This window comes from Bacillus fungorum (genome assembly GCF_002746455.1).
Classification (GTDB): domain Bacteria; phylum Bacillota; class Bacilli; order Bacillales; family Bacillaceae_G; genus Bacillus_A; species Bacillus_A fungorum.
On the sequence record NZ_NWUW01000026.1, the window covers coordinates 1 to 54,722 of the forward strand.

The following is a 54,722-nucleotide window of genomic DNA, read 5'->3' on the forward strand; positions in this document are numbered from 1 at the left end:
CATTTCATACTTTTAAAAAAATCTCCACTCTTAGCCACGATTTTCTTATGAAATGGAAAAGCATATTTCATAAGAAAACCGAGTCTATATTGAGTTTTAAATTTTTGACAGGCTTTTTGTCTTACGCCAAGCCGACACCAAAAAGGAAGCTGTTAAGGCAGCCGACTTGCGTTACTAAGTGTAGCCTGTCAAACCGCCTAAAACCGAGGGGGATAATCCCCCACACCCCCTAGCCAACCTCCCCCAAAAAGTGAAGGACAATCCCAAACCCGAAAGAAAAAAGCAAGAAAAACCGAAAAAAATCAAAAGTTTTTACACAAGTTCTTACAAAAGTATTTACTTTTGTAAGAACTAATGATATAATTATAAATGTAAGGTAGTTAAACAAATTTAAATTTTAAGGAGTGCTTGAAAGTGCAAACAGTTTATGAGGTATTGAGAATTAAGCAAGAAAGAGTAGAAGTAAAAGGAATTAAGATTCCAAGAATCACAAGCTCCGAGATTGGAGCAAACATGGCTCGTCAATTTATTGGTGACGAAGATCGAGAAGTATTTTTTATTGCTTGCTTAAATACTCAATTAGAAGTTATGGCAGTACACAGGGTACATGTTGGAACATTACATTATAGTGTGGTTGCAATGAGGGATGTCTTCAAGACAGCTATCTTAAATAATAGTTATAGCATCATGGCTTTTCACAACCACCCAAGCAATAGCCCGTTCCCTTCTGATGCTGATTATGAATTAACAAAACAATTACTTGAATCAGGTTCAATATTAGGGATACCGCTACTTGACCACGTTATCGTAACTGAAAAAGGGCATTACTCATTCAAGGTAAATAGTGACCTATTTTAATTAAAAATAAGGATATACTTTTTATAAAGTATATCCTTATAAAATGTTTTATTTTTATATAAATAATAGAATGGGAGAAGGGATTTATAATGGAAATAAAAGATAATGATACATTAAAAAAAGAATTGTTAGATATGCCAATAGAAACCCAAATACAAGCACGTAATTTTATAAGAATTTTAAAAACGAAACACATGGATATGCTGAAGTTTAAGGAAATAAAGGAAAAAGAACGTGAAGCCTTTCGATTTTACCGCACAGGGTGTCGGATTAATCTGTCTCATATCTCATGTATTAAATGTGAAAATACGCCAAAACAAGCCGTTGGGAATTGTTATGAAGTGATCTATAAAAAGAAAAAAATTGGTTATGTAGCACAAGTTAAAGATGGCTGGTTATGTGTAGAAGATTTTTCTGACTTTACAAATTCTAATAAGGGAATTTTAGCAGACATGAGGAAAGTTGCTATTGATAAATTTATACAAAGACTTTTAAATGATTAGGATTAACAACTTATAATATGAAGTTTTGAAAATTGCTTTTTAGTAGTAATTTATTTATACTAAGGAAAGAAAGGTGCTTGAAATGTTTAATACATTGCATGTTATAGTTTTTTCCGCCTTTTTATTATTAGGTTGTGCGGTTTTATTAATAGTATCAGAATTAGAATGTGGGAAAAAACATGGTATTGTAATTCAAAATTGTGCGATACTACTTTTTATTTCTGGAATTGCTACGGCTTTTAGTTATTTAGCATCTAATATAGTGTTTGAATTTCTTACAAATGTAAATAATTAACGTAGAAGGGAGTGTTTATATTAATGAAAATGTATGTTGAATATGAAATGCCGGAGGAAACAATTATTATTCCAAAAGATGAAAAAGAAGAAAAAATTTTTATTGTGTAAAGTCCATTGTATATGGGCTTTTTTTATTTGTGTTTTTAGTTCTTACATTTGTATTTACTTTTGTAAGAACTAATGATATAATTTTAGATATAAGGTAGTTAAACAAATTTAAATTTTAAGGAGTGTTGAAAATGCACACTGTAGCTAAAAAACAAGTTAAGGTAAATTGTAAAAAGGTATCTATTTCAAAAATTGTAGATTTACAAAAAGTTAAGTATAAAGTCAAAGATCGTTATGAAAAATTAAATCGTTGGTTTGGTATTGAAGAATGTAAAAGTGACCAAATCATTTATTATGGAACATTTGCTTTAGGAATTATAATACCATTAAGTTCTTATATAATTGGTGGTATAGCTTACGGTTTTTAAGGAATATAAAATAAATTCAATATTATATGTAAAGCCCATTATCTCAAAAATAATGGGCTTTTTTTATTTGTAAACACATTAGTTCTTACATTTGTATTTACTTTTGTAAGAACTAATGTTATAATTATATATATCAGATAGTTAATAAATTTAAATTTTAGGGAGTGTTGAAAATGAAGTATTTTAAAAATGTTTCTACACTAGAGGAATTAAAAAAGGCATATAAGCGTTTGGCTAAAATTCATCATCCTGATTGTGGTGGCGAACATACTGAATTTATTGAAATGAAAAATGAATATGATTCATTACTTAAACAATTAAATAATGGACAAGAACAAGCTGACACATTTAGAAACATAATTGATGAAATTATCAAATATAACATCGAAATTGAAATTATAGGTACTTGGATATGGGTCACAGGAAACACTTACCCAATTCGAAAAGAACTAAATAAAGTAGGTTTTAAATATTCACGTAAGAAAAAAGCTTGGCATTTTCATGAGGGAGAATATAAAAAGAATCACAAGAAGCAATTTACTTTAGATGAAATTAGAGAAATGCACGAAGTTAAAAAAGTTAAAGTGAAAAAAGATATTCTAGCGATTAAAGGATAAAGGGCTTTAAGCCCTTTATTTTTTGATGTTAGGAAAGAAAACTTAATAAATATTATCAATAATGATTCAAAAAGGATTGTTAAAATAAAAAAAATAAGTTATAATGAAGTTACCTTAAAATTTTAAATTTAGTAGTTTAACTATCTACGGAATAAGCGGCTTATCAATTTGATAAGCCGCTTATTTTTTTTGTGTTTAAAAATCATTGTTTTTTGATAAGATTAAAAGGGTTGCTCTAACCATTTCTTTCTGAATATTCAATTTTGTAAACAATTTCTGTTTACTGTATAAATTTAGGTTGTATTATGGTAAAATCTACATATAGGAGGTGATACAAATTTCGCCTTTTATGTCAAAAAAAGAGATTAGCAGACTGGAGGGAGAACGTAGGCGTAGAAAGTTACAACTAAAGAAAGTTGCACATGATTTAGGTATGGTAAAACAGCAATTAAATGCAATTGAAAAAAATCGACGTACAGTCGATTCTAAATTAGCATTTAAAATTGCAGACTACTATTCAAAACCTGTTGAAGAATTATTTCAAGCAACTCGTTTTGAAGCACGATCTTGATCTTTGAAAAATGAATAGGAGTGAAGAAATGGTTGGAGCAGTTCGTAACAAAAAAGTTTTTTCTATTGTATTCACTATTGTAAGTGTTTTTACACTTATGTTCTCTATGATTTTTCCACAACATAAGGCAAGTGCAGAAGTATTAAATCATGAAAAGTATGACAATAAAGGTTGGGTATATTCAAAACATCTAAAATTCTTCCTTCAAACTGATTTAATTAAGTTGGCAGATGGAAGGATTGCTTATTGTTTAGATGAACGTTTAAGTTCTCCAAATGGTCATGACCTTGAACCAATTGGACGTTTAAGTGATGAAGCGTATCGAGTGATGGCATATGGATATCCTGAAAAACAACCTAATGAATTAGGCGCATCTAATTGGCAGGAAGCACATTTCGGTACTCAAATAGCATTATGGGTTGTTAATACAGATATTGACTATTCAGAATTACGTTTTGATAATCCACGTGTTAAAAGTGTAGTTGATCACATTTTAAATGATGTGAGAACAAAAGATACAACACAGGATTTCACGTTTGAAGTATCTCCAACTTCTAATGTTGCAAAAGTTGAAGGTGACTTTTACAAAGCAGGAGCGTTTAAAGTAACAACAAATGCAAAGGGAACATTTACACCACAAGCAATTAATGCACCAAATGGTACATATTTTGCAAATGCTAACGGTGAAAAGAAAACCACATTTAATAACGATGAAGAATTTTATGTTTACTTTGATAAAAACGCAGCTTCAGGCAACTTTAACATTAAAGTTACAGGTGATTTAGTTAAAACAGAAACAATGATATATAAATCACATGATGCAGGTGTACAAAATGCACTGTCTTTAGTTACAACAAAGCAAACACCAGTACAAGACAATCTAAGTGTTAACTGGATTTCAAAAGGTTCATTAGAATTAGAAAAAGTTAATGAAAATGGACAGAAATTAGCTGGGGCAAAGTTTGATGTAAAAAATGCAAAAGGTGAAACCGTTGCTACAATTACAACAGATGAAAACGGCTATGGCAAGGTAGATAATCTTGATCTAGGCGCATATACAATTGTTGAAACTGAAGCACCAAACGGTTATGTATTAGATGGTAAACCGCAAACAATAGAAGTTAAGAATGGAGAAATAGCCAAGATTCATGCTGTTAACAAACTATCAAAAGGTAGTATTGAAATTCATAAAGTGGACGATAATAAAAAGCCATTACAAGGCGTAGAGTTCACCGTATATAAAGATGATAAAGAAATTACAAAAGTAGTTACAGATGAAAATGGTATCGCTAGAGTAAATGATTTACCATTTGGTGAGTATTCATTTAAAGAAACTAAATCTTTAGATGGCTATATTGGTAGCAACGAAACTTATAAATTTGAAATCAAGGAAAATGGTACAGTTCAACAATTCACTGTTTCTAATAAATTGATTAAAGGTAGTATTGAAATTCATAAAGTGGACGACAATAAAAAGCCGTTACAAGGCGTAGAGTTCACTGTATATAAAGATGGTAAAGAAATTACAAAAGTAGTTACAGATGAAAATGGTATTGCTAGAGTAAATGATTTACCGTATGGCTCTTACACATTTAAAGAGACAAAAGGTTTAACAGGATATGAAGGTAGCAGTAAAACAGAAGCATTTGAAATTACAAAAGATGGTTCAAATCAAGTATTCAATGTAACTAATAAATTAATTAAAGGAAACATTGAGATTCATAAAGTAGGAGACAATAAGCAGCCGTTACAAGGCGTAGAGTTTACTATTTATGATAAAGACAATAAAGAAGTTGCAAAAGTAGTTACAGACAAAAACGGTATTGCTAAATCAGGTGATTTACCATACGGCTCTTACACATTCAAAGAGACAAAAGGTTTAACAGGATATGTAGTAAATACTGATACATTTGATTTTAAGATTGAACAAAATGGTTCAAATCAAGTATTCAATGTAACTAATAAATTAATTAGAGGGAACATTGAGATTCATAAAGTAGGAGACAGTAAGCAGCCATTAGAAGGTGTAGAGTTTACTATTTATGATAAGGACAATAAAGAAGTTACAAAAGTAGTTACAGACAAAAACGGTATTGCTAAATCAAGTGATTTACCATACGGCTCTTACTACTTTAAAGAAACAAAAGCAAAAACAGGTTATGTTGTTAATGATGCAAAAACAACATTTGATGTAAAAGAAAATGGTAAAACAATGAAATTTGATGTAGTAAATAAACTAATCAAAGGAAACATTGAAATTCATAAAGTAGGAGACAACAAAAAGCCATTAGAAGGTGTAGAGTTCACTATTTATGATCTAAGCGATAAAGAAATTACAAAAGTAGTTACAGACAAAAACGGTATTGCTAAATCAAGTGATTTACCATACGGCTCTTACTACTTTAAAGAAACAAAAGCAAAAACAGGTTATGTTGTTAATAGTACAAAAACAACATTCAGTGTAAAAGAAAACGGTAAAACAATGAAATTTGATGTAGTGAATAAACTAATCAAAGGAAACATTGAAATTCATAAAGTAGGAGACAACAAAAAGCCATTAGAAGGTGTAGAGTTCACTATTTATGATGAAAAAGGAAACGAATTAAAACAAGTAATCACAGACAAAAATGGTATCGCTAAAGTAGATAATTTACCATACGGTTCTTACAAATTTAAAGAGACAAAAGCAAAAACAGGTTATGTAATTAATAAACAGACATTTGATTTTGATATTAAAGAAAATGGTAAAACATTAAAATTCGATGTAACCAACAAATTAATTAAAGGCAGCATTGAAATTCATAAAGTAAATGAAGCTAATCAGCCATTAGAAGGTGTAGAATTTACTGTTTATGACCAAAATAATAAAGAAATCAAAAAAGTAGTTACAGATAAAGAAGGAAAAGCAAAAGTAGATAATCTTCTTTACGGTAAGTATTACTTCAAGGAATCAAAAACTATTGAAGGATATGTAATTAATCCTCAAAAATTTGAGTTTAGTATTGAAGAAGATGGAAAAGTGTTGCCATTTAACATTACTAACAATTTCATTAAAGGTAATATTAAACTTGTAAAAGTTGATTCTGAAAATAAGGATGTTAAATTAAAAGGCGCAGTTTTTGAATTGTTTGATACAACAAATGAAAAAATTGGAGAATATACAACTAATGAAAATGGTGAAATTACCGTTGAGGGTCTTGTATATGGGACATATAAATTTGTTGAAAAAGAAGCGCCAACAGGCTTTGTTTTAGATCAAAAAGAAATTGTTTTTGAAGTTAAAGAAGATGGTCAAGTAATTGAACTAGAAGCAACAAACAAAAAGATTACAGGTATACTTGAAATTGAAAAGGTTGATGTAGTAGACAGCAAACCACTTGCAAATACTAAATTCGAAATTTTCAATGAAAAGGGCGAAAAAGTTGTAGAAAAAGTTACAGATAAGAACGGAAAAGCAACATTTGAGAAATTACCTTTTGGTAAATATACATTTAAAGAAACAATTGCGCCTGAAGGTTATGTGATTGATGAAACAGTAGTACCATTTGAAATTTTAGAAGATGGTCAAATCATCAAACATAAAGTTACTAATGAAAAGATTACGGGTACACTTGAAATTATAAAAGTGGATGTAGTAGACAGTAAACCACTTCCAAACGCTAAATTCGTGATTTTCAATGAAAAAGGCGAAAAAGTTGTAGAAAAAGTTACAGATAAAAACGGAAAAGCAACATTTGAAAAGCTACCTTATGGAAAGTATACGTTTAAAGAAACGTTTGCTCCTGAAGGTTACTTAATTAATGAAACGGTAGTTCCGTTTGAGATTAAAGAAAATGGTGAGATCATTAAGCATACGGTAGCGGATGAAAGAATACCGACTCCTGAAAAACCAGAACAACCAAAACCTGAACAACCGAAAACAGAACAACCGAAAACAGAACAACCAAAACCTTTACCACAAACAGGTGGTCAAGAAGATAATACAGTAAAATATGCTGGTTTAGGTGCAGTAGCAACAGCCTTAATTGGTCTTGCTTATGTTTTAATTAGAAGAAGAAAAGAAAATTAACCCCCTCTTTAAATTTAAGAAGCGATATCACTAACAAGTGGTATCGCTTCTTTATTATCAAAATTGGTTTAATGTAAAGAAATGAATGTTAGCACAAACGATAAAGCGTGTTTGTGGCCAACATTCAAAAAGGAGAAGAAATGAAAAAAATTATCTTTTTAATTGTAGTATTGTTAATTGGTATAGGAATGTATTTGTATCCTGAATATGAAAAATTTGAAGTAGAAAAAGTGCAAAAAGAACATGTTAAAGAGTTATTAGAAGAAAAGCATCCTTTTGAGGAGCATATAAGTACCGTAGAAACCGATGCTAGTAATCTAAGACGAATTACATTTAATGAAGTTAAAAATGCTAAATTTACAAAGAAAAATGCCATAGGTAAGTTGTCTATTCCAAAGTTAAATTTTTCTATACCGATTTACGCCAATGCAACAGAAAAACATCTATTGATCGGAGCAGCCACTTTAAAAAGTAATCAAGTTTTTGGACAAGGAAATTATTTATTGGCAGGACATAATATGTCACGTAGTAGGGTTTTATTTAGTGATATTCCGAAATTAAAAGAAAATGATGTTGTAATAATCGAAGATAATTACAAACAATATATATACAAAATAAGAGAGAATAAAATAGTGTTACCAAATGCCGGTGAAGTTTTAGAGGAAGATGGCACTAATAAGTTAACTCTTATAACTTGTCTTTCAATTAAAGATAATTCAAAAAGGGTTGTAGTAGTTGGTAATTTAGAAGAAATTAAAGAGAAGTAGCATAAATCAATTATGCTACTTTTTTTATTTCACATTATATTGTTCTTACTTTTGTAAAAACGTTTGTATGAATTATTCTTACCTTTATATTTCCTTTAAACGGAGCGGTCAAGAAGTGGCGCATTGGCTGTATTACATAGGGTGGAGGCTCGTTGTAAAGGGCGTAGCGATAGCGAAGTACATTTTACCCTTTACAATGAGAATCCCTATGTTAGCCTATGTTGGCTAGCCAATTATTAAAGCGGAGTTTTTAATAACTTTCTAATTTATAAGAGATTGAAATGAGCAGCCACCTATCGGTAGGCCGCACATTAACAATAAAAGTGTAAATAAAAATAGCCATGTTTGATACATGGCTATTTAAATATTAAACTATTGATTATTTTTTACCAAATGCATTACCAAATGTACCCCTATTTATAGTGCTAGGATTAACTTTTCCAAACCCTGTTTTTTTACTACCAAATGCAGGTTTTTGTGTTTCTTCAGTAGTGTTTTGTGTTTGAGTATTTGCGGATTTTCTTGCAAACACAGATTCTTGCTTATTTTGACCAAATTTGTTTTGTACGCCTTTTGAAAATGGAGTAAAACCACCTTGTGGTATAAAAGAAATATCAATTTCTTCTTCATCTTCAGTTTTATCATCCAATTTTTCATGTAAATATTTTGCTTTAATAGATAATTCTCCAACTATTTCAGGAAGACTCATTCCACCAAAAATTGTATAGTTAACAGCATAATCGCTATTCCAAATTGGGTCACCAGTTTTACCGCTTAATTCTTTAATATTTTTGTAACCACTTAATACTTTGTTTATTTTATTTGTTGTTTCAACATCTTGGAAGAAATCAGCATCACTTGGATGTAATAAAATATTTGCAAATGATTTTGCTGAATTGAATTTATGTTTACAAGTTAAATAACTGTTCTCTAATGACTTTTCAATAGCACTTTCCAATTCTTTAAGATCTTGTTTTTTAATTCTTGCTTTCCCAATTGTTAAAAATCTTCCGTATTTAGTAAATAATTTTTGGAAATCAGATGCATCGTAACTAACTAAGTTAGAACCAAAATTAGCTGGAATTATATTGATTTCATGAATTAAGCTTGCTACATAGTCATTTGATGTTTGTTGCCAATTCATATGAGTATCTTTAAATTCTTTAGAACCCTTTTGTTGTCTAACTATTTTTTCCATTTGAGGGTTGTAACAAAGAATTACATTTGATAAAGGTTTAGTATCAGTAGCTGTATAAGCAGTATTTTGTACTTTAATAAATTCATTAATTTCACTAATTAATAATAAAGCATTGTTTAATTCTTCAGGATTATCGTCAGGTAATGAAATCATCATAGAAACTGGTACTGGGAAAAAATCATCTCTAATTAATTGTAATACTAAAGAACCAAAGCCTGTTCCTACGCCACCACCAGCGCCTAAATCAACTAAGATATGGTCAATAATCAATTGTCCATCATCATCAGTAAATTTACGTGAGATAGCGTTAATAAGCTTATTCATTTGTTCTTCAGCATTTTTATTTTCTTCAGGATTAAAAGTTTCAAGTACAACGCTAGGAGTACGAGCAGCCCCTTGTAATCCATCAAAATGAATACGATCTTCTTTAGCGATATTTTCCAAATAGTACATATCTGTAGCGCTTAAATTTAATGCTAATGTTGGGTAACATGGTGTGCCATCTGAAAATTTGTAACCAGCAAAAATGTCAGCAACTTTGTTTCCTTTTTGTCCAGCACCAATTACTCCAAATCGAATTGCTACATTATTAATTTCATGATTCCCATACATAAATTCTAATTCGTTGCTATTTGTTAACATATTAATACACCCCTATTTTAATTTTTAATTTTTGCTATTTAATAAGAAGAAATTAGTTTAGTTTTCTTGGTGTGATTCCATTACAAGTTCTAATACTCTAAAGCCTAAAGTAGATAAAACATAAAATGAACGTTTGTAATGTGAACTTATTGAATCATCAATTTCTAATAATCCGCAAAAATACATCATGTCTACGTAATATCCACAAATTTGTTTTGGAATATCGTTTTCTGTAGAGATATTCATTTTGTTCATTGAACGTAATGAAAATCCTTCTTGACCTTCAGTTTTATTAATGAAGCTTTTTAAAATATCAATGCAGCGTGGTTCTAGTTGGATTCGTTCAGCAATAATTTCCGCAAAAACATCTTGGCATTGATCTAACATTTCATTATTCATGGTAAGCCCTTCTTTCTTAACTGTATATAAAATTTAATTTTATTTACTGTTTCCTTAATTGGTTGATTTAATAATAACATTTGTAAGAACTAATGTCAATACTTTTGTAAAAATTGTTTTTACTTTTGTAATTACTTTTGTTCTTACAATGAAATTGTAGCATATAAATATTGATAAATCAACGTTTATTTGTTCTTACATTTGTTTTTACTTTTGTAATTATTTTTAGCTTTATAGTTTTGTATTTATATTTTTTAAGAGATTTATTTAAAAATTATCAAATGGAAGGTTAGTATATATATAGGAAACAGTAGGACATTAGGAGATAAAATGGAGTGTTTGGAAAAGAAATCCTTTACGAATCTATAAAAAACATGTACTATGAGTATATAAATCTTAAAAACATAAAAAAAGCGCCACATAATGTGACGCTTTCCGATCAAGCTAGACCCCCATCTAACTTGAAAATGCAGGTTAATGTTGCTACCAACAACATTAACTACTAATTAACTTTTGTCATGAGTTAATAATAACAATTATATAAAATACTTTCAAGTAGTTTAAAGAAATATTTTACTACTTTTTGTGACATTTTTAAAGTATTTTATACAAATTTTTGCATTTTTAAGACCATTTCGGGCGTTTTAGCTTGGAATGGTCTTTTTTGTGCTGTTAGGAGGTAGTTAAATGCAAGCTATTAACTTACCTCAAAGGTACAAGAAAGCCTTTGAGGAAGCGAAAAGGAAGGGTTTTAACTTAATTAGAATGACAGCCCAGGAGCGTAAGGCTTATGAATGGTACAAACGAGAGGTAAGGTTACACAATGAACACCATAAAACAAAGAAAACAGTTAAAAACACAAGAAAACAAGCGGATTTCTCAAGGAAATCAGGAAAAGTAGTCACAAAAACGCTCGATAAAGACGAATTAAAAGAATTATTGGATTCACAGAATAACAAATTAAATAAAAGTAACATGACGAACGCCCGTACTCGTCAATAAAAAAGCGGTCAGGTTGGAGGGTTGCCAATGCATAAAAAACCCCTTGTCGGTCTAGTGATCTCTAACATTAGGCAGGCAATCGAGTATTTTGTGTGTTTTTTCTATTGGAAAAGAAAGTGCGAATAGCGCAGAAAGCCAAAAATAAAAATGCAAGGGTTGGATGTCATGATTGCGAAAGCAAGGGACTACAAGATGAATCGACTGTATTTTATATGGTTGAGGAAGTACAAGGGCGTGATGAGTATTTAAACGCTTGTAGAAGCGACACAGCTTACTCTTTAGAGTCTATGAAGGTCAGAACCTCGGCATGAAGCTAGAGCCTTCTAGAAACAGAGTTTTTCTAGCATTTTGCTAGGGGGAACTCTGTCTAATCCAATCGACCTTCCTAACAAGCCGCTAGATATTGAAAACCTTTTTCGAAAAGTCAAGAGAAAGTTGAAGAATTTAAAAGAAAAAATAAATATATTAATAAAATAAGAGTTATTTGTAAAACCTTTCGAAATACTTTCTTATTAAAAGTAAAGAAAGTAATTATAAAGAACTTCATCTAAAGAAAATGGATTAATAAAATTGATGATAAGTTTGTGAAATTAGGGGATTATTGAAGTGGGATTTGAGGGGGAGATTTCGAGTTTCTTCTATATAAAGGATTTACTTTTTGTTCTAGAATTTTTGTTTTTATTCTAAATAAGGGAATTATAATTAAATGTAGAAGTATGGGAATTATAGAAAGTGATCGGAGACTACATTTAAAGTTGGAGGGGGATTTTTTATTTAGTTTGAATATGTAAACATATTTATATTTAAATTATTTAATAATTCCTAATATGGTTACTATTTCATTTATTTAGAAAAGTTTGCTAAAAAGTATTGACTAAATTTGGATACATGGTAAAATTAGGGTACAGTATAAAACAGGTATAAAACTAGTATAATTTGAGTATAAAAGTAGTATAAAAGTAGTATAGTCGTTATACTTTCCAGCCGCACTCCCACACTTGAATAAACGTTGATGTGACGGGGCTTCATTTATCGTTTTTGGGGTTCTGACGAACGCCCAAACATTCAAACCACCCTCTCTCAACGTACCTTATGAGATAGGGTGGTTTGAATGACACTCTAAATGAAGCCCCTATATAAAAGAATCTAGTGTGGGAGTGCGGCTGGAGGATAGTGTAAGAATGTAGTAAGTGATAGAAGAAAAGAACAAAGATAAGAAAGAAAGGAGAAGATCAAGAGAAAGAAAAGAAAAAGAAGAAAGATAAAAGAATAAAAGAAAGAAAAGATAAAAGAAAAAGAAAAGGGAAAGAGCAAAGAAAAAAGACAGAAGATAAAGAAAAAAGAAAAAGAATAAAAGAAAGAACAAGATAAAGAAAAAAGATGAAAGAAGGGAGAGAGGAAGAAAGAAAGATTGTGAAAAAGTTAGTGTAGTGTTAGAAAGGAGGGAGAGAAAATGAAGCCAGTAAAGAGTAAGAAAGCTGGTGGAATTGAAATGTAAAGATAATATTGGAAATGTAATAAAATGTAAAATAAATTATATAAAAATAATAACAGGAAGGAAAGTGAATGTTAGTTAAAAATGAAAAGTGCAAAAGAAATGTAGTTATTAAATCAGAATTGTTGAAACAAGTTATATATGTGATGGGGAAAATAAATTAAACTAAGGAGAGTGAAAAATGAAAAGGAAGTGAAAAAATGCATGTTTTAAGTCCTAAACAAAATTTGTTGTTGGACACCGTTAGCAAATTTGGAATTATTAGCGGTAAACAGATTTTGCAATATTTAAAAGGTGAACTGATTAAGCCAACTTTATACAAAGTAAAAAATCAGTTAATGGCAATGGGTTTGATCGGAACGGAAAAAGTCGGATTAGACACAGTATTTTATATTACAGAAAAGGGGGCGAGTTATACAGGCGATTATACAATAGGTTATACGTCATTTCCTGTAACAACTTTAAAGCATGATTTATTGGTGAATGAATGTATTTTAACTTACTTGGAGGTAGGTGAAAAAAATCCACATATAACCAATATTGAATTTGTTTCAGATAAAACTCTTCTAAAGCAAGAATTAGAAGAAGCAATTTTTTTGAGTAAGCAAGATGAAGATAAAATGGTGAAGAAAAATTCAGTGCGTTTGCGAAATCGTATTCCGGATTTTGTATTAATCACTACTCTTAATGCAAACGGTCAAGAAATAAGACGATATAATGCTTTTGAAGTTGAACTTCACGCTAAGAGTAAAATCAGATATAAAGATAAATTTCTACATTACAAGCAATTAATCAAGCAAGAAAAGAGATATCACAATGTTACATACATCGTACCTGACAAAATCGTATACAACGCAATTGCTAGGGCTTCAACTGATACATTAACAATGAATGAAGATATCACCTTGAAAATGTTAAAAGAGGTGATAAAAATTGAACAATGACAAACCAATAAATAAAGATAAAGATAATGAAACGTGGGAGCAGCTAAGTATAATACTTGGAATTGCTGTTGGTATCACGTTAGTATTACCACCCATTATAATGGCAATCTTGCTTTTTATAATTCTTAGACCTTTATGTGTAAAAAAGAAAGTTGTTTCTAAAATTGTCAGTTTTATAGGAATATTGCTAACAATTATCTTTTTCTCCACGTTCCCTTATATCGAGTATTTTGGATATTTACATTACATCCCAATAAATGTTGAAAAGTGGAAAAGTTTTTCAATTTCTTACAAAAGTATGTTATTGTATTTCGGGTTGGGTTTAATTTTAATTTATCCAATGGAGCGTTTACTCGAATATTATCGTTCTAAGATTGTTAAATCAAAAGAACATGAAATGAATGAAAAAAGAAGCACAGAAAAGTACAAGAAAACTGAAAAAAATCGTTTAGAGATTAATAACAAGCTACAAACAAAGTGGAGAGAAAAGCCAGTTAAACAAGATGAAGCTGTATTTTTAGGAATTGATGAATTTGGGAATCCGTACTATATGGGTGATTCAGAATTGAACCGTCATGCATTAGCTGTTGCAACAACGGGTGGTGGTAAAACAACATTATTTTACGCTTTAATGGAAAAATCATTAAGAAAAGGTGAACCATTCATTTTCGTAGATGGTAAAGGTGATCCAGCTACAATAAGTGAAGTTCAAGCAATATGTGACAGGTACAATGTAAAATTGCATGTCTTTAGCGATAAACTGGATACTTCTTATAATGCGATTAAATATGGGAATAAGACATCTATAAAAGATAAATTAATGAATATTTTAGATTGGTCAGAACAATTTTATGCAAATAAATCTGAAAATCTTTTGCAAAATGTTGTTTCGTTTATAGATGATTATGAATTACCTAGAGATTTGCCTACTGTCGCAAAATTTTTAAACCCTGACAGAATTAAAGAGATTTTAGATCAAGATGTTGTTACAACATATATAGAAGTTGAAAATGAAGTTGAAGTTGAGGTTGAAAAAGAAGTTGAGGTTGAAGTTTTTGAAGATGAAACAGAAACTTCAGTAGAGGAAAAACCAGTTGAAGTTGATTTAAACAATTTTGATATTAATGATTTAGTTAATTTTTCAGTAGATGAAACACCAAAAGAAGAACCAAAAGTAAAACTCGAAAAAGAAGAACGAAAGCCTAAATTAGTAAAACAAATAAAAAAGGTAATGGAAAAACAAGTAGTAATAGAAAAAGTTCCAAAAGAAGAACCTTCAGAAAGAGCAAAAAAATATCAAGAAATCTTTTTCGAACGAATGCAAGAAGGAGCAGCCTTTGAAGGTATTGAAGGTTTACAACTTCAAATTTACACACTACTTGATAGTGAAATTGGTCATTTGTTTGAAGAAAGGGAAAACGGCATTGATCTTAGTAAGATTACAGAAAATAAAGAAGCTGTTTTATTCTCATTAGATGGAAATATATACAATAAATTCATCAATATTATGGCTAGATTGGTAATTGCAGATGTGAAAACATTAGCTTCTATTCGTGGAAGAAGAAAAGATAAGGTTTTAGCTGTATTTGATGAATTTAGCGCATATGGAACACCTGATGTTGTAGACAACATTAATAAATCACGTTCAGCAGGTTTTGAATGTGTTATCGGAACTCAAACATTAGCAGATATTGAAAAAGTGCAAAAAGGATTAGTTGACCAAATTATAGGTAATACAAACACATATTTCTTTGGTCTTGCGAATGATGATTATACAATCGAGAAAATGTCTAATACATTAGGAACTTATGAAGATAACGATGTAACATATCAAACTGAACAATCAGGTGGCGGTTTTAAACGAATTGATATGAAAAGTGAAAAAGGTACAGTTCGTCAAGTTAATAAGTTTCAAGTTAAACCGCAAACATTACGTGAATTTAGTATCGGTCAATTTGCAGTATGGCGTAAAGCAGCTAAAGAAAATAGACCAGCGGATATTGTTTACATGAGAAACACACTTGAAGGAGTTGAAACAGATGGGTTTGAAAAAAAAGGAGACAGAGGACGAAGTAAAAAAAGAATCTTTTCGAGAAATGCTTAAAAAAAAGCTTGAACCAAAAGAAAAACGGAAAAAACAAGAATTCAGACATGTCCCTCTTTCGAGAGAAAAGTGGAGAAGGGTTACAAGTATCACTTTAACGGGGGCTATCGCAACGAGTTTCTTCTTCAATGTTTATTACTTCAATAAGTATCAAAAAATTAGAAATGATGTAAAAAAGGCAAATGAAACGCTAGAACAATCCATTAAAGATAAACAAAAAGATGACTTGTTAGTTCAAAATGGAGCAGTTGTTTTTAGTCAGAAATTCTTGAAGGACTATATCAATATTGCAAGTGGGAAAGAAAATCGTGAAAAACGAGTAGCAAATTTACATTCATACTTTGTTGAAGATTATAACCTTCAAAAAGTTGAAGATTACAAAGAATTTGCTGGTGAGAGGAAGATCGGTAACGTTGCTTACATTCAAAAAGAAAGAATCAGTGACAAGAAAGCAAATTATCATTTCCTAGTCGATTACACCATTATTACCAACGGCAAAGAAAAAGTGAAAGAGAAAGTAAAAGAAAAAGTTGTAGAAAATGGTCAAGAGGTTGAAAAGGAAGTTGAAAAAGAAGTTGAAAAGGATGTACCAAAAGAAGTACATCGCTTAAATGAAGTGATTGTTCCAATTACTACAAATGGAGAAGGATATGCAGTAATTGATATTCCAACATTTAAAGACAGAAAATTAGAGGATGCAATCAAATACAAGGAAAAAGAGGACTTCCAATTTACTTCAACTCCAACCGCTGATGAAAATAAAAAGATAGATGAATTTTTAAATGATTACTTTAAGGCATTTACTGAAAATATCGACCAAGTAAAATATCTATCTAACGATACAAAGACACTAAAAGATTACAAATTTGGTAAAATAGAAAACAAGAAAGTGGCAAAAAAAGACAATAAATTTATGGCTGAATTAACAGTCCTCTTTACAGAAAAAGAAACAGGCTTACCAATCTCACAAAATCTTAATATTGAATTTGAAAAAGTAAATGGAGATTTCCATATTACGAGTGTTAAATAGTTAATCAGATGCAGCCACCTAACGGTAGGCCGCATCAAACACCGAATTGCAGAAACCCATTGTAAAAAGCAATGGTTTCAATATAAAAACATTTAAGGAGTGAAGTGTAATGAACTTCAATTTGCAATCAATAACGACTAACATTATTTCACAGATTGCTTTCGTTATCTTACTAATCATGGCTGTTCGTGCAATTGTTGCTTATGTCCGTCAGGATTGGGGCGCATTCATGTCTCAGTTAGTTTTAGGTCTTGCTTGCTTAGTTGTAGTTTACTTTGGACCACAACTTTCTAACCTTGCAAAATCAATGGGTCAAGCAATCTTCGGGTGATTGGATATGAATAATTTCAATTACACCAAATTCTTTAAGTATCCGATAAAAATTTATCGGATACACAAACTAGAGTTTGCGAACGGAATTGAATTAAGGAAATTGCTGTTTGGTACAGCAATTTTCTTAATCACCGTCGCACTACTGTTTTATATAGCGCTTGTAGGTGGGAAACCAGCAGTTAGTTTCCTTTTAGATAACTGGATAAAAATTGTAGTATTAGTTCCAGCAACTTCAATTTTCATAGCATTCTCTTTTAAATACGATAATAAACCGATAAATAAATTCTTTATTGACCGTTATCGTTTTTATAGAAATAGAAATAAAGTTATTGAGAATTTTAGAGTTGTAAATGACTCTCAATATAGAAAACCATTAAAATATGAAGCTTACCATAAAAAGGAGAAAGGGGAGTGACATATGGGGGCAACATTGTTAGAGTATCCAATTCAAACAACTGAAGGAAACATCGTTTTTAATAAAAAAAATGGTGTTTGGGGTTATTACAAAATGGATATGTCAAATTTACCGTTAAATGATACACATGCATTTAAACGATATATACGCAAAACGGTTGCTTTTTTTGAACAAAATGAATATGCATTTGACATTAAGATCATTCCAAAAAATTATGATTTTGATTACTTCACAAAAAAAGTAACGAATGACTTAGTAAAAGGTGAATTTAAAGAAGAAGGTATTGCATATTACAATCGTGCCAATATGATTATGAAAGACGAATTGTCACTTTATGATTATGAAATTTATTTCGGAGTACATCTTAACAAATTTGCATATGAAGTACCTAACGATGTAGCTGGATTCTTTAAAGTTTTAAAGAATCGTATTGTAGAAGATATTACAAGATTTTATACAAGAGAAACAAACTATGAAACAGATTTTAAATTTTATAAGCGTAAAGAAGAAGATATGTTTCAGGCTTTATCACATTATAAAAAAATCTCGAAAGCGACAGAAAAAGATATAGAAAAAATTATCTATTATCAATTCCACCGTAACGAGATTTTAGAAGAGATCCCTCAAAAAGTAGTTAACTTGTGTGAAGGAGTTGTGAAAAATCATGCTGGATATCTCACTATCGAGCATGAAGATTCAACAGACTATATCACCATTATGCCGTATGTACTTACCCCTTACAACATCGGAAGTTACAAGTTTATATTAGACTTAATCGAATATGTTGATTTTCCGATTGAGTTTAACATTAAATTTAACTTCAAGTCACAACAAACAAACGTAAAAAAAATCAGGCAATTAAAGAAACGGTTCAGACATTTTAATGATGAAATGCAGCAAGGTGATGTAGACGAAGATAGCGTAATCGAAAATGCTCATGAAAGACTAACACTATTGCTAGATGAAACGAAAAATGGAAAGAAAGAATTAATGTATTGTAATTTAACCCTTGTCTTATTCGATAAGACAAAAGAAGGTTTAGAACGAAAAGTTAAAGAAATACAGCAATTTTATAAAGGTACAGACTTTGAAATTGCTAGACCGAAAGTGGATCAACTTTCATTATTTAACTCTTTAATTCCAGCAAGTTATGCTGATAGTAATTTTTATGAACAAGTAATTGATACATCTTTATTAGCAACATCATCTTTTGATATATCTAATAAAATTGGCAACAATTTTGGAATGTATTTAGGAAAAGTTGTAACTAACTATGAATTACTGGATGTAACACAAGCTAAAAATATTCGAAATAACATAGTAATCTTTAACCCACTGATTACAAAAAGGGCTTTAAAGGGTACGGTTCATACAAATGGTAATGTATTAGTAACGGGACCGCCCGGCTCAGGTAAAAGTATGTTAGTTAAATCATTATTTACATGGTCAACATTCTTTGGGGCAAAGATTTTATACATTGACCCAAAAAATGAATATAAAAAATTCTTCGAAGCAGCCGTTAAGAAATATCCAACTAAAGAATTTAAATCAATGTACGAGAAAATGAACTTTATTGAATTATCAAGTACAGGAGATAACATAGGGGCATTTGACCCATTAATTTTCTTAAAAGGTGATGAAGCAATTGAAACAGCTTCAATCATTTTAGAGACATTAGGAAAAGTGGACAGTCGAAATAAAAGAGAAAGTGTTACGATTTTCGAAAGTATCCAATATGTAATGAAAAATGAAGTTAAACCAACTTTAACTAAAGTTCTAGAAAAAATTAAAGAGAAAGAACCTGAATTGGGTAAATTCATCGAGAAATACAACATTGGATACGGAAAAATGTTGTTTGGTAATGATGATAGTAAAACATTGGATTTCGAAAGACAGGTTAATATTTTAGGGATTCAAGGTTTACAATTACCTCAATTTGAAAAGACATTAGATGAAATGAACCAAGCGGAAGTTATTGGTGTATCCATCATGGTTTCTTTATCAAAATACGTTAACATCTTCTCCACTAAGAAAGATGAAGAAGCAATGATTATCTTTGATGAAGCATGGGTGCTAAAAAAATCTAAGAATGGTGAAGCACTTATTGATAGTATGCTTCGTACAGGGCGTTCGCTTGAAACAGATATTGTTCTTATTACACAAGCATTTGATGATTTTAATGCAAATGCTCTGAAAGAGTTAATTGGTTGTAAATTTGCATTTAGACCGAAAACAGAAAGCTCAATCGCAGATATATTGGAGTTCTTCGATATGGAAGTAAACGATGGAAATATAGACCTCGTTAAAAACTTAGTTAGTGGGGTTTGTTTATTCCAAGATTATAAAGGACGAAATCAGGTTGTTGCTCACGAAGTCTTATTTGATGAATGGTTTGAAGCATTTAAGACAACTAAGAAAGACAGTGAAGCAGTTGGGCTGGAAGAAAGCATGTTAGCTTAAAGGGAGTGAAGACATGAGGAAGCTTTTCACAGTCACTATGTTAGCGGTTAGTACCATTGGATTACTAACCGCTTGTGGAAATGAAGATATGGAACTTTATAACAAAGCAAAAACAGCAATTGAAGATCGCTATGAAAATACTAAATTTCAAAAGTTTGAAATTTGTAAGACTGAAGACAAAGATTATTTAACAGTAAAGGCGACTGATGAAAAAGCGACAGAAAAATATATATACATCATTTCAAAAAATGAAACAAGAATGGCTACAAGCAGTCCCCTTTTTAAAACCGAAAAAAGTTGTAAAGTTCTAAAGAACTAAAAGGGGGAAACCTAAATTGAAGTGGAAAAAAATGATATTGGCTTGTATGGTTTGCGTGATTGCATTATTTACAATCACTACAACGTACAATGTTGCATTTGCCGAAAATGAACAGCCCGAAACAATATCACCAACAATTGTTAAAGAAGGAAATGTAATAAGAGAATCACAAAAATATCCTGATGTACAATACAAACCAATGACTTATATCAATGAAAAATGGTATTGGAACACTAATGAAGTCTTAGAAAATTTAAAAGCAGCATGGAAAGAAATTACTTGGTTTGCTAATTTTCTAATTGCAAAAGTAGGTTGTGAAATTGTGTTTAACCTATTTAGCTTAGACATTGTAGATAAGACTTCTGAAGCAGTTGGCGGGATTATGGGAGAAACAGCAAAAGCTGTTACAGGTGATTTATTACTATTCTTCTTAGCTTTAACAGGTGGATATATTGCAATTCGTGCTTATGTTCAACAAAATTGGAGCGAGTTTTTAAAAATCCTTACAAAAACACTTATTAGTATGTCGTTACTGTATTCATTGTTTGGAAATGCTCAAACATATGTAACTTTCGGTAATGATTTATCGAAATACATTGAAAATGCAGCATTAAAAATTAATCCTTCCCTTACAGCTTCACAACAAAATGAATACAATGAATCCAAAACAGGGGATACATTAAAAAGCAATGAAATTGGAGCGAGAATTGAAAATAAAGTGTTTGCAGGTATGATTTATAAACCGTTTTTACACTTAAATTATGGTACAACCGATGAAGCAGCAATCACAAAAGATGATAAAGATCGTATCACAAATTATTTACAAGCTAATGAATTTAGTGAGAAAGGTCTTGAAAAACGAAAAGACATTGTAAAAGAAGAATATGAGAAAAAAGGTAATTCTTCAATTCTTGCAAATAACATTCCATCACAAATGGGAAGTTTGACAGTAGCAGCACTTACAAATTTAATACAAATTGCAGTTTATTTTATCCTAGCTTTAGTTCGTATCGTATTACAGTTAGCGTTTATTGTATTGTTAATTGGTTTACCATTAGTTCTAGTTTTCAGCTTATTCCCAGCACTTGAAAATATGGTGTATGGATATATTAAAGCAATATTTAGTGTTATCACATTTAAGGCACTAACGGTTTTTGTAGTATTAATTGCAGTTTCTTTCTTATCCATCGGATACGATATCACGAATGCAAGTGATAAAACAGAAAATCGAGTGTTTACTCAATTAGTAATCACAGTAGCAACAATTGCACTTTGGTTTAAACGTGATTTCATTGTGAATGCAATAAATGGTCAACATCACCGCATTTTAGAAAGTGCTTCAAATTCAGTTAATGGTGTAGGAAATAAACTAGCTAATACAGGAAAGTCAGCAATGAGACACGCAAGACATAAAGAAACATTAAATGCTATTCGTGAAAAACAAGAAGGCGCTGGAAATGGTGCTGGAAAAGATGGAAAATCATCAACACCAAGTACAGGTTCAAAACTTTGGGATAAATTTTCTGAAGGTCATGGAAAAGATAGTGATAGTCGAAGCCCTGAAGCAGAAGCAGCCGCAACAAAAGAAGATGCACATGAAGCAAAAACAGAAGCTGATGCAGAAAAAGTATCAGGCGCTCGTACACCAAATTTAGAAAAAGATTCAACAGAACAACCAAAAGATACAAACCATCATACTGATAATGATGCAGAAAAAGTATCAAGTGCTCGTACACCACAAGTTGTAGCTGGGCATCAAACAGCAGGAGAGCCAACAAAAGAAGCACATCAAGACAAACATGCTACGCATGATGGCGGTACAAGTGAAAATAGAAGTCCAAGAGTTGCAAGTGAACAAGTAAGTGCTGAAGGATCAGCAGGAAAAACAGAACAAGGTAAACATATACCAACAGTTGTTCCAATGGCTGGTAGCACAAAACGTAATAGTCATTCAAGAAATCCAAATGTAGCAAAACGTAATGCTAGAACACAGGAACAACAAGGAAATAAACGTGTACAACAAGGAAGACGAGTAAGTGGACAGCGTGTAGCTTCTCAAAATGTAGGTTCAGCACAACCAAATCAAACTGTTCGTCCGTTACCAACAGGTGAAAAGCAACAAGGCGCAGTTTCATATAGAAGAAATGAACATTCTCAAAATACAGCAGGACAAAATACAGTAGGGCAAAACACAACTGTTCCAAACAGAAGCGCTTTAACTACAAGACCAGTAGTTGCGGCTCATATGCCAAACCGTCAAAACAAAGTTGAAGCACCAAGACAAAATGTAAGTTCAGCAGGAAGACGAGTAAGTGGTCAACGAAATGTACCAGCAGGAACAGTACAAACAAGTGGAAGACGAGTAAGTGGTCAACAACGAGTAGTAAATGCACCAACAGGTACACCATCACCAAGAACAGAAGCACCAAGAAGAAATGTAAGCCAATCAACAGGAAGACAAGTAAGCGGTCAACAACGAGTAGTGAATACGCCAGCAGGAACAGTACCATCACCAAGAACAGAAACAAGAAGACAGAATGTAAGTCAATCAGCAGGAAGACGAGTAAGTGGTCAACAACGAGCAGTAAATACGCCAGTAAGAAATAATACAACGGCTCAAAGATCAGTTGTTCCAAAACAAATGACTAGAATGCATTCATCACCTGTTAAAGTACAATCAAGACCGCAAGTTGCACCAACAAATACAGTTCAATCTAAACCTGTATCAGACTTTGCACCAACTCAAAAAGCAAAAAATAACAATATTAGACCACCAAAAATGAGTAGCAGTACAAAGGTATCTGAAGTTATGCCAACTTTACAACAAGAATTAAAACAAGAAAAAATTAAAGAAAGTGTTGTAGAAAAAAGCATTAGAAAAAATAGAGAAAAGCAGGGTGAACATGTATGAGTCAAATGAACACCGTTGTTAAATTAAAAACCATGAAGCTTAAACTTATAGTGATTGGGGGCATAGGGCTAATCCTAGCCCCTATTTTTTTAATAGGAATGCTCATGGGGTCTTTTGCTCCTTCAAAGGATAATGCTACTTCAGGAAGTGGCGCAATTGGTGGAAGTATAGGAATGGCGCAAGTTTCAGCAGATGTTTTAAAATGGCGACCTTTAGTGGAAAAACATGCAGCCGAGTTTGGAATGACCCCTTATGTTGATTTAATTTTAGCTTTAATACAACAGGAATCAGGCGGAACTCTTATAGATGTCATGCAAAGTGCGGAAGGGGCATTTAATACAAAATATCCTCATATACCAAATGGCATTCCAGATTCAGATTATAGTATATGGTGTGGTGTACAAGAATTAAAACATTCATTAGAAATAGCAGGAGTTCAATCTCCTAATGATATAGAAAAAATAAAATTGGCATTACAGGCATATAACATGGGACCGGGCTTTGTAAAATATGTAAATGAAAATGGTGGAGCATATTCAGTTGATTTAGCAAAAAGTTTCGCTTTAAAACATGCTAATGGACGTACTCAATGCGGATTCCGTTCCCCATATTGCTATGGCGACTTTACCTATGTTGAAAAAGTTTTGAAAAATTTGGTAATTGTTCAAAACCCAACGGGTGTTACAGATGGAAAAGGAACAAGTATTGCAAATCAAAAGTTCAACGAAATTATGGCACTAGTTACCCCATATGACGGTTATCCGTATGTTTGGGCTGGACGTGCGCCACCTAATTTTGATTGTTCAGGTTTAATTGAATGGAGTTACAATAAACTAGGCATTCGAATTAGTGGAACAGCAGAAGATATGTATAATCAAACAGTTCCAGTCGATAACCCAGCACCAGGGGATTTAGTTTTCTTTGAAGGGACTTATAAACCTGGGATTTCGCACATTGGTATCTATATAGGAAATAATCAAATGTTTAATGCGGGTGGTACACATTTACATTATGCTAGTTTAGATAAACCATATTGGAAAGAACATTTTGCAGGAATCAGACGTTTACCATTTTAAAAAATGAGGTGTTTAACATGGGAATGAATATTAAATCAACAATTGCTACTGTTGTAGCTTTAGCGGTATTTGTTGGATTAGCTTCATACAGCTTCACGAGTCATCGTGAAGCTGGTGAGTTAAAAAAAGAAATTACACAAGTAAAAAAAATCAATGAAGAAAGTAAACAAAGAATTAAAGATTTAGAGAAGCAAAATAAAGAGATTAATTATAAACTTCACTATGCTAATAGCAATACACAAGATCAAACTAAAAAAGCAGCGATTGAATTTTTACAAGCCTTTTTCACTTATGATACTTCAAAGAGTGAGAGAGGTTGGACAAAAGTAAAAAACTTTACTACTGAAAACGGATTAAACAGTATTAAACCAGCAGGAGAAGAACCAAATTCAATTACACCAACTGAAAAAGATAAAACAATCATTATGAAATATAAAGATGCAGATGTTTATATAAACGGTGTGATTGATAATCCTGATAAAGCGAATGTATTCACAATTGTTAAATATACAACTACTATTAATGACACAACAAGTGATGGAGAAATGACTTTTAAATTAGACTTAGTTAAACAAAATGGAAAATGGTTAGTTGATAAAGTTGTGCCAGCATCATCACAGGAGCGATAAAATGAAAAAATTTCTTTTGTTATTATTTACCGCAGTTTTATTAGTAAGTTGTTCGCAAGCAAAAGCTACAAATAAAGACAATATAGTTACAAAAGAAGATTATCAAAATGCAATTAAAGGATTACAACAAGAGCCAGCTAAAGTTGTACATGTACGTGACGGAGACACAATAGATGTAGTTACAAAGGATAATAAGCAACATGCAATTCGCATGTTGCTTTTAGACACACCAGAAAGCGTTAAGAAAGACGTTCCAGTTATGCCCTATGGTAAAGAGTCTAGTGATTTTACAAAGCGCCTATTGGAAAATAAGGACGTTACAATCGTATATGATAAGGGACAAAAAGAAGACCCTTATAAAAGATTACTAGCTTATGTATTTATAGATGGTGAATGTGTTGAAGGAAAAATTATTAGAAATGGTTATGGTATTGTTAGGTACATTAACAAACCAAATACAACCTTATTACCATTACTTCAAAAGGAGCAAGAACAAGCTAAAAAAGAAAAAATTAATGTTTGGAGTAAAGAAGGTTATGTGACAAATAAAGGATATAATACAAAACAAAGGTGATAAAAAGTATTGGCACAAACGAAGATCATGTTTGTGGCCAATGCTTTTTAATTTAGAAAGGAAGTTAAATAGTGAAAAAGAAAATCCAATATATTATATATCTATTTTCATATTTACCTATTTATATTTTTGCTTATCCAGTAATTTTCATTTTAGGTATGGCAATGGATAGTCCAAATGAAGAACATTATATAGTTCAATCAATGTTTTATATTTTTATAGTATTAATTACAATTGGTGGTGCATGGGTTTTAAATTTTTTATTCAGGGTATCTTTAAAATTAGAAAAAAATACGGTATATACAAAGACTATATTTATCATGCATTTAGTATTGATACCAGCTACACCATATGTTTTTTTATTAGGTCTTCATTACCTGTAAAACAACCAAATATGTTATAATAAGGTAATTCTCTTTATTAGTTTATGTATCTTTCTTTATTTCCCTTTCAACCCTTGTAATAAGGGTTATTTTTTTGCAATTTTGTTTCAACTAAAAATATAAAAAGGAGAAACAGATATGAAAAAAGTTTTTATTTTTTTACTGATTTGTATTACAGTTCTAACATTATATTATTTCAATAAAGGATATAACGGAAAATATGTACGATGGGGAGATAGCGTAGAAACAGTTAATATAAAAGTCTTAGAAAGAAATGATATTCCATATAAAATAAAAAATAATAAAGTGTATATTCCTGAAGATGCAATTTCTAAAGCAACATTTTGTTGTACTTAATGAATGCATTGTTAGACACGCATATTTTGATTTTAAACGCATAGAATTACATAGGTAATAACATAAGTAGTTTGCTAGATAAAACCCTAAATTAACGCTTTTAAAAGCGTTTAAGGAGGCGTTGGTTATGGCAGCAGCAAGATATTGTGAAAAATGTGGTGTAGAAATTTGGGAAGGTAGCCAGTGTAAGGGGTGTGATCCCGTAAATGGTGCGGAAGAAGTAACGATACGTTTTGCCATATGGAAAGAAAAAGAAGACTAAAATTAACAAAAAGATTCATTTTGAAATTTATAATCAAAATGAATCTTTTTTTAGGGTAATGGAGGGTATTTTTTTATTGAAAATTATTGATTTATGGTTTTTTTAATATATTTATCAGCTATTGCCGTTCCCAAATCAATTGCTCTTTGAAGTACAGCCTGTTTTGATGCAGAATCCATTGGTTCATTAAATCCAAATTCTTCATTAATTTCATAATCATTGCTAGAGAAAAAGTGATACTTTTTAGGAAGAGTTTCATTTTCAGAAATAAAATGAAATGCATACATATCACCAAAACATAATAACTCAATTTTAAAAGTCATTAATGCATCGGCTTTTCGGAATTGATAATATTCTACTGGATATAAAAAATCACCTTCATGACTATAATTAAAATCTTTTGAGAAATCCACTTTTTATCACTCCTTGTATTTTTTTGTCGTATATTCACTATTTCTATTTAAAAGTTCGGAATCCTTTTTTTTACAATCTGAAAAACAAAATCAAAACATTAAAAGTCATTTAAAATCATTTGGGCTCACAATACAGCGAGTAATTCACCGGTCCATACTTAAAGGGCGAAGTATGGACTGGTGAAAACTCGCTGATAATTGCCGACTCGGACTAAAATGCTCGATAACTAGAAAGAGTAACCTTTTAAATAAAAACCGCTTTAAAAGGAAACTCTTTCTAAGTTCCTGATCATTTCTTAACGCCACTTCGCGGAGCGTAAAAGAAAAAGGCAAAAGAAAAAAGAAAAAGAAGAAATGAAAAGGAAAAGTCATGCAGCCACCTAGCGGTAGGCCACATGACTTTTTTAATAAAAAGAAAAGTTAAAAGAAAAAGAAAGGGCTAATTCAAAATTCAATACCGAGTAGTATTTTTTAAAAAGTATTCCATTGCATTTCATACTTTTAAAAAAATCTCCACTCTTAGCCACGATTTTCTTATGAAATGGAAAAGCATATTTCATAAGAAAACCGAGTCTATATTGAGTTTTAAATTTTTGACAGGCTTTTTGTCTTACGCCAAGCCGATACCAAAAAGGAAGCTGTTAAGGTAGCCGACTTGCGTTACTAAGTGTAGCCTGTCAAACCGCCTAAAACCGAGGGGGATTATCCCCCACACCCCCTAGCCAACCTCCCCCAAAAAGTGAAGGAAAATTCCAAACCGAAAAGAAAAAAGCAAGAAAAACCGAAAAAATTAAAAGTTTTTACACAAGTTCTTACAAAAGTATTTACTTTTGTAAGAACTAATGATATAATTATAAATGTAAGGTAGTTAAACAAATTTAAATTTTAAGGAGTGTTTGAAATGAAAAAAGTTGAAAAAGTGAGAATTGAAGTTAGACAAAAAATTGAGGGCGTTAATTGGGAAGATTGCCCCGTTATTTTGGATAGAGACTTTGAAGATATGCCGAAAAATTACGGTGAAAGAACAGCAATAATAAATGAAAAGATGGAAGAATTAGCAGATGTATATGAAAGCCGTTTACGTTGGAATTATTACGGCTCACTACAAGGAAATTATGTAGGAGTCAGATACTAAAAGGGATTTTCCCTTTTAGTATCTATAAGGTGATTGCATATGTGTACAAATACTGAAGTTGCTGAAGACACTAGGATTTGTGAGGAATGCGAGGGAATTATATATCAAGGTTTTGTAATTGATACGGGATATGATTATAAATACTTTTGTGAAGAGGAATGCTTGCATAAAGTTTATTCACCTGAAGAATATCGAAAACTAAAAAATGATGATATGGCTTATTGGACACAATTTTAAAAAGAAAAAGGCAGTTGCCTTTTTCTTTCAATCAAAAAATAAAGGGGATAGATCGGCATGAAGGAAAACAATAAAATCGGTGTTGTTGGCTTTTCTACATTTGTAAATGGAAATTTGGTTTTCAAAGTAAATGGAAGTTTTGAACATAATGATATTATTCAGAGGTATTGGGATAAAAATTGTGCTCATTTACATGAGGATTCTATAGTTTCAGAAGATGCCAGCCTGATTGTCGATACTGTACCAGCAAATAATGAATATGGTTATGAACTTAGATTATTAGCAATATGGAATCATGTACAACGTAAATTTCGTTATGAATATGATGATGTTGGAATGGAAGCGGAATATATGGGGTTAGTTGTTGGCTTAGAGGGAATACCTGATACAGATACATCGGATATATGCCCTCGTTGTTCAAAGGGGAATTTACTACCAATGTATGATGAACACCCTAATTGGATAAAATTTTGTCGCCATTGTGATTTTAGAACGGATAATTCGGAGTATAGCCCTTTACCATATTAGAAAGGTGGATATTACTATGAATGAAATGGGAATAAAATTATTTCTTGCAAAAGCCAAAATTGGGGAAAGTATTATTATTAGTTATCATGAGCGAAGAAATAGCCTTTCAGTTAGTGGGGATATAGTTAAAATAGGTGATAATAGTGTAACTGTAAAAGAGTATGTAATTAATGACTTATATAGAGATGTTGAAATCCCTTTTAAAAATATTTGGTATCATTCATTAGAATGTCAGCCAGTACCGAGGTCTATGTAATGAATCAAGAAAGCATTTTAAAACAGTTAGAAAAGGTTGTAGAACATAATAATTTTGAAATGGAAAAAGTGAAGGGAAATCAGTGTTTAGCTGAAAATCTCATTGTTATTGATTATGAAGAACGTTCCGTTTATGACCCTTTCTTTGATGAAAGCGGAAGATTTGAAGTGAACCCAATTCAATATTATGGGCTAAAGAACATTATAAAAATGATTGAAGCATATTAAAGACTTGTGTTTACAAGTCTTTTTTTTATTTGAAAAAACAAAAGTTTTTACACAAGTTCTTACAAAAGTATTTACTTTTGTAAGAACTAATGATATAATTATAAATGTAAGGTAGTTAAACAAATTTAAATTTTAAGGGGTGCTTGAAAATGTCAGTAATTTACTTAGGAAAAGAAATGTACAATTTTGTTGCGAATGGTGTAAAGAAATTTGCGCCGGAATTAACAGATGCAGAGGTTTCTTTATTAGTAGAAGATTGGCAGTATGCGAATTACATTTCTTTTGTTGATAAATATAAGGATGATTCAGTTGAATTGGATACACTGGAGATCGTAGAGAATGATAATTATGATATTAACGAATTTACAGTGTTAAAGGCATTACGCAGCGTACAATATCAAATTGAAGTTGAATCTTATGTAAATAGTCCTGACTCTTTTAAAAATCTAGGAATTATTATTGAAAGATTATTAGAAAGATGTAAGCAACAGTTATACATCATTAATGGTATAGATATCAAAGAGTATTATCTAAGCATTGGAGAAATAAAGGATAATGGAAAGGTATTCTTTAAAGATGATAAATTTCTAAACTTATATAGTAATTTGGTTTTAGCAAAAGTTTATGAAGAACCGCTTTTTGATTGGGATTGGTTAGACCGTATTTTTAATAAATTTCATAATAAAATCGTTGGGGAATCATTGAACATTTCTTATGATACGCCTAAACCACCATTAACAAAACTTGAAATTCTTGCATCTTTAGAGTTTTTACAACTTACAGTAAAAGTGTTTCATAAGAAATTAACCGCTACTGAAGAATATGAGCATTTAAGCCATCAAATCGGCTATTTAACAAGGGTTTTAATCAGTGATGATACAGTGTATGAGAATGCAGAATGGGCTGACCCAACTTACAAAAGTCTAACAGCGTAAAGATCGAAAAAATAAAGAAGGAAAGAAACTTCTTTCCTTCTTTAATCTAATTAAGGAAAGTGGTGTGAGATATGAAAAATTATGTTTATACAGTTTTAATGTTAATTGGACTATTTACAGTTATAAGTTCTATCTTTTCCAGTGGGGTTGCAGTTGAGGATGAATCTGTAAGTTTATTAACAAGTCAAGTTTTAGCAGAATTGTTTGAGAGTGTAGGTCACGTTTTAGGAAAATGGTATATAGCTTTTCCAGTATTAATTTGTTTGACGTTTGCATTGTATTTTTACGTATCACAACAATTTAAAAAATTTGGGATGTGCTTTTTAGCTACTCTTATGATTCCCACTTTTTATTGGATGTTTATAAATTTATGGACATTAATAGGTGAAATTTTATAAAGGAATGATAAAAAGTTTTTACACAAGTTCTTACAAATGTATTTACTTTTGTAAGAACTAATGATATAATTATAAATGTAAGGTAGTTAAACAAATTTAAATTTTAAGGGGTGCTTCAAATGAATAATGTTAACTTAATTGGTAGATTGGTGAAAGACGTTGATCTCACTTATACACCTAATGGAACAGCAGTTGCAAAGTTTGTGTTAGCGGTTAAAAGAAAATTTCCAAACCCAACTAGTGGAGAATATGAATCAGACTTTATAAAATGTATTGCTATTAAAAAGAAAGCTGAAGCATTAGCAAACTATACAGAAAAGGGCTTGCGAGTAGGCATTACAGGAAATTTACAAACTCGTAATTATGAAGATGAAAATAAAAAAATGCATTATGTTACCGAGGTATTTGTAGAAGATACGACATTGATTGAAAGAAAATCTAGACCGCAATAAATGAATAATCTACTAATATCAAAATATAGGGGGAAATAACGGTGCGTATGCAATTATATACTTCATTACAAAAATTTATTGATGATGTTGAAGCAGATAATAAGATTGTTAGGGATGTAGAGGGACACCCTGAATTAGCAAAATGCAAAAAACAATATTTTGAAGTTCTTAATAAGCTTGAAGAAATAAAACAAAATTTATCAGCTTTAGAACAACAAAAGAACGAAATCATTGAAGAAGCTGATAAAATTCGTTTTGGTGGTAAAAATTTTAATGAGCATATAAATAGCATCGGGGAAAAATTTTGGATTGAAGATGTAAAAGTTGAAGTAAGGGGATTTATGGCAACATTAACTATTGAATCCAAAAAAGATTATGTGAAAATTACAATGGACACACAGTTATATATAAACCAGCCACGCAAACAGTCCTCACGTTATCAGATTGAATATGATTACTTTGAAAGACATAAAGAAACAGTAATGAATATACCTGAAGAATTTAAGAAATATGAAGCTAAACTTCATAAGGTATTAGATTATTTACAAAAGAAATATCAAGTCATATGGATTGATGATATTTGGACAAATAACAAAGATGTAAATATTTATTAACATTTTTTCAACTGAAGCCTTTGCTGATCGCAGGGGCTTTAGTTGAAAAGAGAAAGGAAATTTTTCATATTAAGCAAAAACCAGCTTAATATGAAAAATTTTAATTGAAATCAAAAGGCAAGGAAGTTTTTCATTCAATGCAGCCACCTAACGGTAGGCCGCATTAAATGAAAAACTTCAATAAAAAGAAAAGGGCGCTATGCTTTGCATAGCTTTATAAAAATAAAAGGGGAATCTATATGTGTGTATTAACTAACGATTATTTAAAAGTAGTTAAATATCGAAATAGACTTATATTATTCACTTTTCTTTTGATTGTTTTAGATGGATTATTAATTTATGAATTTATTAAAGGATTTTCTTTTGTAATACAGGGGATAACTATTTTATTTATTTTACCTACAATGTATGGTGTCGGTGTTTCAAGAGCAAAACGTTTTGAATATGATTTGCGTGTATCAGGAAAAGGAAAATATTATGATATTACTATGAAAACTAACTACTAAAGGGAGTTAAATATAATGTTAGATTGGTTTTTTGAAAGTAGCGCAGTTCAACAGACATGGGGGATTATTACTTTAATAGGTATATATGTTTCTGTTCATTTAGCAAGTAAAAACAATAAATGGTTTGTACCATTTACAGCAATATTTAGTGTCATAATGGCTATTGCAGGTATTGTTATTCGAATTAACACATTGTAACTAAAGGGGGAATTTATATGACAAGGTTAGATAAGCTGTTTTATGGCTTTTTTACGGTAATTGCATTGCTTGGGTATGGTTTACTATTATTTACGTCTTATTCGTTTGCTGGTGAGGTTAAACAGCAGTTTATGACATTGGTATTAACTCTTATTCTCGTACAATTGATTTATGCTATATATTTTGTATTTATTAAAAAAGGAAAATTTAAAACTTATTTGCGATTACTAGTATTTTCTATATTAGGAGTACCAGGACTATTTTTCTTTGTAGGAGCAATTCAATATTTATTTAATATCTCAGCAAATATTGTTTTATTAGGAATTGGTATTGCTTGTGTTGTTTTAATTGGTGGGTATGGCTGGTATATCAATAAAGAAATGATGAATCAAATGAATAAAGAATAAAATCATTTGGGCTCACAATACAGCGAGTAATTCACCGGTCCATACTTAAAAGGCAAAGTATGGACTGGTGAAAACTCGCTGGTAATTGCCGACTCGGACTAAAATGCTCGATAACTAGAAAGAGTAACCTTTTAAATGAAAACCGCTTTAAAAGGAAACTCTTTCTAAGTTCCTGATCATTTCTTAACGCCACTTCGCGGAGCGTAAAAGAAAAAGGCAAAAGAAAAAAGAAAAAGAAGAAATAAAAAGGAAAAGTCATGCAGCCACCTAGCGGTAGGCCACATGACTTTTTTTAATAAAAAGAAAAGCTAAAAGAAAAGGAAAGGGCTAATTCAAAATTCAACACCGAGTAGTATTTTTTTCTGTCTGCCCATTTCATTCTGCAGAAAGAAAAAAATCTCCACTCTTAGCCACGCTATTTCTTATGAAATGAAAAAGCATATTTCATAAGAAACACCGAGTCTATGTTGAGTTTTAAATTTTTGACAGGCTTTTTGTCTTACGCCAAGCCGACACCAAAAAGGAAGCTGTTAAGGCAGCCGACTTGCGTTACTAAGTGTAGCCTGTCAAACCGCCTAAAACCGAGGGGGATAATCCCCCACACCCCCTAGCCAACCTCCCCCAAAAAGCGAAGGACAATCCCAAACCCAAAAGAAAAAAGCAAGCAAAATCAAAAAAATTAAAAGTATTTACACAAGTTCTTACAAAAGTATTTACTTTTGTAAGAACTAATGATATAATTATAAATGTAAGGTAGTTAAACAAATTTAAATTTTAAGGGGTGCTTGAAATGAAAAAAGTTGATGAATTAAAAGCAGAAGTTACAGAAAATACGGATGAATACACACAGCTTTGCGTAAACAGAATTTTGGAAGAAGGTAAAACTTATGTTGCATCACATAAAGCGGAAGCGGTAGAAAACAAATTAAACGAATTAGGAGTTAAATATTTTGTGTTTCCTGTTAGCAAAACTGAATTTCTAATTGAACAAAATCATTTAGAGGAACTAGTTGATGTTCAACATGAGACAATAGATGTTCAAAAAACTTTTAATTGGAAAGATCGTAATTTACATTGGTTTGATACCGAGTTTCTTAATACACCAAAAGATATTAAACACGTTTTGAGTTATAGCGAAATTGCTGATTATTACAGAGAAAATTATGTTTTACAAATAGAGAATGAAAACGGATTTTCTTCATTGGAATTAGATGAAGTTTGGAAAATGATGAATTTACAATAATCATAAATTGCAAAGGAGTTGTTTTATATGCCAGCTTTTACAGTGAAAAATTTGCATACATGTCAGCCACGTTTCGTGGCTTTCTGTAAGGCAAAAGGCTTAAAAGAAAACGACACTTGGAACAGTTGGGATTATATAAATTGGATTTCAGAAAAAGCAACAGAATTTAAAACATTAAATGGCTTAAAACAAGATGATTCACTAAAAAAAGTGAAAAATGGTCATGAACGTTTCGATATATTTTTACAGGGGGTAGCATCATGAAAAGTACGTTTCCAATAGTTGTTCGACATGAAGGGAAGATTGAAGAAGGTTGTATAATTCATACAACGTTTACAGGTGATGGGGCTAATTATCTGATAACAATAGAGAAAATAGTTTCTAAAGGAAAAAACGAAAAAGGGGAATTAGTTTTAGTGGTGGAAGGAACAAGAGAAAAGTGTGTTGAGTAACAGAATCAAAGGGCTTGTAACAACAAGCCTTTTGATTACCTAAATGTATGTTATCGAAAGGGAGAATGAAAAAATGAATAAATGTACATTTTGCGGAAGAGAGTCTGATTTTCATGATACTAAAATTGTAGGTGGCTATGAAATATTAACATGTTGCACAGATTGTGAAGAAGAAATTTCTTGCGATCAAGAGGATTATTTATTTGAACAAGAGCAGCAAGAAATGATTGCTAGGGCTGAAGAAGAAAATTGGAGAGAAGCGAACAATATGTATTAATGTTTGTATTTAGTTGAAAAATCACAGCTGATAAATTAAATGACCGTTCGGATTTTACATTGATTTATCAGCTGGATCTCAAAGTAAATGTTCGTTTCTAACAGAAGTGTTATTCGAATATGAAATGAGGAAGTGTAATGAAACAACTATCATTATTTGAAGTAGATGAAACAAAGATTAAACTGTATGAGGTACTGGAAGCAAACAACTATAATTTCGAGATTCAGAGTTATTACCTACACAATGATTATTTAGGTGCAGTTAAGTATTTTTATATTAGAACAACAGATAACACGATTATAGATATGTGTCTAAGTGAGTTTCCTGAAGTGTTTATAATATATAGGGGGTTTACAGAAAAAGAGATTAAGAAAATATACAAAGGAAGATTATGATAAAAATATCCTAAATAGAAAGAGGGAATAAAAAAGTATGCTTAAAAAAATATTTTTATCTATTGGTATATCTCTTTTGGTTGTAGGAACATTTACAGAGGAATTATTCTCTTTGTTCGGTCTAACTGTTCCTAAAGATTTTATCGCTTTTACATTTTATTGGGCTTTAATTGGTATTGTAATAATTGCTACAGTATGTACAAATCTAATTAGTGGTGTTTGGTTTAAGAGAGTAGATAAAGAAAATAGGAATAAAATTAATGACTAATTTTATAAGTTTATACAATTTGAATTTTATATAAAAGGGGAGAATAATCATGAACGTTGGCGAATGGGTTTTAGCTGAAAGTCAAGTCGGTTTTATCGTTTTTAAAAACCATACTGAAACATCTATAAAAGTTCAATTTGGTTACAGAAACAGTAAAGTTTATTCAAAAGACGATATATCCCCAGTTAAATTTCAATTAGACAATGATGCAATTCATAATCTTCAACTTTTAGCATTAGAAACTAACGATAAAATTTGGTTTGAAGAATTAGGGAAATTAAAAAACGTTGTATTAGATAGCTGAACCAACTGTTGGATTAGAAATTCTTGTAATCATTGGAAATGAGGTTGGGTAGATTGGGAAAAATAGAATGGCATGAAGCAACTGAAAATAATCAAGGGATACAAACAATCGGAATGCTTGAAGTTATATTGGGATCAGATTTTAAGAGGATAATTGGGTATAACGGAATTATAAAAGGTGACAAGGTTTTGTTTGAAAATAACGAATACACGATAGTTATGGTTTCAAGGTTAGGACATTTTGGGTTATCTGAAACAGGTAAGTTACCTTATACAAAATGTGCATTACCAAATGAAGTTATTAAGCTGACAACTAAAAATTAAAAAATACAGGTTGAGGGGAGATAAAAAATGTTTCGCTATATTTTATTTGGTGTTGTTCTTGTGTTAGGCGGTGCAACAATGGTGTTTATGATTTTAAACTATTTATTTGATGTATCTATAGTCTTGTCAAATCCTAAAATTGGAATGGAGTTATTAGCAAATAAGATAACAATAATGGGGTTAATTATCTCTATAATACTAATTTTCTGGTTTCTAATAAATTATTTAGCGAATAAAACAAAACGTATTAAATAACTAAGTTTTTAAATGAGGTGTTAGTATAATACAATTTGAATTTTATAGAAAAGTAGGTGGATAGAGAAGTATGTATTTAGCAATAGGGATTGGGATTATTGTACTCATTGTAGTAATGATTGGATATGGTACTTATGGAATGTTTAAAAATAATTACGCTATAAAATTTTATGCGCTTTTTATGTTTATTACATTAGTTGTTGTAGCGCTATATATGTCGTTTAGGCTAGTAAAAGCATCAATGTAAATCTTATACAGAAATAGTTGAACCAATATTGTATAAAACGGAGGTATGAGCAGTTGACTGATAAAGAAAAACAGATACCTGTACTCAAAGAATTTACAAATTGTATCGCGATCGCTTTAATAGGGTTACCTATCGTATTAATATTGATTATCTTATCAATATTAATTTACTGAAACTAAATTAAAAAAGTGGGTGGAAGTGGGTGGAATTAGTGCAAGAAAGAAAAGATGACTTAAACAAGAAAGTTATGGACAAAGTCCAGCAGTTACAGGTGAAATTCACACAAGAAAGAACAGTGGAATTAAATGATGAAATGAAACAAGCGATGGAAGAAAAAATAATTTTGGAAAGTTTTATTTCTGAACAAGAAGGAACAATACCAGATGTTGTTTTGGTTACTCTAAAACAAAAAATTCGCAGGTTAAATAGTGATATTAAGGTTTGTGAAGCACGTTTGAAAGCTTATAAATAAAAGCATGGTAATTTATTAAGAAGGGAAGAAATTAATAATGCAAAAAATTGAAGATTTTATGACTGATCCTAATAAAGAAATCTCAACTTACAAAACAGCTAAAACACAAGCAGAAATGTTAGAGAAAATAAAAGAATTAAAACCGAATGATTGCTTTGCTGTAACGTATGATTCACTTGATGATGAATATAAAATTTGGTGTGGTAATCGTCCATATGGATTTTTTGAGAACGAAATTTTAAAACGAAACGATGAAATTTGTAAATTAACTAAACAGGTTAACAGACAAGATGAAATTATTGATTGTTTGTTAAAAAGTACAGAGGATAAAGGTTTAAAAGTAGAAAGATTGTCATTATTAGACGAGGGCAGAGTAGGTTATTTTTTAACTGAAGAAGAATATATGAATCTTACTAGCTATTTAGGAAAAATTAATCAAGCAGCCAATCATCATAAAAAGGAATCAAATACACTTGAAATGAAACTAACAGATTTTCAAAAGGATGATAAAAAGTGAGACTTTCAATATTAAAACTTGTTGTTATTTTAATAGCATATTCTTTTTCGTTGTTTATGAGGTTTTATTATTTACAAGATTTAGGGAGTGATGTTGCTCGTGCCGTAGTTCCTGACTTTGTTTTGAATGCAATGTTTTGTTTATCTTTATTTTTTTTGATTGAAGTCTTAATAAAAGGTTATCTTGTTAAATTCGAAAGGTATGAAAAATAAAAAGGGGCTGAATATCTTGGAAACAAAAGAAGTGTTAACTTTAGGTGAAATGTTAGATAAAAAAATTGATGTTTCGATGTTTGAAAAGTTTATTTCAATGACTAAAGAACATAATGATTTAACACCTTCAGTTTTACGTGATATTGCTTTTAAAACGGTTTATCAAGGGCTAAAAGAAGATATTCTTCAATATACAGAAGAAGATAAAAGTAAAATAGTAAGTATTCAAGTTGATTTATGGAATTATATGAATCAAAATCATAAAGAATATTTTGAAGAAATACGTTCAATTTTTGATGAAGGAATGCATACTTATTTTGTTTTTATCGAACCAATTCAAAAATTGATGAAGGGTAAAAGATTGTATACCAATAAATACAAAGGTTTTCGAGTTTATAATGCAGAAGATCATGAGAACGGAAAATGTATTTTGACTCGATTATCAGCAGAAAAATTAGAACTTGTTTTAATGTTTGTAGAAGGTTTGTTTGGGAAAGAACTTTCATTAGATAAGTTAATTTTTTATACAACATTATTTTTTGATGTTTACGAAATCCCAAATATGAAGTATACAAATTTTGGTGAGAAAAAACTTGAAAACTTAGATATATCAAGTGTAAAAATATACCCTACGTGTATAGAAGCAATAAGAGGAAGGCACAGCAGCCATAAAGAATTGTTATTACAGTCTCAATTACTTTGGGGAAATATGACCTTTGATGACAGAATATATAGAGTATTACGTTATCATGAGGATAAATTTAGTCTAGTGTTTGATAAAGAAGAAGAAAAAAATGGGACTGTATATGTTGAAAAAGTGTATCAATTATCATTTGAAAATTCGCTACTAAAAGATAATAAGTATTTAGATATAGATGTTGCATTCTTAGAAGAAAAAAATGGGGATTGTATTGAAGTTAATATAAAATTTAATGTAGATATATACGATTTTGAAAATGTAGAATTTAAACTTGAACTTGAAGGGGAAAATCAATTTTCATTAATTGATTATACCAAGTATGAAGATTGTTCCAGTGACAATAAAGGAGCGCCAGTACCAGTAGGATATAAATTCCAACCATATTTTTCTTGAATATAATAAAACACTGTCTTATTTTGGACAGTGTTTTATTTAATATCAAATTGCAAGTGGAAAGATGGGTGTGTAGATGGTAAATGTTGTAGTTCATATAATTTTGATTCAAGTCTAAGAATACATTTATGCTTATCTTCTTTCCATTGACTATATTTAATGCGAAGTACAGAAACATAACCAACCTTTTTTAAATAAGCATCACGTTTTTTATCATGTTGAGCATTATGAAAAATATCTCCATCACATTCAATAACAATTCGTTTGTTGTTCTCCAATAAAACAAAATCTAATCTATATCGTCCTTCTTTTACTTGTGATATAGGGTAGTAACCTAATTTTACAAGGTAGTCAAAAACTTCTCTTTCAAAACGATTCCCACATTTTTCACGATTATGTTTGATTCCTATATCTCTTTGATCGGTACGTTGTTTTGGTTTAATTTCGAATTGCATATTTTTAATAGTGAAAGCTAATCCATAAATGAACAGGCTGATTAAAAAAATTATGAATAACATTTGCATCGTCCTTTCAGAGACAATGTATTTTTAACCTATGTTTTTCATATGTTGCTACAAAACAATTACTTCAGTTTTTGCATAAGTATTTACCTCTTTAGTATTACCCATGTTTAAAGCTGATATAACCATAAAAATAAACAATAAATAAATTTGTTAATGGCGACGAGGACGACAGGAGCGAGGGAAGCCATAATGCCCCAAACGATTCTGTTTTATACATGGAAATTGAAAAAAATTAAAATTTTTTTGTAAGGGGGATAAGTATGTTTGAAATGATTGAAAAAATTGAGAGGGCATGGGTGAATTTTCAAGAAAAGAAAAGGATTAAGGAAATGGAAAGAGAAGTAACGGAACAAGTCAAAAAAGCATTTCATACGGCACAGCTTTTCTTAGTAATGCAAAATGAACATATAAAGACATATGTTTATCCAAGTGTTTTAAATGTACGTTTTTTAGATACACATGTTGAAATTTATGGGAACATTCCAAAAGGAATGAATCCAAGTGTTTTTACTCAAAAAAAATTTGTATTTCAACAATATCTTGATGAAAATATACAAATTGTAACAGATGTGTCTAGTTATACAATAAGGGTGTTTCCTGAACGCATGAGCGTTGTTAAGTATGATTATGAATCCTTTCCTATTAAGAGCATGAAAATGCCCGTAGTGGCAGGGAAAAACAGGTTTAATGAGTGGGTTACTTTTTCTATGATTGAAAATCCTACGGTTTTAGTTGCTGGAATACCGGGAAGCGGAAAGTCTGTTATGGATAGACAAATATTAACTACACTTATGCTACACCACAAACCAACTGAACTAGAAATACACCTTGTGGACTTAAAAGGTAGTGAATTTCACATATTTCAGCACTGTCAGCATGTAAAAAGTATGAGCGTTACAGGAAAAGAATTTAGTCCCATTATGAAGAAATTAGAAAAGGAACTAGAAAAAAGAGGACAAATATTAAGAGAATATGGAGTAGCGCATATTGATAAATTGCCAAAAGAAAAAAGAATGAAGTACATCTTATTAATGATTGATGAAATTCTATTATTAAATAATGGAACGGCTGAAGCGAAAGAAACAAGAGAGTCACTTTTAAAATGGGCGGCTTTAGGTAGGGCGCTTGGTTGTTTTACCATTGTCTCATTACAAAGACCCTGTCATAAATCATTAGATACCGCTTTAAGAGGGATTTTAAATGTACGCATTGTATTTAAGACTGAAGATAAAACAAACAGCGAAATTGCAGGGGTAGAGGGCGCAGAAGACATAGCAAGGGATGAAGCGGGGAGAATGGTATTTAAAATTGATAAAAACGATATGCAGGACATACAAGCACCGTTTTTAGATGTTGAACCAGCACAAGAATTGATAAGCCATTTAGTAAACAGAAAACCGAAAGAAAAAACAAAAAGCAATGACCAACTATTCGGATTGCTTGAATAAATGGAGGGGGTTTTAATGAATCAGCGTGACAAATCCATTATTAATGATATAGAACGATTTAGAGTTTTAAGTAGAGATCAAATTATTAAAATTCATTTTTCAAACTTAAAAAAGCCTATAAGTACATGCAATTTAGTTTTAAAGAGATTGCAAGATAGGGGGTACATTAAGGCTTGTAAAGATTTCCGACCATATTTGTACATGAAACCTGATTCTAAAATTAAACCGCACAGTCAGAAAGTGTTTCACTTTTTAAAAATTGCTGATACCTATATTGATTTATTGAAACATGATGCTCAATTATCATATGTACAGATTGAACCCAAGTATAAAAAAGGAGAAGTTGAGCCTGATCTCTTTTGTATTTTTAAGAAATCACCGTTTTTTATTGAAATACAATTAACGGTGTACAGTGAAAAAGTCATGAATGAAAAAATTGAACGATATGAAAATCTATATAATTCAAATCTATGGAGAAATTTTGAATGGCAGCAAGAAGGAAAAGAGGTATTTCCAGTTATAGTTATTATTACAGATAGCTATTATGATATTGAAACTGAATTAAGAGTATTGCAGTTTCCTAGTATTGAATCACTTGTACAACGCTATAATGAAGAAAAGAAAGTAAGGAAAAAAGATGAATCTGAAATAAAAAACGAAAATGGTACTATAAAAATAACTATAAAATAAATGTTAAAAAAAGGGATGCAATTTGCGTCCCTTTTTTTCTAACTTATTATGGATTAATATTGAATATATGAAAAAATATGGTACAATTTATTTAAGAGTTATTTGTCTTTTCTAAATTTTCTCGAAGTCCCTTGTGGTTGATTACCTTTGCCAGTTCGACCACACGAAGGGGCTTTTTCCCTTTTTTGGATAAAATATGTTGTTGTAGTAATTTATATATACTATAATGAATTAGAGGTTTAAATAAATTACTGCAAAGGAGGGGTTAAATGAATGATGAAAATATGAATTATAATAATTATGAGCCTAGTAATCATTTAGATTTTTGGATAGGTTGTAAGAATGCTATTATTATAGCTTCTCATTTTTGGTTATTAGTATTGGGGGGATTTTTATTTTTTATGAAATGAATTTCAAATATGAAAAGACCCACACATGGCAGCGTGTGAGTCTAAGGGAAATAATTTTAACCAGAAATTAAAATTACACTGACAAATTCGCATTGTCAGTAACATTATAATTTGAAATTCTAATCATTACAATATGTTTATAGATATTGGCACAAACGATAAAGCATGTTTGTGGCCTACATCTATAAATGGGAAAAGGGGAAAGAATATGCGAGTTATTTTAGCGGAAAAATCGAGCCAAGCACAAGCGTATTGTGATGCTATGGAGCGAGTACAAAAGAAAGATGGTTATTATACTGGTTATTTTCGAGAATTAGATGAAACTTTTGTAATAGTTCATGCTAAAGGGCATTTGATGGAACTTTATGACCCAATTGATTATAAAGAAGAATGGGGAAAATGGAACTTAAAAGATTTACCGATAATCCCTGAAGAATTTAAATTTAAACTAAAAACAGATAAAGAATCAAAACGATTATTTGAGATTGCAAGGAAACAATTAAGGATGGCTGACAGCGTGATCGTGGGTACCGATGGAGACAGAGAGGGTGAAAACATAGCAAGATTAATAATGAAAATGGCAGGTTGTGAACATAAACCAACCCAACGTCTTTGGATAAATTCACTTGTTCCTAAAAAAGTAAAAGAGGGTTTGTTAAATTTACAAGATGGTAATAAATATAAAAATAAGTATGAAGAAGCACAAGGGAGACAACGAGCAGACTGGATTGTTGGTATTAATGCAAGCCGTCTTTTTACGTTAGCCTTAAAGGACAAAGGAATTAATGAAAAGTTTTCTGTTGGAAGGGTGCAAAGCGCCACATTAAAGTTAATTTATGACCGACAAATAGCAATTGAACAGTTTGAACCAAAACCAATATTTAGTATTGAAGCTATAGTGAATACTAACCCAGCGATTATATTAAAAACAACTGATAAATTTGAAGATAAAAATGAGTTTCAAAAGTTTATAAGAAATCATCGATTAAATGAAAAACCTTTAAAAGCAATTATCACAGATGTAGAAAAAGAAATAAAACCATCGTTTTCACCAAAATTATTTTCACTTGCTACACTTCAAACTTATGCAAATAAAAAATATAAATTATCACCTAAAAAGGTGCTAGACATTGTTCAAACGTTGTATGATAGTCCATTAAAATTAGTAACTTATCCACGTTCGGATTGTGAATATATAACGGAAAATGAATTTGAATATATTCAAAAACATGTAAAAGATTATCAAAATATTGTATCGCAGCCATTTGAAATTACTTCATATGAACCTAATAAAAAATACATTGATAATAAAAAAGTAAAAGAGCATTACGCTATTGTACCCACTGAAAATATACCTAGTAAAGAAACATTAGATTCTTTAACAAAAGATCAGAGAAATATTTATTTTGCTATTATAACAAGAACTATTGCAATGTTTCATAAACCATATGAGTATGAGGAAACAGTAATTTCAGCAAAAATTCAGGATTTATCTTTTTATGTAAAAGGAAAAGTTGAAATTACAAAGGGTTGGAAAGAACTTTATGAAGAAGAAGCAGAAAATAACGATGTATTATTGCCAAAAGTAAACGCTGGTGAAAGTTATACAGTGGAGATTGAAGAAAAAGAGGGGAAAACTAGCCCACCAAAACCTCTAACAGAAGGACAACTAATACCTTTAATGCAAACATGTGGTTTAAGAGATAATGATTTTAGTTTAGAAGATGAAGAAGAGACTTCAGAAGCAATTAAAATATTAAAAGAAGTTGAGGGATTGGGAACTTCAGCAACAAGGGCTGGAATTATTGAAACATTACAGGATAACAGATATATAGAAATTAAGAATAATAAAGTTATTATCACTAAAAAAGGTAGATTAATTTGTGAAATGCTTGCAGATACGTTGTTAACTAATCCTTTAATGACAGGAAAATGGGAGCTGTTTTTAAAAGAGATCGGTGAGGGAAAACAGAAGAAAGAAACATTTATTTTTGGTATTAGTAAATTTGTAGAAAAGTTAATTGAAGCAAAAAAAGTGAGTATTAAAAGCATGGACTTAGGTGAAGAAATGGAAGAAATTCAAAAGGAAAAAGAAGGGGCTATTTGTGAATGCCCAATTTGTAAGAAAGGAAATATAGTGGATAGAAAAAGCTTTTTTGGATGCACAAATTATAAAGAAGGTTGTAAGTTTACCATTAGTAAATCAATTTTAGGAAAGAATATCACAAAACCACAAGTGAAAAAATTATGTGATGAAAAAGGGAAAACGGGATTAATAAAAGGATTTGAAAAAGATGGTAGAACATTTGATGCATTTTTAAAGCGTGAGGGAATGAAAATAAATTTTGAGTTTGAAAAGAAAGTTGTGAAAAATTAGTAAGTATTAAAATTTGGGTTGTAAAAAAGGGAAAAAACGTGTTGTTTTTCCTTTTTTACAACCGCACCAACTGAAGCGGAGCGAAAGGCGGTAGTGAGAAAGTTTAATTTCAGAAAATAAAGTTTATTTGAAAAAAATTTTTTGGTATGATGGAATTAATTTACAAAGAAAAGGAGACCGGAATTTATGAATGTACAAGTAATCTCAAAAGAACATATGACACAACTTTTAGGTAATTGGTATCGTACAATTCGTTCTCAAAATCTTGACGAAGCTAAAGAGTTAAAAAAAGAAATTGATTCGAAAATTAATCATATGGAAGAAGATCAGAAAATATTGGAGTATTATTTGTTATTAGATTTCCGCTATAAAATTTTATGTTCCGATTTTTACCCCAATGTTTCAGGAATTAGTAAAGCAGAACTTAAAGAATTTAATATAAATCATAATTCTAGTGACGATTTCTTATCATATTATTATTACTTTTTTAAAGCTACACATGAAATGATTATGGGAAAATATAAAGAAGCGGAAAAGGACTTTGAAAAGGCTGGGGAATTTATCGTTAAAATTCCTGATGAAATTGAGAAAGCTGAATATAACTTTAAATTAGCAACATATTATTATTATGTTTGCCAGCCAGTTTTAGTTGTTCAATTTGTTTCTAAAGCAAAAAGTACATTTTTAAAACAAGCTGGATACGATTTAAAGATAGCAGCTTGTGACAACCTTTTGGGACTTGCTTGTATTCAATTAAGCCAGTTTGAACAAGCAGAAGAATATTTAATCTCGTCAATTAATGTTTTGCAAAAGAAAAATGAAGAATCGCTTGTATTACGTGGTAAGCATAGTTTAGGTGTTATGTATGCAGAACAAAACCTTTCTGTATTAGCAATTAGGCATTTATCTGAAGTTACGAAAAAGAATCCTGATAGCTTTAGAGCAGTTTATTTAGAAGCTAGAGAGTATTCGAAATTAGGAGAGATCAAGAAAGCAATTGAATTAATTGATAAAGGGTTAGAGGTTTGTAACAAATTTGAAAATGTTGAGTATCAGCATCATTTCAATATATTGAAACGAAAATGTCAAAAACCTGAAGCGAAATTATTAGAAGTAGTTATTTTAGAAGGATTATCGTATTTTGAAAAAGAAGGTTTATGGGAGTACGTACAAGAGTATTCTGAAGTATTAGCAATGCAATTTCATGAAGAAGGAAATCATGAAAAGGCAAGTAAATATTTCTACAAGGGAACTAAAGAAAAAGAAAAAGCATTTCAGAAAGGGGCTTTAAGATGAAAAAGGTTATAGTAGGTGTCATGAGTTTATTATTAGTAGGTTTTGTTTTAAATGGAGTAGATAGCCCATCACATGTAGAAGCAAAAGAAACGGATACAAATATAATTTTATATACACATGGAGAACCTTGGGGTTGATTATAAAAAAGGATAGAGAAAATTCTCTATCCTTTTTTATTGGGTGTTTTGTAGCGATAATGACTAATGACGAGTTAGTCATAAGACTCATATAAATTTTACTATAAATGGAATCAAACTGTAAAATAAAAAAAGACAGAAATTTTCTGTCTTTTTAAGGGTATTAATCTTCTTCTTCTAATTCATAGCAACGAATTAGTCTTCATTCTAACAGTTATTGTAAGGATTGTAAATGGAAATAACCGCCTAGCAATAATTTATTTATACTATAAAAGAGGTATTTATCGTATGTAAATAAAGAATCCTCTTTGTCAGCATTAAAGAGGATTCAGGGTCTATAAATATGCTGTTGTGTCAAGAAAATTGGAAATTTTGCCTAAACTTATTGTAACATAATACCTTTATTGTTACAAATTTCATTTTGAACTTGTATTTTTGTAGTAATTTATTTATACTACAAGTAAGGGTATTAATCATTAAGCATAAACTTAATGATTGGAGTAATTTAATTGGAAATTTATAAATTAAACATTTCGCACAAAGCAAAGTTTTTCCTTTACACTTTACGAGAAATGAAGGAAATGGAAAAAACATATAGTGACCTTTCGGATTTATTAGCAATTAATCGGTCATTAATACCAGGAGTCATTAAAGAGTTAGAGGAGAACAAATTAATAACAGTAGAGAGGGGAAAAGGTAAAAAACCGAGTATATACAGAATTAATTTTTAATGTGCAGTAGCTTATTTATCATTAGTTCTTTTTCAGAGGGGGAAGTGTATGTTTGTATTGAGTAATAGTAACTTGCAGCCATTCACACCAATGATTCCAGCAGATAGAATGATTATAGCTTTTATTATAGGAATAGTTGTAATTGGAGGCATAAGAATTGCTTTAGTTTTGTTAGAAAAAAAAGAAACTAATAAAAAAGGGGAAGAGAAATAATGAAAATGCAGTATGCACTATGGGAAATTAAAGAACGTTTATTTTTAGTCGATGCTGAAGAATATTCAGCTTTAACTACAAAAGGGGAATATAAACAAGATGAGCCAACAGAGGAAGAAAGTTTAAAAAAACTTGTTTATGGTAGTTTTAAAATTCAAGCTGATTATGACAAAAAGGAAGCAATTGAAGAAGCTAAAAATTCAGTTGGATATGCATTAGGTCACATTAAAGGTAAAACCTGTCATTATATAGAATTGCTCGATTTAGAATTGAGAGAAGATCAAGAAGTATTACATGGGGAAATTCCGTTTTCGGCTCTTATTCGTACAGACTTAAAGATTCCAAGAAAAAATGAACCAGCGATTAGTGCGTTTCTTAGATATGGAAATATGGAAATTGGAGATAATATTTTAAATCGCTTTGGAATCTTTGCTATTAAAGGCGAAGAAAAAGGATTAACTAATTTGACAAAAGAAAATTGGAAAGAATTTATTAATGAAAAAAAAGAAATAAAAGTAGCTGAATTACTTAAATAATAATCTAAGGGAATGGAGAGAAGATAAAATGAATAATAGATTAGCAGAAGCGCATACCGGAAAAGGTTTCAAATGGAATTTTAGTGAATTATTGGTTGGTCGTACTGGTCAAATTACTCGTAATGTGGAAATTATTGATGCAAAGGAGTCTACAATTGGTGGAGTTAAATCAATTAGTATTCGGGTAAGGGATAACATAGGAAATGAGTATTGGACAGAACTTGAAGAAGTATCTTTGGATTAAATTTGTAATTAAATAAGCAAAGGGGTGTATGTTTTGAAAGTCAGTGAACAACGTAAAAAAGCATTAAGTCATTGGACATTTAATTTAAAAATCGGATTAAGCAATGAAGCTGGTTTTTACATTTCTTTAGATGATTGGCTTACACATGATTATAATAGAACATCATTGGTCGATCCGATATGTGGTGGGTGTCATATATATAATTCAGGTGATGGACTCAGAGCATACTTATGGTTAGAAAGTTACTTGGATTTAATTCGAAGCGAAGAATTTATACCTAAATTTATTGATATACTTTGTTATGAAAATTATCAAAAAGAATTGTTAGAAATGTTTGAAAAACACAATAGTATATCAGAAGATAAAAGAATGTTAACAGCTTTAGGAAGAAAACAAAAATTACAAAATAATTCTATTTACTTACTTGAAACCTTAGAGGAAATAAAAGCGGTTTTAATATCAAAAACTATACCATTTAGAAAAATCACTTGGAATGACATAAAACAAAAGAAAGGTAGTTTTAATAATGGTGAAAATGAAGTGAAAATTTTTGACCCTAAAGGAGATTATCCCGATTTTTTACAAAAATTAGGTCTTGTAGCTAATTTAAAAAGAAAACCTTAATAAATACAATTTTTAGTTTGTATTTCAATAATATGTTAAATTGTTATATAATAATTTTGAGAATTTAATCAAAATAAAAAAGTAATTAAACATGATAAAAAGTATTGGCACAAACGAAGATCATGTTTGCGGCCAATACTTTTTTAAATTAACAGTTGTATAATTCGAAATAAAAAAGGAAGGGAAATGCAGATTATCCTTCCATTTTTATTGAAAATATATTGAAATTGGAAGGGAAATGTTATAAAATTAAAGTATAAATTGGAAGGGAAATTTCCAGTTGTGGAGGAATAAAAATGAATTTGAAATTACAGATGAAAATGAACCTTAATAAAAAGATATCTAATAATGAAATGATTAAGTTAGCTAAAAAATTAGGTGGAATTAGTGAAGCTGGTGATTATGTCAATATTACAGATAAAGAGATTGATTTTAAGATCAGTAAAAAACAAGATTTGCTAAGTCTTTTGTTTCAAAACGGAGTTGGAAGTGTAATTGCCTTTTTAGAGAAATATGTCTTTTATTATGACCCTGTTCAAATAGGCGAGGTTTTTTCACAGGATTCAGGAAGAATTGCGCTTATATACGCTTTTAAAAATTACATATATGTAGTGAAACTTATAGATGGATACAATGAAATAGAGATTTCAGATACTAAAGGTGAAAGTAAAAATATTTTATGTGAGGATGGGCGTAAAGTCGAAATCGAAAACCATATAGTAATGGCACATGTTTTATTTGGGAAAAAATAATAAAAGGGGGAATAAAACGATGTTCCGAAAAATGAAGAACAAAATAAAAAATAATAAGCATGTAAAAAAAACAACCGGTTTTGTAGGCAAAAGAATTGAATGGAGCGTTTCAAATACAATCGGCAGTAATTGGGCTTATTATGTATTATGGTTTTTCATTGTAAATATAATGGCTTTTACAGTAATTGCATTTATTTTATTAGGTGTATTCGGAATGAGTTTTACATTAGGGAAAAATATTAGTTTGTGTATTAGCGTTATTGTTTCAATTGGATATTTGTTTTATTTACGTCAACAAGAAAAAGAAATGAATAAGGAGGGAGAGAATGAAATTTAAGAATGAAATGGTTTCAAAGTTAGATGGAATCATAGCTATATTTGTAGGGGTACTTGTTACTAGTGGTGCTGTAGCTTTTTTATGTCGGGTAGTTACCCTTGAAACAATTGAGAAAATTTGTGGTGTTACTTTTAGCTTATCAGTAATTATAATAGTTCTTCTAATGTTTTATGGAGATAAAAAGAATTAAACAATATTGTTAATAAAGTTGAAAAAATTATGAAGCTAATAAAAAAAGTGAAAAAAAAGGTATAGTAACAATAGATGCAAAACAGGGACAGAATAACTGTAAAAACACCTTTAGATAAACCTGATGAGATCGGTATGTATTATAAAAAATGGAGGAAAAAAGAGGGGAATGAAGAGTAATGAATCAAGTATTTCAAAAGTTTCTAAATGGTGTTAGCAATTCGAATGTGAATGTATTTAAAAAAGCATTTTGGATAACTTGTTTTAAAGCGACTTTATTGTTTTATCCGTTGGCAACAATCCCATTTTCATTAATTTTTTTAGCATTTACGGATTACATGAAAAGTCCATATCTTTACTATGCAGCAGGTGAAAGTATTTTATTTATAATCACTTTTAGTACGATTGTTCTATTTCTTGCTTTCTTTGGTTTTTATGCTTCTATTATTGAAAGTTTTCAAACTAAAGAAAAAGGAAATGCAAAAGGAACAGACCGAAAAACGTTTACTGTTTTTATGGACAACTCAGTAGGAAAAGAACAAAACAAAAATTAATAGTAAATTATAGGTGATGAAATGACATATTTAGATATGTATAAAGAACATTTAAAACAAGAAGATAAACGAGAAAGTACAATAAAAGGATATGAAAAAGCTGTTCGATATTTTATTAAATGGTACGAAGAAAATCATTCTAATTTTGGTACTTATTATGAGACATTTGAGGATTCTATCAATACTATTCGAATTGACCATTTAATTGATTATAGAAAATACCTGTTGGAAACAACAAGTGTAAGTGGAAAGCCGTATAGTTTTGATACAATTTCATTGCGAGTAAATTGTATTAAGGATTTCTTTACATTCTTATATAATCAGAAATTAATTGAAGTTAACCCAGCGCAGAATTTAAAAAGTATTCGTTATGTTAAAGAGTCGCAAGTAAAATGGCTAAGTAAAGAAGAAAAAGCAACATTATTACGTTATGTAGAAGATCCTAAAATTCTTGAAAAAAATGAATGGAGAGGATACAGAAATTTAGCAGTTGTAAATATTATGTTATTGGCTGGTTTGCGAATTAGTGAAGTATCAGAATTAAAATTGAAGGATATAGAAGAAGGATTTATTTTAATTAGAAGTAGTAAGGGAATGAAGGGCAGAAAATTACCAATAAATCATGATTTAGGAAAGATTTTGACTAAATGGCTTGATGTACGAAATAACAAAGATAAATATAAAGATAGTGAATATGTATTCTTATCCCAACGAGGAAGTCAATTTACTGAAATGGGGATTACTAAATTATTTATTACTTTACAAAAGAAAACAGGTATTTCCGATTTAACGGCTCATACATTGCGTCATACGTTCTGTCATGACCTAGTTATAAAAGGTGTTCCAGTACATATGATTGCAGAATATGCGGGTCATTCTTCTTTAAAAACAACTATGATTTACATAACGAGTAGCCATACAGAAAAGAAGGCAGCCGTTGAAAAGTTATCTGTTGGAAGATATGACAATTTGTAAGTATAGTTAAATATCAAATATTAAAACAAAATTATCATAACAATAGAAGGTAGTTTAAATATGGGATTAAAAGTTATTCTTATTTTGACTATAACACTATGTATAAGCATTCTGTTTTCAATCATCGGAGTTTTTTTTCATCAAAGTTTACAATTAGATGAAGAAAAACTCTTTTTTAAATGGTTCATTTCTATGTGTTTAACGGTTATTGGATATAGCATTGTTGTTTATTTTGTTATCCCTAATATATTGTGAAATTTATATAAAATAAATTCTTACAAAAGTATTTATAATAGTTTTTACAAATGTATTTACAAAAGTAAGAACAAATGATATAATATGAAATATAAGGTGATAAAGTAAAAATAAGGAGTGTTTAAAATGGATTTTAAAAGAAGTCTTGAACCAATGGATTTAGAAGTATTACACAAGGAAATGCATTTGTTAAAAAATAAAATTAAAAAGATTATCAGTAAAACAGGCTATGCTTGTGATAATGTTTGCTACAATGCCAATGATCTTGATGAAAAATTTATTATGAGCCAATATTACTACATGCTAACAGAATTAGAAAAAATGTATCATAGGTTGGAATATGTATCTAAAGATGTTGTGGAAGAAGGATACATTTCACATAACAAGGATAAAAGATATGCTTTACAGTCAGGGCGCTATCTTACAACAGGAAGTCAATGTGAAATTCTATATAAAAATGAAGAAACAGAATCAGTTTATTGGATATATACAATCATTCAACATAATGGTCAAGACTACTATGCTGAAGAATTAGGAAAAGAAGTTAGTATTGATGGTATGAAAGTGAGAATACGAGGATAAAAAAGGAGTTGATAAAATGGATAAAATATCAAATATTGATGACCTTTTAGAAGTTTTTACTTCAGGATATGGACACAAGTTTTTAATGATATTACTCGTGTTATTTACTTTTTTAATTATGTTACGTATATATGTATGGTGGTTTCGACGTTCAATTGGGTATTATGGCGGTGGTGGTTATGATTACTCTTCAAATACAATGGGGGCTACATCATCAAACAATAAAAAAGTTAATTTAGAAAAAAGCTTTAATGCTAGTAACTTGAATAGGCATTCCCTAGTAGTAGGAAAAACAAGTTCAGGAATGACAGAGCTTTTTAACTCAGGAATTTTAAATTCGTCTACAAATGATGATGCAAGTTGTTCACATCGTAACCATGATACAGGAACTATTGGAAGTGGAGATTCAGGGAACTTTGATGGTGGAGGATATTGAAAAATATAGGATATTAGGAGGTTTAATGATGTGGAGTAAGAATTATAAAAAAGTGAGTGGCATTGTTACAAAAAAAGGTTCAAAACATCTTTTATTATAAGTCCAGCGAAATTACATATTGGCACAAATGATAAAGCATATTTGTGGCCTATATGTAATTTTTGAAGCAAGATCAGGGAGGGGAAAGTAATGAGTAACCCATTTGAGAAAACAATAGAAAATTTATTAAAACAAAATCGAAAATGGAATACGCCTTGTATAACTAATGTACCTTTTATGAAAGATGGTGAGTATTACCGATTAGAATTAAATACACAAAAAATATATTTAGTGCGTAAATCAGGAAGTCGAGCGTTAGGAGAAATCGAAGTAACACACACTGAAAAAATAAATGAGTTAATGCAATATGTATCTAAAAACATTCCATTTGAAGAAAATATTTTAATTATTGACCCAAAAGACAAAATTATAGGAATGAATAATAATGAGTAAAATAATGACAAATGTAATGACAAATGAATTTTCTCATAAATTACTTCTTATTATTTGTTCTATACTTGCTGTATTTGGCTGGTTATATTGTTTTGATTTATATAACAGGATGAAATTACAATTTACTATATACCATGCAATTGTATTGGTTGTTCCGTTTATAGTTTTGTTATTGGGGTACAATGCAATTGTTTGTTATTTCAAAAAGAAAAAGTTCTTTGAAAGTGTAATAAAATCATTAATAACGATTGTTATAGTTTCAGGTGTTTTTATGGCAGCAGGTTTATTTATAGAACAAGAGAATGTAATTTTTAAAGTCTTATTTTTTGCTATATTAGGTGCTTCCATACTTCTAAGGTTCATAGCGTATATTATAAATAAAAATCGTGTATACAAAGAAATGAAGCCTTTAACTAAATAATAAAGGGAGGTTGTGTATGGATATTGTTTGGTCACTTGTATTGCTTTTATTGGTAATCAGTGTACTGATCGTAGAGTTTAAATTTAAAACGTGGAAGTTCTCTAAGTATTATGCTATTTCAGTAATGCTTTTAGTTATCATTGCATTTTATACAATACCAAGTTTTCATAATCATATGTTAGAAGTCATTAAAGGGTTAGGTTAAATCAAATATTAAGGAGCAATTTAAAATGATACTTAATAGAGAAAAACAAAAAGAATTTATTGAAGCTACAACACTAATAATACAAGGGTTAGGGAAACTAGATGACTTGTATCTTGAAAATGAGGGATTACAAGAAATACATGATTTTGAAATGAAAGTAACTGATATGACTAAAGAACTAGAAAAGAAAATAATACCTCGTATGGAGTTAACTCAACAAAATGCGTTGTTATTTATTCAGTATTTACAAGAAGGCGAAAAATTCATGACTGAAATTGATGAAGTTAAAATGAATAATCAATTGATTTGTATTTTAAAAGAATACCTTGAAACTGGAAAGATTAGTGAGAAAAATAAAGAGTGGGCTGAAGATAGTGTTAGTTGGGAATTTCAGACTCGAATTATAACACCTGTTGTTCAATTATTAGTTCATAACAATATAGTTAAAATTTAAATGAAAATCATTTGGGCTCACAATACAGCGAGTAATTCACCGGTCCATACTTAAAAAGCAAAGTATGGACTGGTGAAAACTCGCTGATAATTGCCGACTCGGACTAAAATGCTCGATAACTAGAAAGAGTAACCTTTTAAATGAAAACCGTTTTAAAAGGAAACTCTTTCTAAGTTCCTGATCATTTCTTAACGCCACTTCGCGGAGCGTAAAAGAAAAAGGCAAAAGAAAAAAGAAAGAGAAGAAATAAAAAGGAAAAGTCATGCAGCCACCTAGCGGTAGGCCACATGACTTTTTTTAATAAAAAGAAAAGCTAAAAGAAAAAGAAAGGGCTAATTCAAAATTCAATACCGAGTAGTATTTTTTTAAAAGTATTCCATTCCATTTCATACTTTTAAAAAAATCTCCACTCTTAGCCACGATTTTCTTATGAAATGGAAAAGCATATTTCATAAGAAAACCGAGTCTATATTGAGTTTTAAATTTTTGACAGGCTTTTTGTCTTACGCCAAGCCGACACCAAAAAGGAAGCTGTTAAGGCAGCCGACTTGCGTTACTAAGTGTAGCCTGTCAAACCGCCTAAAACCGAGGGGGATAATCCCCCACACCCCCTAGCCAACCTCCCCCAAAAAGTGAAGGACAATCCCAAACCCGAAAGAAAAAAGCAAGAAAAACCGAAAAAAATCAAAAGTTTTTACACAAGTTCTTACAAAAGTATTTACTTTTGTAAGAACTAATGATATAATTATAAATGTAAGGTAGTTAAACAAATTTAAATTTTAAGG

At 30.4% G+C, this 54,722-nt stretch carries 76 protein-coding genes; 72 read left to right on the top strand and 4 right to left on the bottom strand.

Features of this window, described 5'->3' with window-relative positions; translation table 11 throughout:
* The first annotated feature begins 414 nt into the window (after window positions 1-414).
* From CO726_RS24645 to CO726_RS24680, 8 genes are all read left to right on the top strand, one after another.
* The gene (locus CO726_RS24645) at window positions 415-858 is read left to right on the top strand and encodes a JAB domain-containing protein (protein ID WP_098204951.1); all 444 of its coding nucleotides are present in this window, start codon (window positions 415-417) and stop codon (window positions 856-858) included.
* Window positions 859-947: 89 nt separating this feature from the next.
* Window positions 948-1,361: a hypothetical protein gene (locus tag CO726_RS24650; RefSeq protein WP_099685977.1), complete on the top strand. Its 414-nt coding sequence runs from the start codon at window positions 948-950 to the stop codon at window positions 1,359-1,361.
* Between the two features lie 82 nt (window positions 1,362-1,443).
* Complete coding sequence (locus CO726_RS24655) at window positions 1,444-1,656, top strand: hypothetical protein (protein ID WP_136699841.1); 213 nt, start codon at window positions 1,444-1,446, stop codon at window positions 1,654-1,656.
* A gap of 241 nt (window positions 1,657-1,897) precedes the next feature.
* Complete coding sequence (locus tag CO726_RS24660) at window positions 1,898-2,134, top strand: hypothetical protein (RefSeq protein ID WP_099685979.1); 237 nt, start codon at window positions 1,898-1,900, stop codon at window positions 2,132-2,134.
* Between the two features lie 173 nt (window positions 2,135-2,307).
* Window positions 2,308-2,751, top strand: a complete 444-nt coding sequence (locus CO726_RS24665; RefSeq protein WP_098204955.1) for a molecular chaperone DnaJ — start codon at window positions 2,308-2,310, stop codon at window positions 2,749-2,751.
* Window positions 2,752-3,100: 349 nt separating this feature from the next.
* The gene (locus tag CO726_RS24670; RefSeq protein WP_099685980.1) at window positions 3,101-3,322 is read left to right on the top strand and encodes a helix-turn-helix transcriptional regulator; all 222 of its coding nucleotides are present in this window, start codon (window positions 3,101-3,103) and stop codon (window positions 3,320-3,322) included.
* Between the two features lie 28 nt (window positions 3,323-3,350).
* Window positions 3,351-7,391: a SpaA isopeptide-forming pilin-related protein gene (locus CO726_RS24675; RefSeq protein ID WP_169513077.1), complete on the top strand. Its 4,041-nt coding sequence runs from the start codon at window positions 3,351-3,353 to the stop codon at window positions 7,389-7,391.
* Window positions 7,392-7,531: 140 nt separating this feature from the next.
* A complete protein-coding gene (locus CO726_RS24680) occupies window positions 7,532-8,158 on the top strand; it encodes a class A sortase (protein ID WP_099685982.1) in 627 nt (208 codons plus the stop codon).
* A 379-nt stretch (window positions 8,159-8,537) separates the two neighbouring features.
* Here the strand turns inward: CO726_RS24680 and CO726_RS24685 are convergent, their stop codons facing one another.
* Together CO726_RS24685 and CO726_RS24690 are read right to left on the bottom strand one after the other, a co-directional pair.
* On the bottom strand, window positions 8,538-9,998 hold the full coding sequence (locus CO726_RS24685; protein WP_099685983.1) for an FtsZ/tubulin family protein: 1,461 nt from the start codon (window positions 9,996-9,998) through the stop codon (window positions 8,538-8,540).
* A 57-nt stretch (window positions 9,999-10,055) separates the two neighbouring features.
* Window positions 10,056-10,397, bottom strand: a complete 342-nt coding sequence (locus tag CO726_RS24690; RefSeq protein ID WP_099685984.1) for a hypothetical protein — start codon at window positions 10,395-10,397, stop codon at window positions 10,056-10,058.
* Between the two features lie 687 nt (window positions 10,398-11,084).
* Between CO726_RS24690 and CO726_RS24695 the strand changes: the two genes are divergently transcribed.
* From CO726_RS24695 to CO726_RS32875, 16 genes are all read left to right on the top strand, one after another.
* Complete coding sequence (locus CO726_RS24695) at window positions 11,085-11,399, top strand: hypothetical protein (protein WP_098204961.1); 315 nt, start codon at window positions 11,085-11,087, stop codon at window positions 11,397-11,399.
* Window positions 11,400-11,491: 92 nt separating this feature from the next.
* Entirely contained in the window at window positions 11,492-11,710 is a 219-nt protein-coding gene (locus CO726_RS24700; RefSeq protein ID WP_098204962.1) for a hypothetical protein, read from the top strand.
* Window positions 11,711-13,094: 1,384 nt separating this feature from the next.
* Entirely contained in the window at window positions 13,095-13,838 is a 744-nt protein-coding gene (locus CO726_RS24705; protein ID WP_099685986.1) for a hypothetical protein, read from the top strand.
* Window positions 13,828-15,942 (top strand): TraM recognition domain-containing protein, encoded by a 2,115-nt coding sequence (locus tag CO726_RS24710; RefSeq protein WP_099685987.1) that lies wholly within the window; start codon window positions 13,828-13,830, stop codon window positions 15,940-15,942. The genes CO726_RS24705 and CO726_RS24710 overlap by 11 nt, the downstream gene beginning before the upstream one ends.
* Window positions 15,878-16,972 (top strand): conjugal transfer protein, encoded by a 1,095-nt coding sequence (locus tag CO726_RS24715; RefSeq protein WP_136699844.1) that lies wholly within the window; start codon window positions 15,878-15,880, stop codon window positions 16,970-16,972. Before CO726_RS24710 ends, CO726_RS24715 begins: the two co-directional genes overlap by 65 nt.
* A 109-nt stretch (window positions 16,973-17,081) precedes the next feature.
* A complete protein-coding gene (locus CO726_RS24720; protein WP_098204967.1) occupies window positions 17,082-17,303 on the top strand; it encodes a hypothetical protein in 222 nt (73 codons plus the stop codon).
* 6 nt (window positions 17,304-17,309) lie between these two features.
* Complete coding sequence (locus tag CO726_RS24725; protein WP_098204968.1) at window positions 17,310-17,720, top strand: TcpE family conjugal transfer membrane protein; 411 nt, start codon at window positions 17,310-17,312, stop codon at window positions 17,718-17,720.
* 3 nt (window positions 17,721-17,723) lie between these two features.
* On the top strand, window positions 17,724-20,180 hold the full coding sequence (locus CO726_RS24730; protein ID WP_099685988.1) for an ATP-binding protein: 2,457 nt from the start codon (window positions 17,724-17,726) through the stop codon (window positions 20,178-20,180).
* A 13-nt stretch (window positions 20,181-20,193) separates the two neighbouring features.
* Complete coding sequence (locus CO726_RS24735; protein WP_099685989.1) at window positions 20,194-20,499, top strand: hypothetical protein; 306 nt, start codon at window positions 20,194-20,196, stop codon at window positions 20,497-20,499.
* Window positions 20,500-20,515: 16 nt separating this feature from the next.
* Window positions 20,516-23,410 (top strand): CD3337/EF1877 family mobilome membrane protein, encoded by a 2,895-nt coding sequence (locus CO726_RS24740; RefSeq protein WP_099685990.1) that lies wholly within the window; start codon window positions 20,516-20,518, stop codon window positions 23,408-23,410.
* Window positions 23,407-24,486 carry a bifunctional lytic transglycosylase/C40 family peptidase gene (locus CO726_RS24745; protein ID WP_342750780.1) on the top strand — a complete coding sequence of 360 codons (1,080 nt, stop codon included), beginning with the start codon at window positions 23,407-23,409 and terminating at the stop codon, window positions 24,484-24,486. The genes CO726_RS24740 and CO726_RS24745 overlap by 4 nt, the downstream gene beginning before the upstream one ends.
* Before the next feature lie 17 nt (window positions 24,487-24,503).
* On the top strand, window positions 24,504-25,115 hold the full coding sequence (locus CO726_RS24750) for a hypothetical protein (RefSeq protein WP_099685991.1): 612 nt from the start codon (window positions 24,504-24,506) through the stop codon (window positions 25,113-25,115).
* 1 nt (window position 25,116) lies between these two features.
* Window positions 25,117-25,689 (top strand): thermonuclease family protein, encoded by a 573-nt coding sequence (locus CO726_RS24755; protein ID WP_099685992.1) that lies wholly within the window; start codon window positions 25,117-25,119, stop codon window positions 25,687-25,689.
* 71 nt (window positions 25,690-25,760) lie between these two features.
* On the top strand, window positions 25,761-26,072 hold the full coding sequence (locus CO726_RS24760; protein ID WP_099685993.1) for a hypothetical protein: 312 nt from the start codon (window positions 25,761-25,763) through the stop codon (window positions 26,070-26,072).
* 138 nt (window positions 26,073-26,210) lie between these two features.
* Complete coding sequence (locus tag CO726_RS24765; RefSeq protein ID WP_099685994.1) at window positions 26,211-26,429, top strand: hypothetical protein; 219 nt, start codon at window positions 26,211-26,213, stop codon at window positions 26,427-26,429.
* Between the two features lie 127 nt (window positions 26,430-26,556).
* A complete protein-coding gene (locus CO726_RS32875) occupies window positions 26,557-26,691 on the top strand; it encodes a hypothetical protein (protein WP_281259854.1) in 135 nt (44 codons plus the stop codon).
* An 83-nt stretch (window positions 26,692-26,774) separates the two neighbouring features.
* Here the strand turns inward: CO726_RS32875 and CO726_RS24770 are convergent, their stop codons facing one another.
* A complete protein-coding gene (locus tag CO726_RS24770; protein ID WP_099685995.1) occupies window positions 26,775-27,104 on the bottom strand; it encodes a hypothetical protein in 330 nt (109 codons plus the stop codon).
* Between the two features lie 901 nt (window positions 27,105-28,005).
* Here CO726_RS24770 and CO726_RS24775 point away from each other — a divergent pair.
* The 26 genes from CO726_RS24775 to CO726_RS24895 all read left to right on the top strand — a co-directional run bounded on the left by CO726_RS24775 (window position 28,006) and on the right by CO726_RS24895 (window position 39,055).
* Complete coding sequence (locus tag CO726_RS24775; RefSeq protein ID WP_099685996.1) at window positions 28,006-28,239, top strand: hypothetical protein; 234 nt, start codon at window positions 28,006-28,008, stop codon at window positions 28,237-28,239.
* A 39-nt stretch (window positions 28,240-28,278) separates the two neighbouring features.
* A complete protein-coding gene (locus tag CO726_RS24780) occupies window positions 28,279-28,476 on the top strand; it encodes a hypothetical protein (protein ID WP_099685997.1) in 198 nt (65 codons plus the stop codon).
* Between the two features lie 57 nt (window positions 28,477-28,533).
* Window positions 28,534-29,004, top strand: a complete 471-nt coding sequence (locus CO726_RS24785; RefSeq protein WP_099685998.1) for a hypothetical protein — start codon at window positions 28,534-28,536, stop codon at window positions 29,002-29,004.
* A 16-nt stretch (window positions 29,005-29,020) separates the two neighbouring features.
* Entirely contained in the window at window positions 29,021-29,260 is a 240-nt protein-coding gene (locus CO726_RS24790) for a hypothetical protein (protein WP_099685999.1), read from the top strand.
* Window positions 29,260-29,487: a hypothetical protein gene (locus CO726_RS24795; RefSeq protein ID WP_099686000.1), complete on the top strand. Its 228-nt coding sequence runs from the start codon at window positions 29,260-29,262 to the stop codon at window positions 29,485-29,487. Before CO726_RS24790 ends, CO726_RS24795 begins: the two co-directional genes overlap by 1 nt.
* A 149-nt stretch (window positions 29,488-29,636) precedes the next feature.
* The gene (locus CO726_RS24800) at window positions 29,637-30,422 is read left to right on the top strand and encodes a hypothetical protein (RefSeq protein ID WP_099686001.1); all 786 of its coding nucleotides are present in this window, start codon (window positions 29,637-29,639) and stop codon (window positions 30,420-30,422) included.
* Between the two features lie 71 nt (window positions 30,423-30,493).
* A complete protein-coding gene (locus CO726_RS24805) occupies window positions 30,494-30,820 on the top strand; it encodes a hypothetical protein (protein WP_099686002.1) in 327 nt (108 codons plus the stop codon).
* Window positions 30,821-30,939: 119 nt separating this feature from the next.
* Complete coding sequence (ssb, locus tag CO726_RS24810) at window positions 30,940-31,272, top strand: single-stranded DNA-binding protein (protein WP_099686003.1); 333 nt, start codon at window positions 30,940-30,942, stop codon at window positions 31,270-31,272.
* Between the two features lie 41 nt (window positions 31,273-31,313).
* A complete protein-coding gene (locus CO726_RS24815; RefSeq protein ID WP_099686004.1) occupies window positions 31,314-31,886 on the top strand; it encodes a hypothetical protein in 573 nt (190 codons plus the stop codon).
* A 239-nt stretch (window positions 31,887-32,125) separates the two neighbouring features.
* On the top strand, window positions 32,126-32,392 hold the full coding sequence (locus tag CO726_RS24820) for a hypothetical protein (RefSeq protein ID WP_099686005.1): 267 nt from the start codon (window positions 32,126-32,128) through the stop codon (window positions 32,390-32,392).
* Window positions 32,393-32,407: 15 nt separating this feature from the next.
* Window positions 32,408-32,590: a hypothetical protein gene (locus CO726_RS24825; RefSeq protein WP_099686006.1), complete on the top strand. Its 183-nt coding sequence runs from the start codon at window positions 32,408-32,410 to the stop codon at window positions 32,588-32,590.
* 17 nt (window positions 32,591-32,607) lie between these two features.
* Entirely contained in the window at window positions 32,608-32,997 is a 390-nt protein-coding gene (locus CO726_RS24830) for a hypothetical protein (protein WP_099686007.1), read from the top strand.
* Between the two features lie 790 nt (window positions 32,998-33,787).
* Window positions 33,788-34,240, top strand: a complete 453-nt coding sequence (locus tag CO726_RS24835) for a hypothetical protein (RefSeq protein ID WP_099686008.1) — start codon at window positions 33,788-33,790, stop codon at window positions 34,238-34,240.
* A 27-nt stretch (window positions 34,241-34,267) separates the two neighbouring features.
* Window positions 34,268-34,504, top strand: coding sequence for a hypothetical protein (locus CO726_RS24840; protein ID WP_099686009.1), 237 nt, complete (start codon window positions 34,268-34,270; stop codon window positions 34,502-34,504).
* Complete coding sequence (locus CO726_RS24845; RefSeq protein WP_099686010.1) at window positions 34,501-34,692, top strand: hypothetical protein; 192 nt, start codon at window positions 34,501-34,503, stop codon at window positions 34,690-34,692. The genes CO726_RS24840 and CO726_RS24845 overlap by 4 nt, the downstream gene beginning before the upstream one ends.
* 73 nt (window positions 34,693-34,765) lie before the next feature.
* Window positions 34,766-34,969 (top strand): hypothetical protein, encoded by a 204-nt coding sequence (locus CO726_RS24850; RefSeq protein WP_099686011.1) that lies wholly within the window; start codon window positions 34,766-34,768, stop codon window positions 34,967-34,969.
* 137 nt (window positions 34,970-35,106) lie between these two features.
* Window positions 35,107-35,364: a hypothetical protein gene (locus CO726_RS24855; protein ID WP_099686012.1), complete on the top strand. Its 258-nt coding sequence runs from the start codon at window positions 35,107-35,109 to the stop codon at window positions 35,362-35,364.
* A 37-nt stretch (window positions 35,365-35,401) separates the two neighbouring features.
* A complete protein-coding gene (locus tag CO726_RS24860) occupies window positions 35,402-35,632 on the top strand; it encodes a hypothetical protein (RefSeq protein ID WP_099686013.1) in 231 nt (76 codons plus the stop codon).
* A gap of 49 nt (window positions 35,633-35,681) precedes the next feature.
* Window positions 35,682-35,936, top strand: a complete 255-nt coding sequence (locus tag CO726_RS24865) for a hypothetical protein (protein WP_099686014.1) — start codon at window positions 35,682-35,684, stop codon at window positions 35,934-35,936.
* Window positions 35,937-35,989: 53 nt separating this feature from the next.
* Window positions 35,990-36,259, top strand: coding sequence for a hypothetical protein (locus tag CO726_RS24870; protein WP_099686015.1), 270 nt, complete (start codon window positions 35,990-35,992; stop codon window positions 36,257-36,259).
* A 27-nt stretch (window positions 36,260-36,286) separates the two neighbouring features.
* Window positions 36,287-36,514: a hypothetical protein gene (locus CO726_RS24875; RefSeq protein ID WP_099686016.1), complete on the top strand. Its 228-nt coding sequence runs from the start codon at window positions 36,287-36,289 to the stop codon at window positions 36,512-36,514.
* 70 nt (window positions 36,515-36,584) lie between these two features.
* A complete protein-coding gene (locus CO726_RS31935) occupies window positions 36,585-36,761 on the top strand; it encodes a hypothetical protein (protein ID WP_169513078.1) in 177 nt (58 codons plus the stop codon).
* A 202-nt stretch (window positions 36,762-36,963) separates the two neighbouring features.
* On the top strand, window positions 36,964-37,233 hold the full coding sequence (locus tag CO726_RS24880; protein ID WP_099686017.1) for a hypothetical protein: 270 nt from the start codon (window positions 36,964-36,966) through the stop codon (window positions 37,231-37,233).
* Window positions 37,234-37,270: 37 nt separating this feature from the next.
* Complete coding sequence (locus tag CO726_RS32605; RefSeq protein ID WP_245916744.1) at window positions 37,271-37,750, top strand: hypothetical protein; 480 nt, start codon at window positions 37,271-37,273, stop codon at window positions 37,748-37,750.
* Complete coding sequence (locus tag CO726_RS24890) at window positions 37,747-37,962, top strand: hypothetical protein (RefSeq protein ID WP_099686018.1); 216 nt, start codon at window positions 37,747-37,749, stop codon at window positions 37,960-37,962. The genes CO726_RS32605 and CO726_RS24890 overlap by 4 nt, the downstream gene beginning before the upstream one ends.
* 16 nt (window positions 37,963-37,978) lie before the next feature.
* Window positions 37,979-39,055, top strand: coding sequence for a hypothetical protein (locus CO726_RS24895; RefSeq protein ID WP_099686019.1), 1,077 nt, complete (start codon window positions 37,979-37,981; stop codon window positions 39,053-39,055).
* A 35-nt stretch (window positions 39,056-39,090) separates the two neighbouring features.
* Here the strand turns inward: CO726_RS24895 and CO726_RS24900 are convergent, their stop codons facing one another.
* The gene (locus CO726_RS24900; RefSeq protein WP_099686020.1) at window positions 39,091-39,573 is read right to left on the bottom strand and encodes a DUF559 domain-containing protein; all 483 of its coding nucleotides are present in this window, start codon (window positions 39,571-39,573) and stop codon (window positions 39,091-39,093) included.
* A 266-nt stretch (window positions 39,574-39,839) separates the two neighbouring features.
* Between CO726_RS24900 and CO726_RS24905 the strand changes: the two genes are divergently transcribed.
* The 22 genes from CO726_RS24905 (at window position 39,840) to CO726_RS25000 (ending at window position 53,937) form a co-directional block, all read left to right on the top strand.
* Window positions 39,840-41,027 carry an FtsK/SpoIIIE domain-containing protein gene (locus tag CO726_RS24905; protein WP_099686021.1) on the top strand — a complete coding sequence of 396 codons (1,188 nt, stop codon included), beginning with the start codon at window positions 39,840-39,842 and terminating at the stop codon, window positions 41,025-41,027.
* Window positions 41,028-41,042: 15 nt separating this feature from the next.
* Window positions 41,043-41,717: a replication-relaxation family protein gene (locus tag CO726_RS24910; RefSeq protein ID WP_099686022.1), complete on the top strand. Its 675-nt coding sequence runs from the start codon at window positions 41,043-41,045 to the stop codon at window positions 41,715-41,717.
* A 269-nt stretch (window positions 41,718-41,986) separates the two neighbouring features.
* A complete protein-coding gene (locus CO726_RS31940; RefSeq protein ID WP_169513079.1) occupies window positions 41,987-42,127 on the top strand; it encodes a hypothetical protein in 141 nt (46 codons plus the stop codon).
* Between the two features lie 208 nt (window positions 42,128-42,335).
* Window positions 42,336-44,504 carry a type IA DNA topoisomerase gene (locus CO726_RS24915; RefSeq protein ID WP_169513080.1) on the top strand — a complete coding sequence of 723 codons (2,169 nt, stop codon included), beginning with the start codon at window positions 42,336-42,338 and terminating at the stop codon, window positions 44,502-44,504.
* A gap of 186 nt (window positions 44,505-44,690) precedes the next feature.
* Window positions 44,691-45,800, top strand: a complete 1,110-nt coding sequence (locus tag CO726_RS24920; RefSeq protein WP_099686024.1) for a response regulator aspartate phosphatase — start codon at window positions 44,691-44,693, stop codon at window positions 45,798-45,800.
* On the top strand, window positions 45,797-45,937 hold the full coding sequence (locus CO726_RS31555) for a Phr family secreted Rap phosphatase inhibitor (RefSeq protein WP_136699846.1): 141 nt from the start codon (window positions 45,797-45,799) through the stop codon (window positions 45,935-45,937). The genes CO726_RS24920 and CO726_RS31555 overlap by 4 nt, the downstream gene beginning before the upstream one ends.
* Before the next feature lie 509 nt (window positions 45,938-46,446).
* Entirely contained in the window at window positions 46,447-46,668 is a 222-nt protein-coding gene (locus CO726_RS24925) for a MarR family transcriptional regulator (protein ID WP_099686025.1), read from the top strand.
* Between the two features lie 48 nt (window positions 46,669-46,716).
* A complete protein-coding gene (locus CO726_RS31945; RefSeq protein ID WP_169513081.1) occupies window positions 46,717-46,881 on the top strand; it encodes a hypothetical protein in 165 nt (54 codons plus the stop codon).
* Complete coding sequence (locus tag CO726_RS24930; protein WP_099686026.1) at window positions 46,881-47,417, top strand: hypothetical protein; 537 nt, start codon at window positions 46,881-46,883, stop codon at window positions 47,415-47,417. Before CO726_RS31945 ends, CO726_RS24930 begins: the two co-directional genes overlap by 1 nt.
* A 28-nt stretch (window positions 47,418-47,445) precedes the next feature.
* Window positions 47,446-47,661, top strand: a complete 216-nt coding sequence (locus CO726_RS24935) for a hypothetical protein (RefSeq protein ID WP_099686027.1) — start codon at window positions 47,446-47,448, stop codon at window positions 47,659-47,661.
* 33 nt (window positions 47,662-47,694) lie between these two features.
* Entirely contained in the window at window positions 47,695-48,285 is a 591-nt protein-coding gene (locus tag CO726_RS24940) for a hypothetical protein (protein WP_099686028.1), read from the top strand.
* Window positions 48,286-48,581: 296 nt separating this feature from the next.
* Entirely contained in the window at window positions 48,582-49,037 is a 456-nt protein-coding gene (locus CO726_RS24945; protein WP_099686029.1) for a hypothetical protein, read from the top strand.
* 19 nt (window positions 49,038-49,056) lie between these two features.
* Complete coding sequence (locus CO726_RS24950; protein WP_099686030.1) at window positions 49,057-49,374, top strand: hypothetical protein; 318 nt, start codon at window positions 49,057-49,059, stop codon at window positions 49,372-49,374.
* Window positions 49,364-49,564, top strand: a complete 201-nt coding sequence (locus tag CO726_RS24955) for a hypothetical protein (RefSeq protein ID WP_099686031.1) — start codon at window positions 49,364-49,366, stop codon at window positions 49,562-49,564. The genes CO726_RS24950 and CO726_RS24955 overlap by 11 nt, the downstream gene beginning before the upstream one ends.
* A gap of 178 nt (window positions 49,565-49,742) precedes the next feature.
* On the top strand, window positions 49,743-50,117 hold the full coding sequence (locus CO726_RS24960) for a hypothetical protein (protein WP_099686032.1): 375 nt from the start codon (window positions 49,743-49,745) through the stop codon (window positions 50,115-50,117).
* Window positions 50,118-50,138: 21 nt separating this feature from the next.
* Entirely contained in the window at window positions 50,139-51,092 is a 954-nt protein-coding gene (locus CO726_RS24965) for a tyrosine-type recombinase/integrase (protein ID WP_099686033.1), read from the top strand.
* Between the two features lie 381 nt (window positions 51,093-51,473).
* Window positions 51,474-51,929, top strand: a complete 456-nt coding sequence (locus CO726_RS24975) for a DUF5348 domain-containing protein (protein WP_099686035.1) — start codon at window positions 51,474-51,476, stop codon at window positions 51,927-51,929.
* Between the two features lie 16 nt (window positions 51,930-51,945).
* Window positions 51,946-52,365 carry a hypothetical protein gene (locus CO726_RS24980; RefSeq protein WP_099686036.1) on the top strand — a complete coding sequence of 140 codons (420 nt, stop codon included), beginning with the start codon at window positions 51,946-51,948 and terminating at the stop codon, window positions 52,363-52,365.
* 189 nt (window positions 52,366-52,554) lie between these two features.
* A complete protein-coding gene (locus tag CO726_RS24985; RefSeq protein ID WP_099686037.1) occupies window positions 52,555-52,857 on the top strand; it encodes a hypothetical protein in 303 nt (100 codons plus the stop codon).
* Window positions 52,850-53,278 carry a hypothetical protein gene (locus tag CO726_RS24990; RefSeq protein ID WP_099686038.1) on the top strand — a complete coding sequence of 143 codons (429 nt, stop codon included), beginning with the start codon at window positions 52,850-52,852 and terminating at the stop codon, window positions 53,276-53,278. The genes CO726_RS24985 and CO726_RS24990 overlap by 8 nt, the downstream gene beginning before the upstream one ends.
* A gap of 16 nt (window positions 53,279-53,294) precedes the next feature.
* Window positions 53,295-53,483, top strand: coding sequence for a hypothetical protein (locus tag CO726_RS24995; RefSeq protein WP_098205088.1), 189 nt, complete (start codon window positions 53,295-53,297; stop codon window positions 53,481-53,483).
* Window positions 53,484-53,508: 25 nt separating this feature from the next.
* Window positions 53,509-53,937 carry a hypothetical protein gene (locus CO726_RS25000; RefSeq protein ID WP_099686039.1) on the top strand — a complete coding sequence of 143 codons (429 nt, stop codon included), beginning with the start codon at window positions 53,509-53,511 and terminating at the stop codon, window positions 53,935-53,937.
* The last annotated feature ends 785 nt before the right edge of the window (window positions 53,938-54,722 follow it).

What these genes read in the sequence shown, in the direction of transcription:
- CO726_RS24875 (WP_099686016.1), top strand. Translation starts at nt 36,287, where the DNA reads ATGTTTCGCTATATTTTATTTGGTGTTGTTCTTGTGTTAGGCGGTGCA.
- CO726_RS24715 (WP_136699844.1), top strand. Translation starts at nt 15,878, where the DNA reads ATGGGTTTGAAAAAAAAGGAGACAGAGGACGAAGTAAAAAAAGAATCT.
- CO726_RS24915 (WP_169513080.1), top strand. Translation starts at nt 42,336, where the DNA reads ATGCGAGTTATTTTAGCGGAAAAATCGAGCCAAGCACAAGCGTATTGT.
- CO726_RS24990 (WP_099686038.1), top strand. Translation starts at nt 52,850, where the DNA reads ATGAGTAAAATAATGACAAATGTAATGACAAATGAATTTTCTCATAAA.
- CO726_RS31945 (WP_169513081.1), top strand. Translation starts at nt 46,717, where the DNA reads ATGTTTGTATTGAGTAATAGTAACTTGCAGCCATTCACACCAATGATT.
- CO726_RS24910 (WP_099686022.1), top strand. Translation starts at nt 41,043, where the DNA reads ATGAATCAGCGTGACAAATCCATTATTAATGATATAGAACGATTTAGA.
- CO726_RS25000 (WP_099686039.1), top strand. Translation starts at nt 53,509, where the DNA reads ATGATACTTAATAGAGAAAAACAAAAAGAATTTATTGAAGCTACAACA.
- CO726_RS31935 (WP_169513078.1), top strand. Translation starts at nt 36,585, where the DNA reads ATGTATTTAGCAATAGGGATTGGGATTATTGTACTCATTGTAGTAATG.
- CO726_RS24960 (WP_099686032.1), top strand. Translation starts at nt 49,743, where the DNA reads ATGAATCAAGTATTTCAAAAGTTTCTAAATGGTGTTAGCAATTCGAAT.
- CO726_RS24805 (WP_099686002.1), top strand. Translation starts at nt 30,494, where the DNA reads ATGAAAAATTATGTTTATACAGTTTTAATGTTAATTGGACTATTTACA.
- CO726_RS24980 (WP_099686036.1), top strand. Translation starts at nt 51,946, where the DNA reads ATGGATAAAATATCAAATATTGATGACCTTTTAGAAGTTTTTACTTCA.
- CO726_RS24755 (WP_099685992.1), top strand. Translation starts at nt 25,117, where the DNA reads ATGAAAAAATTTCTTTTGTTATTATTTACCGCAGTTTTATTAGTAAGT.
- CO726_RS31940 (WP_169513079.1), top strand. Translation starts at nt 41,987, where the DNA reads ATGAATGATGAAAATATGAATTATAATAATTATGAGCCTAGTAATCAT.
- CO726_RS24845 (WP_099686010.1), top strand. Translation starts at nt 34,501, where the DNA reads ATGAAAAGTACGTTTCCAATAGTTGTTCGACATGAAGGGAAGATTGAA.
- CO726_RS24735 (WP_099685989.1), top strand. Translation starts at nt 20,194, where the DNA reads ATGAGGAAGCTTTTCACAGTCACTATGTTAGCGGTTAGTACCATTGGA.
- CO726_RS31555 (WP_136699846.1), top strand. Translation starts at nt 45,797, where the DNA reads ATGAAAAAGGTTATAGTAGGTGTCATGAGTTTATTATTAGTAGGTTTT.
- CO726_RS24835 (WP_099686008.1), top strand. Translation starts at nt 33,788, where the DNA reads ATGAAAAAAGTTGATGAATTAAAAGCAGAAGTTACAGAAAATACGGAT.
- CO726_RS24650 (WP_099685977.1), top strand. Translation starts at nt 948, where the DNA reads ATGGAAATAAAAGATAATGATACATTAAAAAAAGAATTGTTAGATATG.
- CO726_RS24825 (WP_099686006.1), top strand. Translation starts at nt 32,408, where the DNA reads ATGTTAGATTGGTTTTTTGAAAGTAGCGCAGTTCAACAGACATGGGGG.
- CO726_RS24795 (WP_099686000.1), top strand. Translation starts at nt 29,260, where the DNA reads ATGAATCAAGAAAGCATTTTAAAACAGTTAGAAAAGGTTGTAGAACAT.
- CO726_RS24665 (WP_098204955.1), top strand. Translation starts at nt 2,308, where the DNA reads ATGAAGTATTTTAAAAATGTTTCTACACTAGAGGAATTAAAAAAGGCA.
- CO726_RS24905 (WP_099686021.1), top strand. Translation starts at nt 39,840, where the DNA reads ATGTTTGAAATGATTGAAAAAATTGAGAGGGCATGGGTGAATTTTCAA.
- CO726_RS24720 (WP_098204967.1), top strand. Translation starts at nt 17,082, where the DNA reads ATGAACTTCAATTTGCAATCAATAACGACTAACATTATTTCACAGATT.
- CO726_RS24985 (WP_099686037.1), top strand. Translation starts at nt 52,555, where the DNA reads ATGAGTAACCCATTTGAGAAAACAATAGAAAATTTATTAAAACAAAAT.
- CO726_RS24695 (WP_098204961.1), top strand. Translation starts at nt 11,085, where the DNA reads ATGCAAGCTATTAACTTACCTCAAAGGTACAAGAAAGCCTTTGAGGAA.
- CO726_RS24860 (WP_099686013.1), top strand. Translation starts at nt 35,402, where the DNA reads ATGCTTAAAAAAATATTTTTATCTATTGGTATATCTCTTTTGGTTGTA.
- CO726_RS24780 (WP_099685997.1), top strand. Translation starts at nt 28,279, where the DNA reads ATGTGTACAAATACTGAAGTTGCTGAAGACACTAGGATTTGTGAGGAA.
- CO726_RS24745 (WP_342750780.1), top strand. Translation starts at nt 23,407, where the DNA reads ATGAGTCAAATGAACACCGTTGTTAAATTAAAAACCATGAAGCTTAAA.
- CO726_RS32605 (WP_245916744.1), top strand. Translation starts at nt 37,271, where the DNA reads ATGCAAAAAATTGAAGATTTTATGACTGATCCTAATAAAGAAATCTCA.
- CO726_RS24800 (WP_099686001.1), top strand. Translation starts at nt 29,637, where the DNA reads ATGTCAGTAATTTACTTAGGAAAAGAAATGTACAATTTTGTTGCGAAT.
- CO726_RS24730 (WP_099685988.1), top strand. Translation starts at nt 17,724, where the DNA reads ATGGGGGCAACATTGTTAGAGTATCCAATTCAAACAACTGAAGGAAAC.
- CO726_RS24965 (WP_099686033.1), top strand. Translation starts at nt 50,139, where the DNA reads ATGACATATTTAGATATGTATAAAGAACATTTAAAACAAGAAGATAAA.
- CO726_RS24865 (WP_099686014.1), top strand. Translation starts at nt 35,682, where the DNA reads ATGAACGTTGGCGAATGGGTTTTAGCTGAAAGTCAAGTCGGTTTTATC.
- CO726_RS24955 (WP_099686031.1), top strand. Translation starts at nt 49,364, where the DNA reads ATGAAATTTAAGAATGAAATGGTTTCAAAGTTAGATGGAATCATAGCT.
- CO726_RS24935 (WP_099686027.1), top strand. Translation starts at nt 47,446, where the DNA reads ATGAATAATAGATTAGCAGAAGCGCATACCGGAAAAGGTTTCAAATGG.
- CO726_RS24765 (WP_099685994.1), top strand. Translation starts at nt 26,211, where the DNA reads ATGAAAAAAGTTTTTATTTTTTTACTGATTTGTATTACAGTTCTAACA.
- CO726_RS24655 (WP_136699841.1), top strand. Translation starts at nt 1,444, where the DNA reads ATGTTTAATACATTGCATGTTATAGTTTTTTCCGCCTTTTTATTATTA.
- CO726_RS24775 (WP_099685996.1), top strand. Translation starts at nt 28,006, where the DNA reads ATGAAAAAAGTTGAAAAAGTGAGAATTGAAGTTAGACAAAAAATTGAG.
- CO726_RS24995 (WP_098205088.1), top strand. Translation starts at nt 53,295, where the DNA reads ATGGATATTGTTTGGTCACTTGTATTGCTTTTATTGGTAATCAGTGTA.
- CO726_RS24660 (WP_099685979.1), top strand. Translation starts at nt 1,898, where the DNA reads ATGCACACTGTAGCTAAAAAACAAGTTAAGGTAAATTGTAAAAAGGTA.
- CO726_RS24850 (WP_099686011.1), top strand. Translation starts at nt 34,766, where the DNA reads ATGAATAAATGTACATTTTGCGGAAGAGAGTCTGATTTTCATGATACT.
- CO726_RS24840 (WP_099686009.1), top strand. Translation starts at nt 34,268, where the DNA reads ATGCCAGCTTTTACAGTGAAAAATTTGCATACATGTCAGCCACGTTTC.
- CO726_RS24820 (WP_099686005.1), top strand. Translation starts at nt 32,126, where the DNA reads ATGTGTGTATTAACTAACGATTATTTAAAAGTAGTTAAATATCGAAAT.
- CO726_RS24690 (WP_099685984.1), bottom strand. Translation starts at nt 10,397, where the DNA reads ATGAATAATGAAATGTTAGATCAATGCCAAGATGTTTTTGCGGAAATT.
- ssb (WP_099686003.1), top strand. Translation starts at nt 30,940, where the DNA reads ATGAATAATGTTAACTTAATTGGTAGATTGGTGAAAGACGTTGATCTC.
- CO726_RS24975 (WP_099686035.1), top strand. Translation starts at nt 51,474, where the DNA reads ATGGATTTTAAAAGAAGTCTTGAACCAATGGATTTAGAAGTATTACAC.
- CO726_RS24945 (WP_099686029.1), top strand. Translation starts at nt 48,582, where the DNA reads ATGAATTTGAAATTACAGATGAAAATGAACCTTAATAAAAAGATATCT.
- CO726_RS24790 (WP_099685999.1), top strand. Translation starts at nt 29,021, where the DNA reads ATGAATGAAATGGGAATAAAATTATTTCTTGCAAAAGCCAAAATTGGG.
- CO726_RS24705 (WP_099685986.1), top strand. Translation starts at nt 13,095, where the DNA reads ATGCATGTTTTAAGTCCTAAACAAAATTTGTTGTTGGACACCGTTAGC.
- CO726_RS24920 (WP_099686024.1), top strand. Translation starts at nt 44,691, where the DNA reads ATGAATGTACAAGTAATCTCAAAAGAACATATGACACAACTTTTAGGT.
- CO726_RS24900 (WP_099686020.1), bottom strand. Translation starts at nt 39,573, where the DNA reads ATGTTATTCATAATTTTTTTAATCAGCCTGTTCATTTATGGATTAGCT.
- CO726_RS24930 (WP_099686026.1), top strand. Translation starts at nt 46,881, where the DNA reads ATGAAAATGCAGTATGCACTATGGGAAATTAAAGAACGTTTATTTTTA.
- CO726_RS24950 (WP_099686030.1), top strand. Translation starts at nt 49,057, where the DNA reads ATGTTCCGAAAAATGAAGAACAAAATAAAAAATAATAAGCATGTAAAA.
- CO726_RS24675 (WP_169513077.1), top strand. Translation starts at nt 3,351, where the DNA reads ATGGTTGGAGCAGTTCGTAACAAAAAAGTTTTTTCTATTGTATTCACT.
- CO726_RS24750 (WP_099685991.1), top strand. Translation starts at nt 24,504, where the DNA reads ATGGGAATGAATATTAAATCAACAATTGCTACTGTTGTAGCTTTAGCG.
- CO726_RS24785 (WP_099685998.1), top strand. Translation starts at nt 28,534, where the DNA reads ATGAAGGAAAACAATAAAATCGGTGTTGTTGGCTTTTCTACATTTGTA.
- CO726_RS32875 (WP_281259854.1), top strand. Translation starts at nt 26,557, where the DNA reads ATGGCAGCAGCAAGATATTGTGAAAAATGTGGTGTAGAAATTTGGGAA.
- CO726_RS24685 (WP_099685983.1), bottom strand. Translation starts at nt 9,998, where the DNA reads ATGTTAACAAATAGCAACGAATTAGAATTTATGTATGGGAATCATGAA.
- CO726_RS24725 (WP_098204968.1), top strand. Translation starts at nt 17,310, where the DNA reads ATGAATAATTTCAATTACACCAAATTCTTTAAGTATCCGATAAAAATT.
- CO726_RS24680 (WP_099685982.1), top strand. Translation starts at nt 7,532, where the DNA reads ATGAAAAAAATTATCTTTTTAATTGTAGTATTGTTAATTGGTATAGGA.
- CO726_RS24670 (WP_099685980.1), top strand. Translation starts at nt 3,101, where the DNA reads ATGTCAAAAAAAGAGATTAGCAGACTGGAGGGAGAACGTAGGCGTAGA.
- CO726_RS24855 (WP_099686012.1), top strand. Translation starts at nt 35,107, where the DNA reads ATGAAACAACTATCATTATTTGAAGTAGATGAAACAAAGATTAAACTG.
- CO726_RS24830 (WP_099686007.1), top strand. Translation starts at nt 32,608, where the DNA reads ATGACAAGGTTAGATAAGCTGTTTTATGGCTTTTTTACGGTAATTGCA.